This is a genomic window from Dactylosporangium sp. NPDC000555 (assembly GCF_040300025.1).
Lineage (GTDB): Bacteria > Actinomycetota > Actinomycetes > Mycobacteriales > Micromonosporaceae > Dactylosporangium.
Genome location: NZ_JBEPDB010000065.1, coordinates 1 through 52,553, shown reverse-complemented (window position 1 = coordinate 52,553; position 52,553 = coordinate 1). Strand labels below are relative to the sequence as shown.

Here is a 52,553-nt window from a genome sequence, read left to right as displayed (position 1 = left end):
CCGGGCCGACCACCGGGCTGGAGGCGCAGCCGGAGCGGCCGCCGGCCGCCCGCGGCGTGCTCGCCCTCTACGACCGGCACGGCTTCGACGAGTTCGACGACGCCGACCTCTTCACCCTGCGCACCTTCGCCGGGCAGGCCGCCGTCGCCGTCGACAACGTCCGGGTGCACGAGGAGGCGCAGCGGCTGTCGCTCACCGACCCGCTGACCGGCCTGTCCAACTACCGCTACCTGCGCGAGTCGTTGCGCCGGGAGGTCGAGCGGGCCAGCCGGTTCGGCCGCGCGCTGGCCGTGCTCGTGCTCGACCTCGACCACTTCAAGGATGTCAACGACACCCACGGGCACGCGGCGGGCGACGCGGTGCTGGCCGAGTTCGCCCGCCGGCTGCGCGCGGAGATCCGCGAGGTCGACTTCGCGTTCCGGCAGGGCGGGGAGGAGTTCGTGGTGCTGCTGCCCGAGACCGACGCGGGCGGCGCCGCGGTGCTCGCCGAGCGGCTGGGCGCGGCCGTGCGGCGCACCCCGGTCCTCGCGGTGTCGTCGACCGCCGGCCAGCCGCCGCGTCGGATTCCGGTTACGGTATCGATCGGCATCGCGGTTTTTCCGCATCACGGGACCACCGGCCCGGCGGTGCTCGAGGCGGCCGACGACGCCCTGTACGCGGCCAAGGCGGGAGGTCGGGACACATATCGGTTGGCGGCCGGCGTGACCAGCGGGAAGGCGAGCGCCGAGGTGACGCCCGGCGCGCCAAAGGCGGCGCAACCACCGCGACAGAGCCGCGGCGGCTAGCCTTTCTACATGCCTGACACGACTCCTCACCAGTCCGCGACGCGCCAGCGGGCTGTCAAAGCCGTGATCCCGGCGGCGGGACTTGCTACCCGCTTCCTCCCGGCGACGAAGGCCGTACCCAAGGAGCTGCTCCCGGTCGTCGACCGGCCGGTGCTGCAGTACATCGTCGAGGAGGCGGCCGCCTCCGGCATCCGGGACATCCTCCTGGTGACCGGCCGGGGCAAGACCTCCATGGTCGATCACTTCGACCGTCGCCCCGATCTGGAGGCCCGGCTCGCCGAGAAGGGCGACGTCAAGCGCCTCGAGGCGATCAAGCGCCCGTCCGAGCTGGCCGAGATCTACACCTGCCGGCAGGGTGAGCCGCTCGGGCTGGGGCACGCCGTTTCGTACGGCGAGTCGCACGTCGGAAACGAGGCCTTCGCGGTGCTGCTCGGCGACGAGTTCGTCGACGAGGGCGAGCCGCTGCTCCCGGCGATGCTCGACCTGCAGGCGCAAACGGGCGGCATCGTCCTGGCGTTCATCGAGGTCGACCCCGACGAGACCAACCGCTACGGCATCGCCGCCGTCGAACCCTCCGATCACATCGTCGAGGCCGGCGAGACGGTGACGGTCACCGCGCTGGTCGAGAAGCCCAAGCCCGAGGAGGCGCCGAGCAACCTGGCCATCGTCGGGCGGTACGTGCTGCCCCCCGAGATCTTCGACGCGATCCGCCGCATCGGCCCCGGCGCCGGCGGGGAGATCCAGCTCACCGACGCGATGGCGCTGCTGCTCGCGGAGGGGACCCCCGTGCACGGCATCGTCTACCGGGGCACCCGGTACGACACCGGCATGCCGCTGGGGTATTTGCAGACGGTCGTCCAGCTCGCGGTGAAGCGCGACGACCTCGGCGAGGCATTCAGCCAGTGGCTGACCCAATTCGTGGAGAAGGACTTGCGCGGGTGACAGCGGTTCCAGCGACGGGCTCCCACCCAGACGCGGCGCGCGACGCCGGCGTCGGGTCGAGCGCGCGCGTCCCCCTCGCCGACTACCTCGCCGGCGTGCTCCGTGGGCTGCGCCCGTTGCCCCCGCTGGACCTGGAGATCACCGCCGCGCACGGCAACGTGCTCGCCGAGGACGTGGTCGGACCGGGCCCCGTGCCCGCGTTCGACCACGCCGCGATCGACGGGTATGCCGCGCGCTTCGACGACATCAGCGACGCCCAGCCGGGCCGCCCGGTCCGGCTGAGCGTCGTCGGCGACCTGGTGGCCTCGAGCTGGCGTCCGGTCCGCCTCACCCCCGGCACCTGCTTCTCGGTCGCGGCCGGGGCGCTCATGCCGGTCTCCGCCGACGTCGTCGTGCCGTCCGGCATGACCGACCAGGGGATGGCCGCGGTCGAGGTGTACCACCCGGCCAAGCGCGGCCACGGCGTGCGCCGGGCCGGCGACGAGCTGCCCGCGGGCGCCGTCCTGGCCCGGGCCGGGGCCTACGTCACCCCGCCGCTGGTCTCGGTCCTCGCCGCCAGCGGCATCGGCCACGTCGTGGTCCGCCCCAGCCCTCGCGTCGTGGTCATCGCCACCGGCGACGAGCTCGTCGATGTCGGCCGGGCCAGCCAGCCGGGCCAGGTCGTCGACGCCAACTCCCACGCCCTCACCGCCGCGGCGGCCGAGGCGGGCGCCCACGCGTACCGCGTCGGCATCTGCGACGACGACCCCGAGGGCCTGCGCGGCCTGCTCGACGACCAGATGCTGCGCGCCGACCTGATCATCACCACCGGCGGGACCGGCACCGGCCCCGGCGACATGGTCCGCCGCATCCTCTCGCGCACGGTCGTGTTCTCCGATCTTTCGGTGTACCCGTGCTCATCCCTCGGTTACGGCAACGTCGGCGGCCCCAACGGCGTGCCGATCGTCTGCCTGCCCGGCGACCCCGGCGCCGCGCTCATCGGCTTCGAGGTCCTCGCCCGCCCGGTCATCCAGCTGCTCGCCGGCGCCGACCCGGTCTTCCGCCCGAGCGTGCGCGCCCACCTGCTGGAAACCGTCAACTCGCCGTCCGGGATGCGCGAGTTCCGGCCCGCGTACATCACGGAACGCCGTGGCGGCGGGTACACTGTCGCTCCGCTGGCCGGTGGACCGTACACCCTCTCCGGTCTTGCCGACGCCAACGGCCTGATGGTGCTTGGCGAGAAGGTCATCAGCGCGGCCGCAGGCTCCACGGTGGACGTCATACTCTTGGATAGGCGGCGATGAGTCAGCCGGGATGGCCCGCAGTCCTCTCCGACGGTCCGGTCATGTTGCGGCCGTACCGCCGCTCAGACGCGCGTGCCTGGTCCGAGGTGCGGCGGGCCAACGAGCAGTGGCTCGGCAAGTGGGAGCCGACCCCCTACGGCACCTGGTATGAGCTCAACTCCGTGGCCGCCTTCCGCGCCGTGCACGCCGACCTGCGCCGCGCCGCCCGGCACGGCACCGCGATGCCCTTCGCGGTCTGCTACTCCGGCCAGCTCGTCGGGCAGCTCACGCTCGGCAACATCGTGCGGCGGGCGTTCTGCTCCGGGTACGCCGGATACTGGGTCGACTCCCGCTTCGCCGGCAAGGGCATCATTCCCACCGCCCTCGCGCTGGTGGTCGACCACGCCTTCAGGGTCGGCGGGCTGCACCGGATCGAGGTGAACATCCGCCCCGACAACCTGGCGAGCCGCCGGGTCGTCGAGAAGCTGGGATTCCGCCAGGAGGCCTACCATCACCGGTACCTCCACATCGACGGCGACTGGCGCGACCACCTCGGCTACGCGATGACGACCGAGGACCTGGCGAACGAGCGCGGCCTGTTGGAGCGCTGGCACAAGTCCTCGGCCACCGCCTGACCCGGGCGAGTTCGCCCGTCGGTCGATTTCTCCGGCATTTCGGTTATGTCGAGCTCGCGCGAACGGACGTTTCGTCCTGCGTGTTGACGTGGTAAAACGCGCCGCGCCACGTATGGTCATGAGCGGAGTTACCGCACTGTAACTTCGACAGACTTGGATGACTTGCGCGCTCGGCGGACCGGCGCGAGAGGCTGGATTAGGAGGGGTGAGGGTGCCGACCTCGGTGCTCCTCGCCGTCCTCGCCGCTGCTGGGCTCCTCGCCCTGGCGCCCGCACTGGTGCGCCGATACGACGCTACAGAGCGGCTGGTGGCGGAGCGGGCGTTGTCGACCGCGCGGGTGCTGTCCCGCACGGACCGGCGCCGCCGCACCGTGCCCGGCCGCCGCCCGGTCAACCCGCCCCGCCTGCTCGTTCCGCGGGTGTCCTCCGCCCCCGGCCCACTGCCGGCGCCGCGCCGCTCCCTGGCTCCCGTGCCGCAGTCGGCCCGCCGCCGGGTCCACCGCGCCCCGCGGGCCATGTACCGGCGGCGCCGGGTGCTGCTCGCGCTGGTCCTGCTCAACATGGTCGAGCTGTGCGGCGTCGCGCTCGTCAGTCCCGGCTTCTGGGTGGGCTTCGCCGTCACCGGCCTGCTCCTCGTCGCCTACCTCGCCCACCTGCGCAACCGCGCCCTGGCCGACCGCCGGCGCCGCCGCGACGAGGCGCGGTACGCCGCGTGGATCGCCCGCCGCCAGGCCCAGGTCCGCCGCGAGCAGCTCCGCCGTGCCGCCGCCCGCCGCGAGGCCCTGGCCCGCCAACTGGCCGAACGCGACCGAGCCCGCCGCGAGGCGGCCCGCCTTTCGGCTCTGCGCGGCCGCCCGTACGACACGCGGGCGTCGGGCCAGTGATCTGATTCGCGGACCCGACAGGCGACCTGTTACTCTTAGCGCCGGTCCGCTTCGGCAGACCGGCTGGGGTTGTGGCGCAGTCTGGTAGCGCACCTCGTTCGCATCGAGGGGGTCAGGGGTTCGAGTCCCCTCAACTCCACCACGCAGCAGTAGGTCAGGGCCGATTCCTTTTGTGGGAGTCGGCCCTCGTGTATCTCGGGGCCGCTTCGCGGGAGAATCTCTGGGGAGACGGTCAAGCGCGGCCACCGGGGAACCATCCAGCGCCGCCTCCCATAGCCCCGTCAGGCCCTCTAGGAGACGCCCGCGCATCTTCCGGGCGTAGCGAGCCTGAATCAAGCGGCCCCGTGTTGCCACGGGGCCGCAAGGATCGCTACCGCCTACCACTTGCTCCAGGAGAAGAGAGCGTTGCTGGCCGCCTTGATGGGTGCGGCGCCCTTGCTCACCTCGTGCCATTGCTTGTCGCCGGCGTTCCAGTACTTCTGCTTATACGTGCCGCGTACGGTATCGGTGATGTTGCCGTGATTGACGTTAGATCCGTCACGGTAGATCACGCGGTGACCGCCGGAGATGTTGGTCGCCGAGTCGGCGGAGACGACCTGGTCGTCGTCGGAGCCGATCATGGTCCAGTCGGTGCCCTGCTTCGACTGTGGGTTGGCCTGCAACGAGCGCAGGAAGGGGGAGTCGCCCGACATCTCGTTGCATTGGACGCTGCGGCAGAGTCGGGTGAATCCGGCTGAGCCCCGATGCGGCGTGGAGAGCGTCACAACGTCCTCGACGTACAAGTAGGGCGGGAAGCCCTGTTCCTTCGCCGCCGTGCCGGCGAGCGCGGCCCGGATCACCAGGCCGCCCATTGAATGGGCGAGTACATCGACCGACTTGCCTTTCTTTGAATAGCGGCTGTAGATCTCGTTGGCCAGCTTCCGGCCGAGATCCTTGATGTGCGTGCTCTGGTCTCCTCGGTTGATGGTCACCCCGCAGTTGGTGTCATTGGCATAGAAGCCGACGGTGTGCTGCGGACCGGTCCACCCCCACGTCCGCATCTCCTTCATCGCGGCGCCCCAGTAATCGTTGCAGTCGGCTCTGGTGAGGGGTTCCCAGCCGTGGATGAAATAGACCGGCTCGCTGCTGCTGTCGCTGCGCTTTGGCGTCGACGTTGCGGCTTGGCCGACCCCGACAATACCCACGATCGCGGCGATGACAACGCCGAGTGCCATGGACAGAATTGCCCAGTTACGTTTCACGGATTGCCCCTTGAGTTCCGAGAGTGAATTTTTCGCCAGGCGGCAGGGCAATGTATTCATGGCGCCGAACTGATTTGGAAGAGTTGATGAGTACGGGATTGATCGGTACGGCGTTCGTCATCGTCAATTGCGTTCCGTACTGTCCCGTTCCGCGACGTACGGAGCAGGACGGGGGTCGCTGGCAGGCGGGCGATGTTCGGAACAGCCTCGGACGGCGCTCATTCATTGGCATTGGTCGGTCGAACACGTGAGCTGTCGATGCGGCGAATTCCCGGGGCCGCCGCATGATTCGGAGTCAGCCAATGTGGAGGAATTTTATGAACGGCGTCTGGAAGAAGAAGGTCGTGCCGCTCCTGGTGGCGTTCGCGGCCATCGCGGCCCTGCTGACCGGTGGTGCGGTGGCGGCCAACGCGGCCGCGTCCGACCCCGACACCAAGGCGAAAGCCTGCCAGAGCGACAAGTCGCTGGACCGGCGCGAAAAGGTCGGCTGCATCGCAGAGAGTCAGGTCGGCGTGCGCGAGCGCGGCACGACCAAGCGGGCAGCGAACAACTGCCAGAAGTACTTCCGCGACTTCGGCTCAGGGCTGAACTGCGACGACGACACGAACGGCCAGTGGTGCGCCGCTTTTACGCGCTGGGTGTGGACGAAAGCGGGCGTGCCCAATACGCCGAAGTCGTTCGCGGTGCAGGGCTGGGTGGCTGCGCTCACCAAGGTGAGCACGCCCAAGCCGGGTGACGTCGCGGTCGCGAGCAGCGGTCAGCACATCGAAATCGTGGTAAAGGTCAGCGGTACCACGATCCATACGATCGACGGAAACGGTGGGAAGGACAACGTCGCCCGCGGAAGCCACCGCAAGGGCGTGATGACGTACTACCGCATGGGCTCCTGACCGCGGGCCGCAACCGACGGCAGTGAGCCGAGGGGCCACTCGTACCGGTGGCGTCCGATGGTCGATAGCTTTGTCATCGGGCAGTCGATCGAGCGGGTGGCCCGGGCGAGGGCGGCGGCAGCGGGTCGCCGACGACGATCGTCAGTTGTTTCGCCCGGCGATACCTCTGGACCACCACGCAGCAGTGGGTAAGGGCCGATTCCTCCTGTAGGAGTCGGCCCTTGGGTATCTGGTGGAGAGTGTGGTGAGCATCAGTCCGGTGGCCGCGAGGAATGCTGAGGTGGCCATGCTCTCACCGGCCTGCGGTGATGAGCTGTAAAACCCGCGCACGGTGACGATGCCGGCACCGAAGCCCTGCACCACTCTTCCGGCGATGAAGACGAGGATCGTCGGGGCCGCCGCGGACCGTCCCGGCGAACGCCAGCGAGTATCACTGTGTGCCGTCCAGTTCGGTCGTCACGACGGTCCTTCATTCGCGGGCCGGCCCTGATCCCATGAGCCGACGCAGGTCCTCGACCGAGAGCACGCCGCTGACCGGTGGACGGTTTCCCACTACCAGGGACGGAACCGAGGTGACGCCACGGCGTTGGCCGAGGCGCTCGTCACTGCTCACCTCGGCCGTCAAGGTGTCGCCGGCGAGCATCGAGCGGATGTCATCGGAGCTCAGCCCCGCCCGCACGCCGATCCGCTCCAGGTCGGCATGGTCGGCGATGTTCAGGCCCTCGGAGTGATACCCGTGGAACAGGGCTTCCATCACCTCGTCAGCGCGGCCTGAGAAGGCGGCGAGTTTCACCAGTCGATGGGCATCGAATGAGCTGACAGGGCGGGCGCGGTGCAGATTGAGCTCCAGGCCCTCGGCGGCACCGAGTTCGCGTATCCGGGCGATGCGCGCCGTGGCGGTGGCTCCCCACCACGATCCCGCAGACATCTGCTCCGCTGCGGTCTCACCAGGTATGCGCCCAAGCTGTGGGGCGAGCTCGTACGCGCGCCATCTGATCGCCGGACGGGCATCCTCGACTTCGTTCGACACCGCCGCCCGCAAACGTCGGTGGCCGATGTAACACCACGGGCAGAGCACGTCGGCGTGGACCTCCACGGTCGTCTCACCGGTCACGGGGCTGCCGCCTCGACCCGGCGCAGAACGCGAAAGCGGCTGACCCGCGTGTCCGTCAGACCGGGCAGCCGTTCGAGCTCCTGCTGGATGTCAGCCATCACCGCCGGGTGGTCGCTCGATGCCTCGAACGCGGCGAAATCCGCTTCGGACTCCCACCGCACGACACTGAGCATCTGGCGACCGTCGAGGCTCGCGAAGAACTCCCCTGACACGTAACCGGCACGGTGGGCGAGCCAGCGCTCATGGACACCCGCGAGCGCATCGACCAAGGACCGCTGCGTGCCCGTCCCGTCGACACGGTGTTCGAGCACCGTGCAGAACTGCGCGCTTTCCATTCCCAACTCCATAGTTCTCATGTGAACGATTCGCGTCTCAAGGGTAGGAGCAAGAGGATTCACATGTCAACTATTCACATGTACACTGGGGACGTGACCGGCAAGCAAGGCAAGGCGACGAGAGACCAGCTCGCGGCGTGGCGTGCGCTATACCGAGCGGACTCGCTGCTGTTCGCGCACATCAACAACCAACTGCGCACCAGCCTCGGGCTGACGTACTTCGAACGGGAGGTGCTCGCCGCCCTGGATCAATCCGGGGGGCGCCTGCGGATGGCGCCGCTGGCCGACGCGTTGATGATCTCCCGCAGTGGCACGACACGACTGGTCACGAAGCTGGAGAAGGACGGGCTCGTGCAGCGGGCGACGAGCGCCGAGGACCGGCGGGCGACATGGGCAGAACTCACCCCTGCCGGACAAAAGATGCTCAGTGATGCGCGGCCGATCATCGACGCGGTCGTTTCCACCTTCTTCGCCGACTATCTCGACACCGCCGATCTTCGCAACACAGCGAGTGCGCTGAGCCGTCTCGCCGACGCGAATCCCGGGATCGGTGAGTTCGAGTGCGGCCTGTAGGGCGGGCCATCCGCGGTTCGTCCGTCACAGTGGCGCGTTCCGCGCTCGGAGAAGACTGAGTCGGCGACGAGGCCGTCGGGTCGGCACTTTCGCGGCCGCAGTCTGGAGCGATCGGCGCAGGTACCGCCCACAAGCTCGCAGACGCCCGCCACCACCCTTGCGGAGCGACGGCGAGCTTCTGCGGTCTGGGCCGTACGTCACCCGGCCGGAGCGTTCGCTGCATCGTGGACCGGTTGATCGGGGCCAGTGGCGGCGAGGGCCCGGGCGAGCGGTCCGTCATCGGCGGCGAGGGCGGCGATCGCCCTGCTGGCCCGGCTCTTGACCGTGCCGGCCGAGCAACCGAGTTGCTCGGCGATCTCCCGTTCGGACAGCCCGCCCCAGTACCGCAACAGCAGCACGATGCGTTGCTGCGCCGGCAGGCGGCGCAGCGCGGTGAGGACGAGGTGGGCGGTGTCCAGGCCGTCGTACGGGTTGTACGGCGGCGGCTCGGGCGGGACCGCGGCGGGGATCTCGCGTTGCCAGAAGCGGCGGTCGGCCCGCCAGGCTGCTCGTGCCATGACCCGGCGGGTGTACGCCTCGGGGTCGCCGTCCGGGTGCAGCGTTGACGTCGGGCGACAGGCAAAGGCCCCGGCAAGTTGCGAGTCTCGGCCTTGCCGGGGCCTTGGGGATCATCTCGGCTTCAACGCCTGGGGTTCTCCCAGCCAGAAGGGCAGTTTCTCTACAGTTGCGCCGTTAGCTCGTCGAGCGCGGCGTTGTAGGTCTTGATCGTGAGGCCGCTGTCCCGGATGGCGTTGAGCTGCTGCTCGAAGTCGGCTTGGTAGGCGTCGTGCTCGCCGTCGGCGGTTTGGCCACCCGGCACGATCCGGTGGTAGACGAGCACGAGCCAGGTGTTGCTGGCTTTGGCCTGGTCGAGCCAGCTCTGAACCTCGGCCAAGGTGGTGGTGAGGCCAACGTTCTGCACCCGGATGCGATAGATATCGAAGTTGTCCTTGCTGTTGTAGCCAACATCCACCGAACGGTGCGATCCGTAATACTTCTTCACTTCGTTGAGCACGGTCGCGTTGTAATCGCCGTAGGGCGACGCTATGTTTCGCACGGCTTGACCGGAGAGTTGCTGAAGGTATTGCTGCGAATGGGTCAACTCATGGTCGAGCTGGGCGCCGGGAAGCTGCGCGAGGAATGGATGTGTGACGGTATGTGAGCAGATCTCGTGCCCGGCGTTGGCGAAGGCCAGAACATTCTCGGGACCTCCCGGCACGCCCTCGATGGACTGGGTGATGAAGCACTGGGTGCTCTTGAAGTTCCGGGCCTGGAGTAGCGGCAAGGCCGAGGTGAGATTGTCTGTGTAGCCGTCGTCGAATGTTATCGAGACGAGTGGCCGGTTGAAGCCTGTGGGCGTATACGGCTCGAGGCTGTAGTCGTCGGTCTGCAACCAACCGTTGCTGTTCAGGAAGACGAAGACCGAGACGGAGCCGGCGTCGCTCGGCACGGTGAAGGTGTCACTGTATTGCTGCCAGGTCGTCGCGGCGTTCGCGGCCGGTAGGGGCAGGGGCAGGCCCGAGTACGCCGCCGTGCCGTTGCTGCGATTGAACTGGGCGACAACGTGCGGTTGCGTGTTCGTCTTGTACCACACGCTGAACCGGTACTGCTTGTTGGGTTGGAGCGGTTGTGCCTGGTGTATCCATTTGGCATCGCCGTCCGTGTAGTTACTGACGGTCACCTTGACGCTGCGGCTGCCCGTGTGGCCTTCGTTGACGTAGTCGAAGCTAGCGGTGTTGTTTCCCCATCTGCCGGTGCTCCAGGCCGCCGGGCTACTGCCATCAGCCGTTTCGACTGAGGGGTTTGGAATGGGGTTGCTCGGGGCCGGCCCGCCACCGGCAACGGTCAGGCTGGCGTCGTCGAGCGTCAGCGAACCGTTGGCGGCAAGGACATGGAAGACGCTGACCTTGTCGACATCGGCCGGGATCGACACTGCACAAGTTATCTGTTTCCAGGTACTGCTGGCCGCCACGGCGGTCAGCGATTGGTAGTACACACTGCCGTCTGATCTGGTGAATTGAGCTATGAGCTCGGTCTGCACGTCGGACTGGTACCAGTCACTGAAGGCATAGCGGCCGCCTGGCGTGACCGCCACGGGGGTGAAGTACCACTTGGCGTCACCGTCGGTGTAGTTGCTGAGCGTAACCTTCACGCTCCGGGACCCACTATGACCGGTCGTGAGATAGCTGAACGCAGCGGTATTGCTGCCCCAGACGCCACTGGTCCAGCCATCGGGCTGGCTGGGGTTGGTGGCGGACGCTACCTCTACAGATGGGTTGGCAATGAGCTCGGCCGGTGGGGGCGGTGTGGTGCCGGCCGTCAGGCTGACATCGTCGATGGTCAGCGAGCCGACCTTGTCGAGCATGTGGAAGACGGTCACACTCTGGGCATTCGCCGGCGCGGTGATGGCTTGCGTGGTCTGACCCCAGGCGGTGCCGGTCGTGGCCGGCACAGGGTTCAGCTCGATGTAGCTGAGGCCGCCGCCGGTAGTCGTGAACTGTGCGACGAGCCTGGTGCTGACCGTGGCCTGGTAATAGTCGCTGAAGGTATAGGTAGCGTTTGGCGTGACCGCCACGGGGGTGAAGTACCACTTGGCGTCACCGTCGGTGTAGCTCGTGGTCTGGACCTTAACGCTGCGCGTGCCGCTATGGCCGGTGTTGAGGTAGCCGAAGGTGGTCGTGTTCGTCCCCCATCCCCCCGTTTGCCAAGCCACCGGCAAGGTCGCACTGGCTGCGGTTTCGACCGACGGGTTGGCGACGAGGTTGGTGGCTGCCCACCCGCTTGGCGCGTAAGAGAGCAGAGCCCCCATCCCTACGAGTGCGGCTGATGTGATCGTGAGTAGTTTTCGCAAGGTGCCACCTTTGTCAAATGCTTCGGGCGTATCGACCACTCAGGGTGCCGTGGATCAGCGCGAATGTGACATATCGCCCTTTGTTGGCTATCGACCTTGGTCGGAGTGCATTGCGGCTACTGAAAGTAGAGGCTATCGGCACGCGAAGTGAGGCCGCCTTGAGTGCTTGGGCAAATCGATAAAGGTTTCCTCCACTGGACGATCAGATGGCTCCACATGGTACGCGCTCCCCGCCTGGTATGGCTGCGCCGACCGATTCGATAAATGAACAAGCGCCTTTGTGTCCAATCGCGACTCCGCCGGCGAATTCCGCTCAAGCCGCCAATGCGAGGTCCAGGTGGGGGAGGTGGCTGGTTCGGCGGGGCGAGGGGTTGGCCGTTGCATCAGGCGTCCAGGCGGATGAGGTTGCAGGGCCGGGTGTCCATGCTGGTGTGTTCCAGGCGGGTCCTGCCCAGGCCGCGGTAGCTGGCCCGGCGGGCGCCGATCGCGGTCGCCGGGGCGATGGTGGACTCGACGCCGGCGCGGAGGGCGTGGTCACGCTGTCGGCCCGGGGTGGTTTGGGCGCGTTGCGGGCCTGTTGGCGCGTCCGGAGTCGCAGGGTCGACTGCCGGCCATGGCGGGATGCGGCGGTGCACGCGGCCCGAACCGGGCAGGCCCGGCAGACTGCGGTGGGGAACTGGCCGCCGTACGAGCGGCCAGTAGGCATGGAAATGTGTGCGGTCGAAGCCCCCGCCCGTGCGGGCCCGGGGTGAGGCATCGGCCGCATCGGGGTGACAGGCCGGAGGCCGTGGTCGGTAAGGCCGGACACGAGCAGGTCCGCCGAGAGGTAGCGGGAGTGCGGGTCGAGGATCTTCTCCTCCCAGGAAGTACGATCCGCTACCTCGACCTCACCATCCGTGTGACTCAGACCGGGGGAATTGCTGTCCGTTACTGAAGCCGCACTCAAACCGATTTCGAGTTGAATATCCTGCGTGGTCGGAAACGATTGGCCGATAGGGAGACTGTCGAGTCATCTTGGCGATAGGCCTCGAAGTCGCATTTGGTGATAAAGGTAGCTATTAACCCACTTCGCTCCTCCGAGTGGCCAGTGGACGTCAGACCCGCCGGAGAGTCATTGTGTTCTTGGCCACATTCTGCCGCTGTCGAATGTCAGTCGTATCCCGATTTGCCTGTTCCGTAGAGGCGAAGCCGTCGCAGGCGGATACGCGGGCGGCGCTTTGCGCGTCCCTTTACATCCGCTAGTGTTCGTCGCTGCAGACTCGGCGGTAGTCGACGTCGCGCGGTCCTATGGGGGGAGAGGTCGATGGGCACGACCGTGTACGGCCCAAGGAGAGCGGCGCTGTACACGCCGAACGACCGGCGCGGGAGAGGTCAAACCACCGCTTACGGACAGCGCCCGGCCGTTTACGGCACCGTCGTCGTGGTTCCAGCGCGCAATGAGGAAGTCGGGATCCTTACTTCCCTGAATTCGCTGGCCAAACAGAGCGTACGCCCGGACCTCATCATCGTCGTGGTGAACAATTCGACCGACAAGACCGAGGCCTTTGCGGCCAGGTTCGCGGCACTGTGGCATACGCCGAGAACGGTCGTTCTTGCCTTGCGGGAAAATCCGCACAAGAAGGCCGGCGCCCTCAACTACGGCATCAACTGGTTGCGGTTGCAGGTGGGCGGCCGCCTGGACAACACGGTCAATTACTTGCTCACCATGGATGCCGACACCGAGCTGCACCCGAAATTTATCGAACGAGCCACAAACGTGGTGGAATCCGATCCGGGTATTGGTGGCGTCAGTGCGGCCTGCTACGGCCGTACGGGCCTGTGGCGCAGTCCGTGGCAGCGCTTCCTTCTCGGGATGCAGATCATCGAGTACGGACGTGCCGCCAACATGCGCTACCGCAGCGACGTCCACACAATGGCGGGAGCCGGGTCCTTCTACCGGGGCAAGGCTCTGCAGAGCCTGATCGACTTGCGGGGGAAGGTCTTCTGGGAGGACCACCGTAACCTGGTCGAAGACTATGAGACCACGCTGACGCTCAAGGAATGCGGGTGGAAGGTCACCGCCAACCAGCTCTGCATCGCCTACACCGATCTCATGCCAACGCTTCGAGAGCTGCTCCAACAGCGCGAGCGCTGGGTGCGCGGCACCGTGGACGCCCTGCGTCGGCGAGGTTGGACCAAGTTCACCTGGCATTCCATCGCCACAATGATTCTCGGGCTGTTCGGCGCCGCATACGTTCTGGGTTGGGGAACGACGCAATTCGCCGCGTTGGCCATGTACGGCTTCCCCGGACAATCCGTCTTCTGGCTCTTGCTCGCCTTCTGGATCATCTACCCCGCAGTACGCGTGCGCAATCTCGGCTGGAAAGCAATGCTCGTAGAGGCGCTGCTCATCCCTCAGTTGGTATACACCGTGGTGCGTACCTACTGGATTGTGTCCTCGATTTTCAAATCCTACTTCACACGCGTTTCGTCGTGGAAGTGAATCGGGAACGCAATGAACTCCCTCAAGGGCCTGGGCGTGTTCGTGCTGCTCGCCGGAATCGCCCTCGCGGTGAGTCTGGCGGGCAGGGTCCAACTGATCGTATTCACGGTCACGGTCGGTCTCATCGCTGCGTCGGTATTCACCTTTGCTGCTTCCAGAAAGCGGTACCGTAAGGACCACCGAATTGCCGGTGGCTTCGACATGACCCAGATCATTCCGGCGCGTCTGCTACGACCGACCTCTCATCGACGCGGCCGGACCCTGCTCATACCGTTGGTCCTGGTGGCCGTCGCCGTCCCCGGCGCGGCCTACGCCGTATGGCGTATCGCCCCTTTGGGTTCTGGTGCCTCCACTGGGACGCCGTCCGTCCCCCTCACCATCCGGTACCGCACGGACACGCCGTCCACCGCCCCGGTGGGCAGGCCGTGGTTTGAGATCATCAACAACTCCACCAAGACCGTCCAACTGCGGGATGTGAAGCTGCGATACTACTTCGCCGCGGATCAAGCCTCGGCATACGGCGCGAACTGCTTCGAGACCGCCCTCCGGTGTTCGAATGTCACAGAGACCATCGAGGCGCTGGCCAGCCCGATCCCCAAAGCCAACCACTATCTCCAGATCGGCTTCACGTCAGACGCCGGCATCCTGGCCTCGCAACAGACCAGCGGAGGTATCGGGCTCCAGCTCTACCGGCTCGATCACAAGGAACTGCACCAGACGAACGATCACTCGTTCGACCCGAAGGCCGCGCAGTACATGCCGTCAAGACTGGTGACCGCATATGTCGGAGGTGAGCTCAGCTGGGGTGAGGAGCCGACCTCCCAGGCTCTGGCCGCCACGGCCTCCGTCGCGCCCGTTCCCACTGCAGACAAGCCAGTGCCCGGAGTCCTGTTCGACAATTTCCACTACACCGGTCCGGACGACCCGGCGTTGGAAGCCGGTGGTTGGCACGTGCGCACGGAGCGGGGCAGGCCGGGGATTCCTGACACCTGGTCGGCCGACATGGTCAGCTTTCCCGCCGATCCGACGGCTCAGGGCGGACAGGCATTGCAGCTTGCGGCCAGCACCGACGGCACCAAACAGGGCACCAAACAGGCTGAGGTATTGACGGCCAGCAACGTCTTCTTCACCGGGACGCTCGCCGCTCGGGTCTTCTTCGCCGATCGACCGGTTGCCGGCCGCAATGGCGACCACATCGTCGAGGCCTTCAGCGCGATTTCCTCATCGCCGTCATCGCCGAACTACAGCGAACTCGACTACGAGTACCAGCCCAACGGCGGTTGGGGTGCCGCAGGACCCAAGCTCGACACGACAAGCTGGCGGAGCTCCAAGGACGGTGACCGGGTCACGCAGGCCCACAACAAGCGCCTCGCCGGCTGGCACGTCCTGATGCTCACCGCCGCCAACGGAGTGGTCACCTACTCCATCGACGGCAACAAGGTCTTCAGCAGTGACGGCGCGGCGTATCCACGCGAACGGATGGGGATCCATTTCAGCACGTGGTTCATCGATCTTCCCATGACCGAAAAACGCACGTGGAGCATGCGGGTCAACTGGGTCTTCAAGGCCGATCAGGCGATGTCGCTGACCGACGTTCAGAACGCGGTGAACGGCTTCTACGCCAACGGCATCAACCGAAAGCAGGCCAACACCACCCCCTGACACGGCGGGTCTGCGGCCGGCGACGATGCGGTTCAGTTGTCCCGCCGGGTGAAGACGGCCCAGGCGGTCAGCACGGACAGGGTCGCCCAGGCCGCCAGTACCAGCAGGCCCACCGGGCGGTCGAGGGTGGTGTCCGGGCTCGCCGGCATGCCGAGCAGGCTCAGTGCCGCCTCGTGCGGCAGGAAGCGCACGACGCTGGGAACCGCTCCCCGCAGCGGCGGTGAGAGGACCACCGGCACGATGAACAGCACCGCGAGCGGGGCGACGACGGTGCGAGCGAGTATCGCGAACCCGAACCCGACCAGGCCGAGCAGCGGATAGATCACCAGCAACGCCGCCAGTTCCCCGGCGCGGCCGGAGGCGGCGGTCGCGCTCGCGTGCTGGGCGAGGTAGCCGGGCAGCACGGCCGGTATCGCGGCCAGCACGGCTGCGGCGGTGCCGACCGCCAGCTTGCCGAGGAAGAGCCGATGCCGCCGCGGTACGGCGGACAGGCTGACCCGCAGCTGGCCGCCGCGGTACTCGCTGCCTGTCGCGAACACGGTGATGGCGATGAACACGTAGACCGGCGCCAGCATGAGCGTGCCCAGCCGCCCGATGGGGACCGCGTCGCCGTGAGCGGCCACCCGCACGGCGTCGGAACGGGCGAGGATGCCGAGCGCCGTGTTCGCGACGGTGGCGCTGCCCAGGGCGATCCAGGCGGCCGGCAGCGTGCGCAGCTTCGTGACCTCTGCCGCCATGACGTCGCCGAGGCGGATCGGCGCCAGGTCGGCGCGATCCGCCCTGGCGGCGCTCATCGTGCGTCCCGTCGCCGCAGCATCACCGCGGCCGCGGCGATGGTGGCCGTGGCCCATCCGGCGAGGACTGTCAGGCCGTGGGCCGGGCCGGCGGTGAGCTTGTTCGTCGCCGCATCGAGCAGGAGGTTGCGGCCTGCGCTGAGCGGTAGCAGGGCGTCCAAAGACGGAGCGACCGCGGTCGCCGCCTGTGTCATGGTGATCGCGATCAGCGCCACCGTGACGATGATGGCGATGAGCGTGCTGCGGGCGATGACGGCGATGGCGAATCCGGTCAGTGCGAACAACACCGCGAACGCGACGAACCTGGCCTGGCCCAGCAGCGCGGCACGGCTCACCAGCAGGTCAGGGTTCCAGTCCTTGATGCCCGCATACATGAAGGCCACGCTGAGCGCGGCGATCAGGACGGCGAGAGCCAGCAGGTAGAGGCCGGCGGCGAGCGTCTTCGCGGCGAGCAGCCGGCCACGCCGTGGCACCGCGAGCACGCTCATGCCGAGCTGCCGGGAGCGGAACTCCTGCCCGGCGATCATCGCGCCCAGGATCGGCAGGAGCAGGCTGATCTGCAGCGAAGACGCGACCAGCAGCCCAAGGATGGCCTGGTCGGCGGGCTGTCGTTCGCCGATGAAGATCTCGATCGTGCCGTCCGGGGCGATGTCGGCCACCGCGCTGGCGTTGAGGTGCACGGACTGGGACAGGATCAGCACGTGCAGCGCGAGGCTGACGCCGGTGACGATCCAGACGCGTGGCAGCGTGACGATCTTGGTCAGCTCTGCCCTGGTCGCGGAGAACATCGCTTCACCTCGTCCCGGCGCGGTCGGAGGTGAGGGCGAAGAACGCGTCCTCCAGCGAGGGGTACCCGCTCGTGACCTCGGCGAGCGAGCCCCGGGTGACGATCTGTCCGCGGCTGATGATGACGACGTCGTCGGCCGTGTCCGAGGTCTCGGTCATGAGGTGACTGGACAGCAGCACGGTGCGGCCGGCCGCGGCGTATTCGCGCAGGAACCGCCGGACCCAGCGGATGCCGTCGGGGTCGAGGCCGTTGACCGGCTCGTCGAGGACGAGGATCTCCGGCTCGCCGAGCAGCGCCGCGGCGACACCGAGCCGCTGTCCCATGCCGAGCGAGTACTTCTTGACCCGCTGGCGCGCCGCGCCGCCGAGCCCGACGAGGTCGAGCACCTCGCGGAGCCGGGCGCGGGGGATCCGGTTGGACTGCGCGATCCACCGCAGGTGGTCCACGGCCCGCCGCTCGGGCACTGGTCCGGCGCCGTCGAGCATCGCGCCGACGGTGCGCAGCGGGTGCTTCAGGTCGCGGTACGGGCGGCCGTTGATCAGCGCCGTGCCGCTGGTCGCGGCGTCCAGCCCGAGAAGGATGCGCAGCGTGCTGGACTTCCCGGCGCCGTTGGGGCCCAGGAACGCGGTGACGCGACCCGGTCGCGCCGTGAACGTGACGTCCCGCAGCACGGTCGTCCCGCCGTACCGTTTGCCGAGCCCGGTTATCTCGATCATGCCCACCTCCTGCATCGAACCTGTGCGGCCGATTCAGCCTGTCGGCGGCGGGCGTGGGCGCGCGTCACCCGGAAGTAGACAGCTACCGTTCGTCGTGCAGCAGCCCGGCCTCATACGCCAGTACCGCGAGTTGGGTACGGTCCTTGACGTCGAGCTTGGCGAACATGCGCCGCAGGTAGGTGCGCACGGTCTCCAGGCTCAGGAACAGCTCGTCGGCGATCTCCTGATTCGAGTGCCCGCGCGCGACCAGCCGGGCGACCTGGATCTCCCGCGCGGACAGGACCCGGCCCGCGAACGCGTGGCGGCGGCCGGGGCGGGCGGGCGCGAAGTGGTGGATCAGCCGCGCGGTCACCTCGGGCGCGAGGACCGCATGGCCGGCGTCGACGGCGCGGACGGCCTGGAGCACCTCCTGCGGGGCCGCGTTCTTCAGCAGGAAGCCCGACGCGCCGAGGCGCAACGCCTCGGCGACGTATTCGTCGAGGTCGAACGTGGTCAGCATGACGACCCGCGTGCCGCTGTCGCCGGCGAGCACCCGGCGTGCGACCTCCACCCCGCTGATCCCGGGCATCTGTACATCCAGCAGCGCCACCGCCGGCCGCAGTGCCGCGATCAGCCGGGCCGCCGTCTCGCCGTCGGCGGCCTCCCCGGCCACCCGGAAGCCGGGTGTGCGGTCGAACAGCTTGCGGTACGCGGCGCGAAAGCCCGGGTCGTCGTCGGCCAGGAACACGCTCACGACGCGCGGCTCCTCCGGGTTCACCCGACGCTCCACGCGGGCAGCCGCGCCTCGACCTCGAAGCCGCCCTCGGGATGGTCGCCCCAGGTCGCGTCGCAGCCGGCCGACCGGGCGCGCTCTCGCATGCCCTGCAGGCCGAACCCTCGTCCGGGCCGCCCGCCGGTCCCTGGGCCGCGGTCCCTGACCCGCACGGCCACCTCCCCGTCGGCGTACCGGACGGCGACCGAGCACGCCGCGCCGGGCGCGTGCCGGACCACGTTGCTCAGCGCCTCCTGGACGATGCGCACCACGGCGGCGCCGGCGGCGTCGTCGAGCCGATCGCACCCGTCGAGCCGGGCGTCCACGGCAACCCCGGCGGCGCGGGTCGTGGCGATGACCGAGCGCAGCCGCGTCTCGGCAGGGCGGCCGGCCGGCTGCTCGTCCGAGCGCAGCGTCCGCACAAGCGCCTGCACCTCCTCCAGCGACCGCCGGGCGTGAGCCTCAACGTCGGCCAGCGTCTCGCGCAGCTCCTGCTCGGTGGCGTCGGGAAGGCTCAGGGTCACCCCGGCCTGGGCGCTGATCACGCCGAGGGCGTGCCCCACCACGTCGTGCACTTCCCGGGCGGTCTCGGACTGCACCCGGGCGCGCTCGGCGGCATTGGCGGCAGCGATCTGATGCGCGACGGAGCGCCCCAGCACCCAGGCGACGCTCAGCGCGGCGGCGCCGATCGCCAGGCGCAGGCCGGCACCGCGCCCGTCGTCCTGCGGCGTCGCGGAGACCAGGGCCAGGCCGGCGAGGACTCCGGCGAACACCGCCGTGACGATGCTGCCCCCGGCGCCGCGGCCGACGGCCACCGTGTAGAGGCACCAGGCCGCGCCGAGCATCGGGTCCTGGCACACGCCGAGAAAGGCTCCCGCGAGCGTCATGACGCCGACCACGATTGTCGAGGCGATCGGGAAGCGCCGCCGCAGCAACATCGCACCGGCCACGACCACCGCGGCCGCCAACCCGATCACGCGCCTCGGCCAGTCCGGCGCGTTGAGCGACGGGACCAGCCAGAACGCGACGATCACGACGATGGCCGCCGCGTCCACGAGCGATCGCTGACGGAGCACCGGCACGTCGCGAACGTAGCAGAATGTCAACGGCACCGATGACGCGCCTGAAGCTGTCGCCGGCCACGGAGCCGACGGCGGCGTGCGCTGATCAGGTCGCTGCGGATGCTGGTGACGACGTGGTCGTGGCGCGCGAGTCGCCGGCTGCGGGGGAGCCCGACGGTACGACCAAGACCGGCAGGTAGGCGTGGTGCAGGGTGGCCATGGCAACGCTGCCGAGCAGGATCTCCCGAACCGCCGAGCGCCCACGCGTGCCGACCACCAGCACCCCTGCCGCCCGGCTCCGGGCACATCCGACAAGGGCCGCGGCAACGGAGCGGCCGTGCATCCCCCGTCCGCCGCGCAGTTGCAGCCGCGTCACCGCGGTGTCGTCGCCCTCCTGCGGTGGACCGGTCGTGTCGCCGGTGGCCTGGCCGTCATCCACGGTCGCCAGCAGCAGGGGCCGTGTCGGAAACAGCCGGGTTGCGGTGGCCAGCGCCGTCTGCGCTCCCGGCGAGCCGTCGTAACCAACCAGCACCGGGCCGTTCGCAAGGGCCGCGAACTCGGCGATCAGGAGCGGGTGAGGGACCACGAGGACTGGCCGGTCGGTGTAGTGGACGACCATGTCGGATACGCTGCCCAGGAGCGCTTGGGCTCCGCCGAGTCCGCGTGATCCGATCAGTACCACATCGGCGTCGACCTTCTCGGAGAGCTCGGCGAAGCGCAGCCCCTCCCCGCCGTAGCTGCGGACCACGAGTGGTTCGGCGTCCCAGCCGGCGACTCCGGCGAGGGTGACCCCGATGGCCGCCATCCGGTCGGCCTCCCGTTTGCCCTCCCGCTCGATGGCCTCGACGAACTCGTCGATGTTGCTGGGGCCGGTCCACAGGCGATCCCGCAGGCTCGTGCTGGCGAATGGCGGGGTCCACATGTGCGCAACCCAGGCATGGGCCCGAGGGAACAACTGGGCGCCGGCTTCGATCGCAGCGCTGGCGGCAGGGGAACCGTCGTATCCGACGAGCATCCGGGTCGGCGTTATCCGCGTTGTCGACATTGTCGCCCCCTCGGTCGCTGGCTGTGCAGCCGTCTGCGAGATACGTCCCTTGCCGTTCACCTTGGCACGTGGGGATACCGATGTCCGGGGCCGTTGGGCTCCTCCTCGACCTGCCGTTGGTCCTAGCGCCTAGCGCCGCCGCCGCCGGACTACAGCGCCAGTTCGCCGCCGAGCGACCGGGCGAGGGTGCCGGGGTCGACCCCGAACGCGCGCAGCATGCGGCCGCCGGTGCCCTCGTGGTCCGTCGCGATCACGTACAGCAGGTGCGAGGTGCCGGCGCGCCCCTGCCCGAGGTCGGCCGCCAGTCGCGGGGCCTCGTCGAACACCCGCACCAGGTCCGCCGCGTACGGGCCCTTCGCGTTCTCGGCCGGCTCGGTGGCGAGGTCCTCGGCGAAGTTTTTCACCTGGGTGTACCCGAGCCCCAGCCGCGCCAGGGCCCGCGCCCCGCCGTTGGGCTGTTCCTCGGCGAACCGGTTGCCGGTCCGCTCCAGCGCGAAGTCGAGCGCGCACATCGCCATCACCAGGTGCGCCTGCCCGACCAGCGCGCAGCCTCCGCGGACCGCCTGCCGGGCCGCCTCGTCGCGCAGCGCCGACTCCATCGGGTCGCTCCCGCGGCGCCGGCCCGCCAAGGCCGCGGCCTTCACGGTCGGGCCACGCTCGAACCCGAGCAGGGGCCCGACAACCAGCCCGGCGGCCTTGAGCACCGCGAGGCAGATCGCCGCGTCCGGCGTGCCGTCGGCGAGGAACTCCTCGTCGGGGCGGAGGTGGAAGCGCCGGACGAACTCCATCCACTCCCCGGGTGAGTCGCACTCGGCGAGGAGCGAGCGCAGCGCCAGCTTGAACCCGACGTACCGGATGTCTCCCTCGGCGGCCGCCGCGAGGGCCCGCCCCAACGCGACCCGCACCCGCTCGTCCCAGGCGGGCATGGCGCCCATCGGCCGCCGGGTGCGTCCGCGCGCGAGCCACTCACCGAGCCGCAGCGTCGCGTCGACCTCGTCCTCGACCTCGATCGGCAACCCCTCGCCCGAGGCCCCGAACCCGGGCGCGACCTGCCAGCGGATGTCGGACGTGCCGAGCCGCCCGAGGAACACGTCGGCGAGGCGCTCCGCGGTGACGACCGGTGCGCCTTCCAGGGTGGCGCGCCACGCCGCCTCGCCCAGCCCGGCGACGACCTCCAGGGAGGCCACGATCCTCGCTTCCGTAAAGCCCACCGGGCAACCGTACGCGCCCTCCGATCGCCGCCCGGCCCGCGGACTGCCGCCACGGCCGACGACGGCGGCCCGGAGGCAATGCCTCCGGGCCGCCGCTTTTGGCCAGCTGTCAGTTGAACATGAAATTCGCGGTGTGGGTGGTGCCGTCGATCAGCGTGACGACGAGCCGCCCGCACGTCTTCGCCTGGGTCTTCTGCGTCTTCCAGACGTAGTTGTACTGGTCGGAGGCGGCGTCGTAGGTCAGCGAGCTCGACCCCGCGGTGACCGTCGCCTCCACCAGGTCCTGCGGTGCGGACGTGTCGCACACCACCGTCTGCAACGACGGGGCACCGCCGGAGAAGATGTCCAGGCCCTGGTTGCCGGAGAGGCCGAACTTCACCGGGACCGCGCTGCCGGCCTTCACGACGTTGAGCTTGTCGACGTTGATCGGCGAGCCGAAGTCGCGCCAGCCGAACACCACCTGGTAGGTGACGCTGACCGGAGCCGCCGTGTTGCCGGCGCGGTCACGGCCGCCGGAGCACGTGGCGGTGAAGTAGCCGACCTTCGGACCACCGGTGACGGACAGGGTCGCGGGCTTCGCCACGCCGCTGTCGCCGTCGGTCGTCGTGCAGGAGGGCGCCACGGATGTGCCCAGCGTGATCTGCTGGCCCTGGGCGACGCCGGCGACCGCCACGGTCGGTGGGGTCACGTCCTCCGCCTCGGTGACGGCTTTGTAGGCGTTGACCATCCCGTATCCGAAGAAGCCGTTGACGGACGGGTTGGCGGGATCCACCTTGCACCGGCCCTGGGTGAAGTCGGTGCCGGAGGTGGGGCAGGCGAGCGGGATCGCCTGTTTGCGCAGCAGATCCGCGATGTAGTCGGGGGTCGCACCCGGGTGCTTGGACGCCAGCAGCGCGGCGACGCCCGCGACGTGCGGCGACGCCATCGAGGTGCCCGACAGTGTGCGGTAGCTGCTGACCCCGGTCGACGGGGAGGTGGAGTAGATGCTCGAGCCGGGTGCCGTGACGTCCACGGCCCCGAGACCGAAGCTCGAGAAGGACGACCGGGTCGGCTGCGTGGTCAGGCCCGGCGCCCACGGCCCGACGGCCGCCGCGGGGGCGGTCGGCTGGGTCGTGGAGGAGACCGTCACCACGCCGGGCAGCTCGCCCGGCAGGTCGAGGCAGCTCGGGTCGAGCGTGCGGCGCACCGGTTTGGTGTCGTCGGGGCTCGTCGTGTCCACCGTCTTGTTGGCGAGGTCGTGGTTCTCGTTGCCCGCCGCCGCGATGTTGAGGATGCCGTTGGCGGTGGTGTAGCCCACCGCTCGGCGGACCGCCTCGACGACCGGCGCCTGGTCGGCCTGGCTCTCGCACCAGTACAGCCACGGGTCGATGTAGTAGCTGTTGTTCGTGATCTGGATGCCGTGCTCCGCCGCCCAGACGAAGCCGCAGATCGCGTACTCCGGGTAGATGAAGCCGTCGGAGTTGACCACCTTGATGGAGGCCAGCTTCACGCCGGGCGCGACGCCGACGATGCCGACGCCGTTCTTGGCCGAGGCGATGGTCCCGGCCACGTGCGTCCCGTGGTAGTCGGCGGTCAGGCTGGTGGGTCGCCACGCGCCGGGCGTCGTGTCGGGAGCGCCGGTACCGACGCAGCTGACGGACTTCGACTGGTCGACCACCGGCGCGAGGTCCTGGTGGTTGGCGTCGATGCCGTCGTCGAGAACACCGACCGTGACGGTCGGACTGCCGAGGCTGACCTCGTGCGCCGCGCGCGCACCGATGAGGATCATGTCGCTCTGGCGCGTCGCGTTCTCCATCGCGTCCGGCGTGTAGGCGTCGATGGCCTCGACGGCCTCGGTGTCCTCGGCCATGGCGGGCAGGGCCGCGGTCCGGGTCGCGCCGACGGAGTGGACGGCGTCGCCGTGGGCGGCGCCCTTCACCGCCTGGACGAACGAGGGGTTCGTGGAGCGTGCGATGACCACGCCGATCTGGGCGTACGACACCGTCACTGTGCCGCCGGCCGCGGTGACAGCGGCGGCGGCGTCCACGGTCCGCTCCTTGCTCACCGCGTTGACGACGTAGCTGAGGTTGGGGCCGGTCGTGTCGGCCATCGCGGCCACGGGCGCGAGTGCTGCGCCCGCCACGACGGCCGTCGCCGCTGTCGCGGCGAATAGGGCGTACCTGGGCAACCGGGAGTTCAAATCCTGGCCTCCTGCGGAAAGGGGGGTGACCCCGTGCTCTGAATGGGGCGCGGCGATCTTATTGGCGTGGCCGGTCGAATTTCACTCGGCTGTACGGCGGATAGTCGGTGCCGGTCGGAGGCGCCTATTTTTCGGTTCACCAATGACCGATGGCCCTGTCCGCCCGAACGCGGACCGAGGGCTTTTTGCCATGTCAGCGGGTCCGCCCGGCCGGCGTCTCCGTGACCGACGGTGCCGGCATCGCCCGGACCGGCGGACATTTGACCGCACACCTTGGCGGCCGTATCCGGGATGGAGAAAGTGATCGCAGTGACACCCGGTCGCGGCAATTCGAGTATCTGTGAAGATGCATAAAGCGAAATGCCATCTGGCTTTTCGCACGCCGCCCACGCCGGCACCCGGGGTTCAGGCGGCCGTCTGGGGTCGCCGGGCCGGCCTCGCGCATCGTTGCGAGCTTCGCCGCGAACTTCGGGGCTACCCGACCGAATATTTTAATACCAGGATTATCATCGTTCGCATGGTGCGCAACCCGCTGACCGATGACGAGCGGCACCGAGGGCTGGTGCTGGGCCGGCTGCTGCAGGAGGCGCGCGGGGCGCGCAGCGCGGCGGCGGTCGCGCTGGAGGCCGGGATCTCGCTGGACACGCTGCGCAAGATCGAGCGCGGGGCGATCGTGACCCCGGCGTTCTTCACGGTCGCCGCGCTCGCCCGGGTGCTCGGCCTCGACCTGTCCACGCTGGCCGAGGCCGCTGCCGAGCACAAGGCCGGAGTCGCGGGCAAGGGGCAGGTGGCGAGCCGCGTGGCGTAGCGCATGCGGCTCTGGAAACTCGGGGTCGCTATTTTGCTCGTCATGGATCGGACCGGGGCCGTCGACGTGCACTATCCGGACACCGGTGGCGCCCGGGCGGCGCTCGTCGTCGGCGGGGCGCCCACATTCCCGTCGATCCTGCGGGAGCATGTGTGCTGGCTGGACGACGTGGCCGCGTACGAGCCGGGCAGCTTCTACAAGCGCGAGCTGCCCGCGATCCGCGCCGTCCTGGCCGGCGTGGAGCCCGTGGAGCTGCTGGTCGTCGACGGGTACGTCGACCTCGACCCGGCCGGCCGCCCCGGCCTCGGCGCGCACGTCCACGCGGAGCTGGGCCTGCCGGTGATCGGCGTGGCGAAGACGGCCTTCCGCACGGCGTCCCACGCCGCCGAGGTTCGCCGGGGCGGCGCCGCGAAGCCGCTGTACGTCACCGCCGCCGGCCTCCCGCTCGCCACCGCCGCCACGTACGTGCTCCGGATGAGCGGGCCGTATCGGCTGCCCGACGCGCTGCGGAGGGTGGATGCGCTGGCGAGGGGGCGGGGGTAGCGGGCCGGCGACGGGTATTTCCTCAATGTGGTGGGCGCCGTGCCGATGGGCTGCGCGGGGAGAGCGGCAGCGGTGCCCGAACGCTTGGGAGTCGACGTGGTGGAGCGGATGGTCGGTTCGCTCGGTGTCCGCAAGGCCATCATGGTCACCGTGGCCTTCACCGGCCTGGTCGCCCTGGTCATCGGGGGGCTCGGCCTGGTGGAGATGCGCTCGGTCGCCGTGCGGGGCGACGAGATGTACCGGCAGGCCGTGGAGCCCGCCGAAACGCTGAGCAAGCTCCATGAGCTCGTGTGGAAGTTCCGGTTCAGCGCCCTGTCCACGACCGTGGCGACGACCGACCAGGCGCGTCAGACGTTCACCGCGATGCAGGACCAGACCCGCAGGGACATCGACGCCGGCATCGAGGCGTACGGCAGGTTCGACCTGGCCGCCGGCCAGCGCGACGGCAATGCCTCGTTCAAGCAGGCCTGGCAGGAGTTCCTCACCCTGCGCGACCAAGCGCAACAGCTGCGCGACCAGCGGCGCATGGTCGAGTTCGAGGGGCTGCGGGTGCAGAAGCTCAATCCGGCCGCGGATCGGTTGATCGCCGTGCTGGACAACCTGACCGCCGTCTCCGTGCGGATCGGCCAGGCGCGCCTCGCCGCGGTCCGGAACACGTACTCGCAGTCCTGGCTGACCGTGAGCATCGTGCTCGTCGCCGGCCTGCTGATGGCGCTGCTCCTCGCCAGGCTGGTCGCCGGGACGATCATCCGCCCGCTGCAGCGGCTGCGGCACACGCTGCAGGCGGTCGCCGGCGGCGACCTGACCCAGACCGTCGACGTGGCGGCCCGCAACGAGCTGGGCGAGATGGCGGCGTCGCTCAACGCCGCGACGACCCAGATGCGCGCTGCGGTCGGCACCCTGGCCGGCAGCAGCACCGGCCTGGCCGGGCGTGCCGCCCAGCTCGAGCGGACCAGCCAGGACTTGGAGCGCAGCGCGCAGCGCACCTCCGAACGGGTGGCGTCGATCGGTCAGGACCTCGGCAGCGTCTCCAGCAGCGTGCAGTCGGTCGCCGGCGGCGCCGACGAGATGGGTCAGTCGATCCGGCAGATCTCGGCGAGCGCGAGCGAGGCGGCCACGGTCGCCCGGGACGGCGTCGAGGTCGCCGCCGCCACCGAGGACATCATGAAGCGCCTCGGCGTGTCGTCGGCCGAGATCGGCAACGTGGTCAAGGTCATCACCGCGATCGCGGAGCAGACCAACCTGCTGGCGCTCAACGCGACGATCGAGGCGGCGCGCGCCGGCGAGAGCGGCAAGGGGTTCGCGGTCGTCGCGGGCGAGGTCAAGGACCTGGCGCAGGAGACGGCGAAGGCGACCGAGGAGATCGGCCGGCGGGTGCAGGCGATCCAGGCCGACACCGGCAGCGCGGTGGAGTCGATCGCGAGCGTCAGCGAGGTCATCCGGCGCATCAACGAGTACCAGACGACGATCGCGGCCGCGGTCGAGGAGCAGAGCGCCACCGCCAGCGGCATGGCCGGCGATCTCAACGTCGCGGCCGGCGGCACCGAGCGCATCGGCGGCGGCATGGGCGAGGTCGTGCAGGCCGCGGACGGCACCCGCGACGGCGCGGCCACCGCCCGCGCCGCCGCGGCCGAGCTCAGCACGATGTCGGCCGAGCTGCGCACCGCGGTGAGCACCTTCCGGTATTGATCCCGATTCATAGGTGGGCGGCGCCTTGGGGGCGCTTGCGCAGACATCGATGAGGTTGTACGTTCGCCCCAACGCTTAACTTTATTAACAGTTAGCGTCACGTCCACACGTGTTCGTGGAGGGGTCCATGAAACGCAAAAACCTGATCCCCCTCGCGCTGACCGCCGCCGCCACCCTGGGCGCGACGACCCTCGGCGTGATCAGCGCACAGTCCGCCAACGCCGCGCTCACCAGCAACTGGTACGCCTCGGCCCCCTACCTGATGCCGTTCGACAACAGCCCGCCCGACCCCGTCGAGGTCATGAACGCGACCGGGCAGAAGGCGTTTCAGCTCGCGTTCATCCTGGCGCCCAACGGCGGCGGCTGTACACCGACGTGGGACGGCACCCGCGCGGTCTCCTCCGACACCGACGCGGCCAACCTCATCGCGCGAATCCGGGCCAACGGCGGCGACGTGAGCGTCTCCATCGGCGGGTACGGCGGCACCAAGCTCGGCCAGACCTGCGGCACGCCGGCCGCGACCGCCGCCGCATACCAGCAGGTGGTCACGAAGTACGGCCTGAAGGCGATCGACTTCGACCTCGAGGAGCCGGAGTACGAGAACGCCGCGGCCGTGCACAACGAGCTCGGCGCCGCGCAGATCCTGCAGCGGAACAACCCCGGTCTGTACATCTCGGTGACCACGGCGGGCACCGCCGCCGGCACCGGCTGGTTCGGCCAGCAGATGCTCAACGAAGCCAAGAGCCTGGGCTTCACGCCGGACAACTACTCGATCATGCCGTTCGACGGGGGCTTCAACGGCGCGTCGGCGCAGACCGGCGCGCTGGAGGCGTTCCACGGCATCCTGATGAACACGTTCGGCTGGGACAGCGCCACCGCGTACGCCCACGAGGGCGTGTCGATGATGAATGGCCGCAGCGACGTCGGCGAGTACTTCCGCCAGGCCGACTTCCAGACCGTCCTCGACTACGCGACCTCGCACCACCTGGCCCGCTACACGTACTGGTCGGTCAACCGCGACCGTCAGTGCCCCGACCCGAACCAGAGCACCACGTCGGGCAGCTGCAGCAGCGTGCCGCAGACGGCGTGGGAGTTCACGAAGTACACGGCCCGCTTCGCCGGCGCGACGCCGCCCACCAGCATCCCGCCGACCTCGAGCTCGCCGTCGCCGTCGACGGGCGCGTGCGGCGCCGCGGCCTGGTCGTCGTCCTTCGCCTACACCGGCGGCGCCCTCGTGTCGTACAACGGCCACACCTGGCGGGCCCAGTGGTGGACCCAGGGCGAGACGCCCGGCACCGCGAGCGTCTGGGTCGACCAGGGCACCTGCGGCGGCGGGACGACCCAGCCGCCGGCCTGCCCGTCCGCCTGGGCGTCGTCGACCGCCTACAACGGCGGCGCGACGGTGTCGTACAACGGCCACAAGTGGACCGCCAAGTGGTGGACCCAGGGCGAGACGCCCGGCATCGCGAGCGTCTGGGCCGACAACGGCGCCTGCTGAGGCGCACCCGGTACGGAGGGCCGTCGCCCGTAGGTCAGTCGGGCGGCGGCCCTCGCCGTGCGTGCCGGTTCAGTGGCCGCCCCGGCAGCAGCGGGCGCGGGCGTAGAGCTCCTGCATCCGCTCGCCGGCCTCCTCAGGCTTGTCGAGCGGGGTCGGAAACGGAAGCCGTACGTCCCGGGCCCGCGCGGCGAACTCCAGCCGCAGGACCACGCCGTAGCGGTCCAGCCGGACGGGCACGATCCGGCGCACGCCGTGCAGGTGGTGCGGCGGGATCAGGCGCGCCAGCCGGTCGATCGCGCCCGGGTGCGACGCGTCGAGGTGGCACAGCAGGTCGGCCTCGACCTCGGCCAGTGGATCGGGCGCCGCGGCGGCGAAGTCGGCGGGGTCGACGGAGATCTCGCTGTCGGCGCCGTACGCCGGATCCTGCAGCGTCGCCTCCGCCAGATCGAGCACCATCACGCCGCCGGCGGACTCGCCCAGCCAGCCGGCGAAGGTCGCCCTCGCGCGCACCCGGGCGCGGGTCGGGGTCGGCACGATGTCGGTGAGCTCCAGCACGGCGGCGACCTCCGGCTCCAGCGGTACGACATCCGGCTTGTCCAGAAGGATGCGACCGGCCTCGACGCGATGGGCGCCGATCAGGTCGCACCGGCCGCCGGGCACGTGCAGGGTCAGCGAGCCGGCGGCAGCCAGCAGTGAGCGCAGCCGCTCGGCCGGGGTGGGCAGCTTTGACATCCGACCTCCTAAGGTTAGCCTTACCTTAGTTGAAGGGAGCAAAGTGAACCAGTCTCGCCCCAAGGTCCGGCGCTCGCGCGCGCTCGGCATCCCGCTGACCCCCAAGGACGTCAAGTACTTCGAGCGCCGCCCGTTCCCGCCCGGCCAGCACGGCCGCAGCCGGACCAAGGTGAGCGACTACAAGGTGCGGCTGCTGGAGAAGCAGCGGCTGAAGGCTCAGTACAACCTGCGCGAGAAGCAGCTGCGCGCCGCGTTCGACCGCGCCGTGCGACGCCCGGGCAAGACCGGCGAGGAGCTCATCGTCGACCTCGAGACCCGCCTGGACGCCCTGGTCCTGCGGGCGGGCTTCGCGCGCACCATCTACCAGGCCCGCCAGGTCGTCACCCACCAGCACGTGAACGTGAACGGCCGGCGCGTCGACCGCCCGTCCGCGCGCGTGCGCCCGGGCGACGTCATCGAGGTCGCCGAGCGCAGCCGCACGAAGACGCCGTTCGTAGTCGCCGCCGCGGGCGCTCACGCGGGCGAGCGCACCGCGCCCTACCTGGACACGGACCTGCCCGGCCTGCGGACGCGCCTGATCCGCCTGCCGTTGCGCCGGGAAATCCCGGTCCTGTGCGACGAGCAGCTGATCGTGGAGTTCTACAGCCGTTAGGTCAGGCGTGCGCCAGCTCGGCGTACTCGCTCGGCAGTTGCGCGAGCAGGTCGCCGAACTCCTTGTCGGTGACGGCGTCGTGGACCGTGACCAGCACGGCCCGCGTCAGGTCGCGGGCCTCGTCCGGGCCCGCGTCCGCGCGCTCGGCGACGAGGCGCAGGAACTCCTCCAGGTTCATCCGGCGGCCTCGGCCGCCGGAGCGCGCCCTGCCCCGCTCGAGCACGGGGCGCAGCTCGAGCGGCAGCTCCCTGATCAGGTCGTCGACCTCGCCGCCGCTGATGCGCTCGGCGAGCGTCTCCATCGCCGCCTCGCTCGCCCTGCGGGCCCGCTCGGGGGTGGCGCCGGCGCGGTCGGCGACCCGCCGCACGAACTCGCCCAGCTCCCGCGCCGACCGCGTGGCGCCCTCGGTCAGCGGCCGGTAGTCGCGCGGCAGCTCGGCCAGGGCCACCGCCAGGTCCGCGGGCTCCAGCGCGCGGCTGAGCGCCGTGAATACGGCCCGGGCGTACCGCTCGGCGGCCTCCCGGTCCACGCCGGCCCGCACGGCGACCCGCCGCACGAACTCGTCCGCACCGAACGTCTCGTGCGACACCCCGGTGATCAGCTCGCGGGCGATCCCGGCGGGCAGCCGGTCGCGCAGCGCGTGGACGAGCCCCGGCATCAGCCGCTCCGCGAGCGTCTCGAGCACGGTGCGCGTGACCGTGGCAGGGTCGCCCGCCGCCTCGCGCCGCACCACGGCGCGGAACCGCTCCTCGTTCATTCGTCATGCGTACCCCGGGCCGGGTCCTTCATGCGCCGCCGCCGGATCACCCGCGCACTCATGCCGCGGGGCCGCCCGGTGAGGTTACGTTGACCATCGTGAGCACAGCTCCGGTCGTCATCGGCTTCGACGGCTCGCCGGCCGCCGAGCGGGCCATCCGCGCGTCGGCCCGGCTGCTGACCGGGCACAGCGCCCTCGTCGTGACCGTCTGGGAAGCGGGCCGGTCGTTCGAGGCGGTCACGATGCCGGTCAACACGCTGCGGACGCCGCCGGTGGTTCTCGACGTCCGGGGCGCGCTCGAGGCCGAGGCTCGCGAGCAGGAGTACATGCAGCGCACCGCCCAGCGCGGCGCCGCGATCGCCCGTGAGGCGGGCTACGCCGAGGCGTCGGGTCTCGCTGTGGCCGAGGAGGCGACGGTGGCCGCCACCCTGATCCGCGTGGCCCGCGAGCAGGACAGCCCGGGCATCGTCGTCGGCACCCACGGCCACGGCCGGGTCGCCGAGTTTCTGCTGGGCAGCACGTCGCGCACCCTGGTCGCCCGCGCACCCTGCCCGGTCGTGGTGACGGGCGGGCGCACCGGCGGACCGGACCCCGCGTAGGGCCCTGGTCCACCGCAGCCCGCCTCACCCCCGGGGCTTGGGCGTCAGCAGCGGCGGCGCCGACGGCGGATGGAACGGCGGCGGGTCGTCCACGCCCGCGGCCCGCTCCAGCAGCGCCACCAGGCCGGCCCGGGTGGCCACGACGACCATTGTGTGGGTGCGGTCCAGGGTGCGCCAGCGGTTCTGCTCCGGTGCCCAGAACGTCTGTACCCCCACGCCCAGCCCGGTGCGCCCGGTCTGCACCGCGACCAGGCGGACCAGGCCCGGCTCGCTGACCTCGCGGAAGTACCTGCCCTCCAGCTGCGAGCCGGCCCCGACCGGCACCTCGGCCACGAGCAGCACCCGGCGGCCGACCGGGATCGTGTCGATGACCTCGTTGCCCACCATGGAGGCGGCGAAGGCGGGCGCGGCGAGGTACGACACGCTGCGGGACAGGTTGATGTCGAACGCCGTCTTGATCCGGCGGGCGAAGTCCTCCTCGAACAGCCGCAGCACGACCCGCAGCTGGATGTCCGGGTGGGCGCGGCGGGCCAGGTCGCGGCCCAGCAGCCCGGCCTCCAGGTTGGTCACATCCGCGGTGGTGACCACGACCAGGCAGCGCGCGGTCGCCACCGAGGCGGCCCGCAGGGTGTCCGGGTTGGTGACATCCCCGATGATCACCGGCAGGCCGAGGTCTCGGCTCACCTGCACGCCGCGGGCCTGCTCGTCGCGGTCGACCGCGACCACCTCGATGCCGAGGTCGTGCAGCTCGCGCAGCACCCGGGTGCCGACGTTGCCCAGACCGGCGACCACGACGTGGCCGGAGATCGGCTCGGTGGGCCCGCCGGCGGCGATTGCCAGCCGGGCCTTGACCACGATGCCGACGACGGCCGCGGTGAGCGCCGGGATGATCGCGACGCCGGCGACGACCAGCACGAGGTCCACCGCCTGCGCCGGCGCGGGGGCGTCGGCATCGGGATTGGCGCCGCCGAGGGCGGTGAGCACGGCGAGGTACAGCGCCTTCCACACCCCGACGTGGCGCGCGGCCGCCACCGCGACCGTGCCCAGGGCCAGGATCGCGACCGAGGCGGCCAGGATTCGCCGGAGCCCGCCCCCGAGCAGCAGACGCGACGCGCGCAGCGGGTGGCGGCGCGGCCGGCGCCGCTCGATCGTGCGCCGGCCGTAGACGCTGGTGAGCACCAGGTCGGCGCGGTCCTCGTCGGCGGGCAGGCTCTGCGCTTCCGTCGTGACGGCCAGGCCGCAGCGGATGTCGGCGGGGTTGGCCGACGACCGGTCGACGGCCATCAGCTGCTGACCGTCGGAGAGCCGGATCGTCGCCGGGTTGCTGTCGCCGAGCGCGGCGGTGACGAACGCGGGGGCGGCGATCTCGGAGGCCGACAGCACCGCGCAGTTGGACAGCCGCTCGACGACGCCGGCGCCGAGGACGGTGTTGAACATGCGCAGCACGACCCGGATCGTCGGGTCGACCTCGCGGGCGATGAGCGCGGCGTCGACGTTGGCCACGTCGTCGGTGTCGACGAACGCGATCGCGTCGGCGTCGGTCAGATCGGCAGCCTCGAACACGGCCCGGGTGAGCTTCCGCGCGGCGATCATGAGCGGCCGCGCGGCGGGATCGTCGTCGGCGTGGATGTCGGCGATCTCCGGCGCCTGATTGGCGGTCAGGTCTGCGACGATGACCGTGACCTGCGCGGAGTATGTGTTGATCAGCTCGCCGACGAGTCGGCGGGCCAGTGCGTTGTCACCCCAGACGACGAACTTGCGCACAGGTGCGATCGTATCGACGGATCGCTACCCGCAGTGCGGTGGAAAGCCGTCCAGGAGATTTACGTTGTACAGCAGGATCGCGTACTTGCCGACGTCGTGCCGCCGCACGGGCGGGCCCCACATGTGTTCGGCCTGCTCGGGCGTGCCGTAGATCGGGCGGTCCTTCTCGAGGACGACGAACCGGGCGTCGTGCGCGACGGCGTCGTACATGGCGCCCTTCGACTGCCAGCAGAACGGGACGAGCCGGTCGCCGCCGCCGACCACGGGCGCGACGGTGACCCCGCGCTCGGTGGTGACGGTGATGTTGTTCGAGGCCCAGTACGCGCCCAGGCCATAGCTCAGGCCCCGCGAGCGCAGGTAGTCGGCGGCCTCCTGGGCCTCGGCCGGCTCGGCCCGCGGCGGCGCGTAGGCGACCAGCGTGATCGCGAAGACGGTCAGGATGCCGGCCAGTACGCCGCGCCCGATCCGCACCGAGCGAGGCGCCTTATCGGACATTTCCAAAATGTCGCCCGCAGTGCTGGCGGCGCTCAGGGCCGAACGTGAGGCGGCGCCGGGGGCGGAGTGCGAGGCGGCGGCCGTGGCCGGGTGGCGCGCGGCGAGCCAGGGGCCGGCCAGGCGCGCGGCCAGGACCGCGCCCATCGGCAGGACCGGCGTGATCTCCCGGGCCGCCATCAGGTCCACCGAGATCGTCGAGACGACCTCCGCGCCCAGGTTGCACGCGATCGCGGCGACCATGACCGAGTCGACCCGGTCCGCCGTGCCGCGCAGCGCGCGCAGCACCGTGACGGCGAACGCGATCAGCGCCGCCAGGAAGCCGACCAGGTGCAGCGCGGAGAGCGCCGGCTCAAGTGCCGCCGGGTGCCAGCCGGAGCGGTGGGTACCGAAGATGACGCCGAGCATCCGCGCCGTCATCCACGCGCGATGGGGCCACTCCGGCAGCGGCGCCAGCTCGATCGGCGGATGCGGAGACTGGAACGCGCCGAGGGAGTCCAGCAGGTGGCGGAACGCGCGCGACACACCCACCGACGCCGCGCCGGCCAGCACCAGGCTCAGCTCGAAGAGCCGTTCGGCGCCCCGGGAACGCAGGGCGCGGTAGGCGCAGACGACGACCAGGGGTACCGCGCCGACGAACGTGATGAGCGGATCGCCCATCGCGCCCCAGCCCAGCAGCGCGGCGACCAGGACCGGGGTCCAGACCCGGTGCCGAGACCGGTCCAGGACGAGCCAGGCCAGCAGCAGCGGCACGGCCGAGCCGGTGTGGTTCGGCGAGGACAGCAGCGTCTGGTAGCCGGTGCCCGGTACCGGCAGCAGCAGGATCGCGACGGCCACACCGATGCGCAGCCGGCCCTCCGCGCCCGTGGCCCGGCCCTTCGCCAGCGCCGCGGCCAGGAAGACGATCATCGTGTAGGTGATGGCGGAGGTCACTTGGACCTGGTCGGCGGAGAGGCCCGTGAACCACTGGACGATGCCGTACTGCACCAGCTCCGTCGGGTAGAACGACACGTCGGAGAGTGCCCAGCCCTTCAGCAGCGGGTTGCCGTGGAACATGTCCCAGGCCTGCAGGGCGTTGCTCGCGCTGTCGCCGTTGATCGGAATCGCGCGGGCCATGCGCAGGTACGCGAGGAACAGCCCGGCGGCCGCCACCGCGCACCCGATCCCGGTCGCCAGCCGCCGCCGCACTACGGCAGGATAGGCGCGTGCCGGGATCGGCCGGATATCAGTCGTATTCGTCGGCCAGCTCCTGATACGCGGCGAGTACCACCTCGGTGCGCTCGACCAGGTCCGGCTCCGGGCGTGCGCGCAGAGAGCCCAGCAGCGCGTCGGCCGCGGTGACCCGTATCCGGGCGCGGCTCTGTGCGGCGCGCTGGTCCAGGAAGTCCTGGCACAGCACGGCCAGCTTGCGCAGCTGCCCGGAGCGGCGGCGTACCTCCGCGTCGACCTCGGTGAGCCGGCGCGCGATCTCCGCCTGCCGGTCGGTGACCGCGCTGAACAGGCTGCCCGCGCCGATCGGGTCGCCGACCGAGGCGCGCAGGTCGCGGTCGGCGGCGCGCAGTTCGCCGCGCTCGGCGAGGGCCTGCGCCAGGTCCCACAGCGCGCGCTCCAGCGTCGCCGTCGGGTCGGTCGGCTCGCCCAGCCGCTCCAGCGCCGGCCAGGTCAGCCGGATCCGGTCGGCGTTCGCGGCCGCGGTCTCGAACTCGGTGCGGTCGCGAGGGTCGGTCAGGTATCGCCGCATCGCCTGTCCCCGGCGCGTCGGAGTGCGCACCAGCATGTAGCCGACCAGCAGGAACATCGTCGCCGCGACGACCGCCAGGAACGTGCGCACCACCGCCGGCGGCCCGAGCCAGTTGATCGCGAGCGCGACCGCGGCGGCGGCCGTCAGACCGGCCGCGTAGAGCGCATGGACCCATCTGTCGACAGGCCAGAAGGGCCCGGCATCGCAAGCGCGGGAGCCGCGCCCGGGCGGCGTTTCGTCCCCGACGGCCGCGAGGCCGCGCTCGACGGCTGTCCCGCCCCATCGCAGTATCCCGACCCGGAGCCCGCGCAGGTGTTCGATCATGACGCGGCTTCCGGCCGGAACCGCCGGCGCAGCCGGACCCCGGCGCTGGCGAGCACGAGCGCGGCCAGCGCGCCGATCACGCCGCCCACCGCACCGCCGAGCACCACCGCGGCCGAGGCCACCGGGATCGACAGCGGGCCGAGCCAGCCGGGCGGGTGCTGGGCCGGCGCCGCGGCCAGCGTCACGAGCGCGGCGGCGGCCAATCCCACGAGCGGGGCGTACGGCTGCGGCACCAGCGCCGCGAGGACCGCCGCGAGCAGTACCCCCAGCAGGGGTCCCAGCCACGGCAGGACCGTGAGCAGGCCGACCGCGGCCGCCGCGACCTCCGCGTGCGCGACACCGCAGAGGCTGAGCGCCGGCCAGGCGATCGCGGCGGCCAGCGCGCCCCACAGGGCGCGGTGGGTGGCGGCGGTCGCCGCTCCGGGACGCGCCCCGACGTCGACGGCCTTCACCAGGGTCGCCGGCGCCGCGCTCACAGCAGCCGCAGTTCCCGGGCGCGCTCGACGGCCTCGCGCCGGCGGCCGGCGTGCAGCTTGCGGTAGATGTTCTTCACGTGGGTCTTCACCGTGTTGACCGACACGTAGAGCGTGGAGGCGATCTCCAGGTTCGACATGGTGCCCTGCAGGTAGCGCAGCACCGTCAGCTCCCGCTCGGTCAGCGGCTCGACGAGGTTGCCGTCCGAGCCGCTGCGCGAGCCACCGGCCAGCGGCGACGAGCCGGCCGCGAGCTCCGCGGCCAGCGGGTGGTACACCGGCAGTAGCGGCGCGAAGTTCGCCAGCAGGTCGCGCACCGGGTGCCCGCCGACCAGGAACGGGCGCCGGAAGCTCTCCTCCTCGGCGATGTCGAGCGCCACCTCCAGGCCGCGCAGCACCCGGTTGCGGTCGCCGAGCGCGCGCCCGGCGAGGCTGGTGAGGATGGCGGCCTGCACGGTCCACGTCAGCGCGTTCTCCACCGACGGCGTGGCGAACTGCGCGGCGGTCGTCGCGGCGGCCGCCGCCTTGCCCTCGATGAGCGCGGCGGAGGCGTCCACGCAGGCGGCCCAGCCCTGGAACACGTCGGGGTCGCCGCCGGTGGCCACGAGACGCCGGGCCGCGCCCAGGTCTCCGCCGCTGATGCGCAGCTCGGCCTCGGTCAGCGCGAGCGCGCGCTCGACGGCCGGCGCCAGCGGCGCACCGCCGAGCTCGCGGCGGGCGGTGTGCAGCACCTCGAGAGCGGCCGCGAGACGGCCCGAGCCGTGTCGCAGTTTCGCTCGTACCGTGGCGATCGAGACCAGCAGGTCGGGGTCTCCGGCGGCGAGGTCGAGAGCCTCGTCCAGCAGGCGGTCGGCCTCCGCGATCCGGTCCCACTCGCCGTACACGCCGGCCAGGGCCATCCGCACCCAGCCGAGGTCGGTGGCGTCGGTGATGCCGAAACGGTCGGCGGTCACCAGCGCCTGGCGACCCAGCCGGGCGGCGGCGCGCAGCCGGCCACGCAGCGACTCGAGCACGGCCAGCTGGCTGGCCGCGCACACCTGGGCCTGAGCCATGCCGGCCCGCTGCGCCAGCACCAGCGCGCCATGCAGCGGGGCGCCGGCCGCGCCCAGCTCGCCGAGGCGGAGCCGGGCCTCGCCCTCATCGAGAAGCGCCAAGGCGCGAGATTCATCGGTATTTGCCGATATTTCGGACATCTCGGTGATCATTCGGCGGGCGTCGCCGGCCAGCCACGCCTCGGCGGCCGTGAACGCCCGGAACATCGGCGCCGAACGGTCCCCGCCGCAGCGGCGCAGGAAATCGCGCGTGCCCTCAAGGTCGCCGACCCGCAGCCGCTCGGCCGCGAACGCCAGCGGCAGGCGGGGGTCGGTGCTCTCCTCCGACGCCGGGGCGTGCGGCGCGGCCTCGTGCGGCCGGTCGTAGCGGACCCCGCCGACGATGTCGGGCCAGTACTTCTCGAGCGTCTCGACGGCGCTGGACCAGTCCTCGGCCAGCAGCGCGTGGCGCAGCGCCTCGGCCGGGATGCCGTACGTGCCGTGCCAGGCGGCCGCGCGCCGGTGCAGCTCGGCGACCCGTTCCGGGCTGCGACGCAGCAGCTCCGCGTGCAGGGTGCGGGCGAAGAGGGGGTGGAAGCGGTACCAGCCGCCGGGGCCGGCGTTGCGGGTCAGGAACGCGTTGGAGCCCTTGAGCTCGGCGAGCACCCGGGCGCCGTCGTCGCGGCCGGTGATCGCCTCGACCAGGCCGGCGTTGAGCCGAGGCGCGATCGCGGTCTCCAGCAGCAGCCGCCGGGTCTCCGGCGGCAGCGGCTCGATGACCTCGCCGGTGAGGAAGTCGCCGACCGCGGTGCTGAACGCGCCGCCGTCGTCGAGCACCCGCTCCGGCTCGGGGTGGCCGCGCATCGCCATGGCGGCGAGCCGCACGCCGGCCGGCCAGCCCTCGGTGATCGAGTGCAGCGCGTACAGCGTCGAGCTCGGCAGCACCACGTCGTGCGCCGCGAGCAGTTGCGCCGTCTCGGAGATCGTCAGGGACAGGTCGTTCGTCCGCATCTCGGTGAGCGAGCCGTTGACCCGCCAGCGGTACAGCGGCAACGCGGGGTCGCGGCGGCACGAGAGCACCAGGCGCAGGCGGCCCATGCCGTGGCGTACCAGCGCCTCCAGTTCGGCCAGGGCGTCGGCGTCGCTGATCTCCCGCACGTCGTCGACCACCACGACGTGCGGCTGCTGCAGCGCGTCCACCGCGCGCAAGAGGTCGTCGCCGTCGTTCTTCTCGGACTGGGCCGACAGCGCGCCGAGCAGCAGGCCGGGGACGTCCGCGCCGTGCTCGGAGTGCGAGGTCACCCAGCGCACCACCGGCATTTCGGCGTTGTCCCCGATGCGTACCGTTCGCGCCCATGCGACGAGCGCGGCGGTCTTGCCCCAGCCCGCCGGCGCGGTCACCAGCGTCAGCGGTGAGCGCACCGCGGCGTCCAACTGGGCTACCACCCGCTCCCGCATCACGTATCCCGGCGGGAGATCCGGCACCGCCAGTGACGGCGGTGCGGAACCTCGGCGATCCTGCTGTACCAACGCTTGTGACACCCGTGCCCCCCGAAATCGCTTTCCCGGCCGCGCTTTTCCACTGGTCTTTCATCCGGGTCAAACGAGACGAGCAAAGCACCGCCGCACGCTGCGGCGCCTCACCCTGGTTGGGTGGTCTGCCCGCCCCTGGCAACGCGATTTCCCTTACGTGCCAACGGTTCCATCGACACCATTCCACCGCCACGCCGCCCGCCGAAGGCTCACCCGGAAAGGATGAAGCGTGGTCACCACAGTCCTCGGCAGCGTTCGCGCTGTTGCCCGTCACTTGAACGGGCCGGGGAGGGGATGAGTCAGCATGAGCGCGGTTGCGGGCGAGATCGAGCTTCGCCCCGAGAACGGCTTCGAGCTGAGCCTGCGGGGCTACCATCGGGCCCAGGTCGACAGGTACATCGCGACGTTGCAGATGCGTCTGACGACGGCGGAGACCGAGCTCGCCGCGGCGCGTTACCGGGAGCAGCAGCTCACCGGCCGGGTGGAGAAGCTCGGCACCGAGCTGAAGAAGTGCACCTGCGCCGACCAGTCGGGAAAGGTCGTCGGCGGGCGCATCCAGCGGATGATCGACCTCGCCGAGGAGGAGGCCGGAGCCCTGCGCGCCGAGGCCCGGCAGGACCTCGAGAACGCGCGGTCCGCCGGTGAGGCACTGCTCGCGGACGCCCGCAAGCACGCCGAGGAAACCATGCGGGACTTCCAGACGGCCCTGGCCCAGCGCCGCGCCGAGGAGGCCCGGGCGGAGGCCAACCGGCGCGCTCAGTGGGACGCCCGCCGCCAGCGTCAGCGCGAGGCGGCCGAAAACCTGCTGGCGACGACGCGCTCGGTCGGAAATGACAGTGTCCAGGTGACGCGACGGCTGCTGGACGGGCTCATCGCGGAGCACACCAAGCTCCTGGCCGAGGTGGAGATGGCCGAGAAGGAGATGGCCAACCTTTCTTCCGCATGATGTCGATCGGGCAGGTGCTTCACCCGGCCCGGGTGAGGACGGATCACTCCGGGCCACGACAGGATTTCTGACGTGACAAGGCAAGCGACGGACGGAGCTGAAACGGTGACTGCTGCACCGTCTACAGTGGTCCGTCCGGTCCCGCCAGCCGCGGGCGTCGCGCCGTCGGTGGTCCCCGGCGCGACAGACCTAGCTGGGTCGCTCGGTGAAAACCGTTGAGCAGGGGGTACTCGACGGTCCAGGAGGCAGCGGTGAGTATGGCCCGCGTCCTGAGCACCGGTCGGCCTTCAGCGAGGGCGGCGGGAGCCGATGGGTGGGCGGCTGATCCGGAGGAGGCCGCCCACCCATCGCAAGTCACGCACTGAGACGTTCCTGCTCCACCAGGACGGCGCACAGGCGCCGGCGCGCTCCCAGGCCCGCGCCGGCGCCGCACGCGTCCGTACGGGCGTCTTCTTCTTCGGCATTCTCTGCGATGGTGTTCGCATGGCGCGGGACTACCACGACCCTGATCGCGGCCCTGAGCACAGCCAGGAGTATCGCGAGCACGGTCGTTCTTCGCTGCCGCGGCGGCTCCTGCACGTCGTGGCGCCGCACTCGCACGAGGCCGCCGACAAGGTCGACCCGGCGATGGAGGGCTCCCGCGAGGGCATCCGGGCGCTGTGGGTCTCGCTGCTCGTGCTCGGTATCACCGCCGCGCTGCAGGGCCTCGTCGCGGCGTGGTCCGGCTCGGTGGCGCTGCTCGGCGACACCCTGCACAACGCGGCCGACGCGCTGACGGCGGTACCGCTGGGCGTGGCCTTCATCCTGGGCCGCCGGCCGGCGAACCGGCGGTACACCTACGGCTACGGCCGATCGGAGGACCTGGCCGGCATCGCCATCGTGCTCACCATCGCGGCCTCGGCGGCGCTCGCGGCGTACGCGGCCGTGGACCGGCTCGTGCACCCCGCCGTCGTGACTCGGCTGCCGTTCGTGGCCGCCGCGGGCCTCATCGGCTTCGCTGGCAACGAGCTCGTCGCGCGCCACCGCATCCGCGTCGGCCGTCGCATCGGCTCGGCCGCGCTGGTCGCCGATGGCCTGCACGCTCGCACCGACGGCTTCACGTCCCTTGCCGTCCTCGTCGGCGCGGGCGGCGTGGCGATTGGCTGGCGCTGGGCCGATCCGCTGGTCGGCCTGCTCATCACCGTCGCGATCCTGTTTGTTCTGAAGGACGCGGCGCGCGAGGTGTACCGGCGGCTGATGGACGCCGTCGACCCGGCCCTCATGACCACGGCGGAGGACGCGCTGGCCGGCACGCCGGGGGTCCTGCGCGTGTCGGCGCTGCGGATGCGCTGGATCGGGCACCGCCTGCACGCCGAGACCGACCTGGTCGTTGGCGCTGGCCTGTCGCTCACCGAGGCCCACGCGATCGCGGTCGAGGCGGAACATCGGCTGCTGCACGCCGTGCCCCGCCTGACGGCCGCCACGGTGCACCCGGATCCGGCGGCGCCGCATGCCCACGCCTCGCTGGAGCATCACCGCCACGCGTAGCCCGGCCGAGAGGCCGAAAAGTCCGGCGACAACGGCGTCGCCGGACTCCATCGGCTGTATCAGTACTCAGACCCCGGCTGGTGCGGCTGGTACTCGCCGCGGCGCTGGCCCTCGTACTCCGCGGCTTGGCTGCGGTACTCCGCCGGTTGGCCCTCGTAACCCCCGGCGGCCCTCTCCGGAACGTCGGGCGTGTCCGGCGCGGCATGTGCCGGGCCGGTTCGTGACGGGTTCATCGGGAAGGTGGCGGCCTCGCGCTGCTGGTCCCGGTCGGCACGGTGCACGCCACCCGATGGCGGCGTCGCCGTCTCGAGTTCGAGCGGGGCCCAGTGCACGGTGAGCGCGTACAGGATGATCACGTCGAGGGTGATCATCAGCAGCGACCACACCGGGTAGCCGCCGAGCGAGCCGATCTGCGCGAGCGCATGCAGGGCCACGATCACGATCGCCGCGATCCGGGCCACCCTGTTGCGCGCCAAGACCCCGATCCCGCACGCGGTGAGCAGCGCGCCGAAGACGATCATTACGATGCCCAGCCCGGTCAGGTTCACCACGACCAGGCTGCTGCCGTCGATGAAGGCGACCTGGTTCTGCAGCAGCGCGACCAGGCCCTCGAGGATGTTGAGTACCCCGATCACGGCCAGCAGCACGCCGGCGAACGTGACCCAGCCGGACCAGGTGCTGCTGCTACGGGTGGTACCGGTCTCAGCCATGACCTTGTCTCCCTTTTCGTCTCCCTTTTCCCTGAAACGGCACACGTATCCCGGGAGGGGGTCACAGATTCGCCGACCGGCCGCGGCGGACAAGAGAGGAGGCGCCGCGGCCGAATCCGGCGAAGCTCGTGTGGCGACCTCCCTCCCTCGCAAATGCGTTGAACCGGTGCTTTTGGATGCGATCGTTCGGCCGGCCCGGATGACCGAGCATCACCCGGCCCGTGTGAAAGCCCCCGCGGTAGCCCGAATGGGGTCCAGAATGGGGTCTGATACCCGCAGCGCTGCGACCCCGGCCCTCACCCGGGGTGGGTGAGGACTAGTCACCCGCGGCCGTCCGCACAATGCGCTCGTGGAGATGGCCTGGATCCCCGGTGGCACCTTCGCCATGGGTGCCGAGGGCTTCTATCCGGAAGAGGCGCCGGTTCGCAAGATCGCCGTCGATGGATTCTGGATCGACTCGCACCCCGTGACGAACGCGGAGTTCGCCTTGTTCGTGCAGGAGACCGGATACCAAACGGTGGCTGAGCGGGCCACCGAACAGGGACCACCGGGCTCGATGGTATTCGTGCAGCCGCCGGGTCCGGTGCCGCTGCGCGACTGGCGTGTCTGGTGGGAACTGCGGCCCGGCGCGTCCTGGCGTCATCCGTTCGGTGAGGGCTCGGACGTCCGCAAGCGCTCCGCCCATCCGGTCGTACACGTCGCGTACGAGGACGCCATGGCGTACGCGAGCTGGGCCGGCAAGGACCTGCCCACCGAGGCCGAGTGGGAGTTCGCCGCGCGCGGCGGGCTGGACGGGGCGCCGTATCCGTGGGGTGACGTGCCCGAACCCGGGCGCGCCAACATCTGGCAGGGAATCTTCCCCTGGCTGGACCGCAGCGATGAGGGCCACGGGACGAGCCCGGTCGGCGCGTTCGCGGCCAACGGATACGGCCTCTTCGACGTCGTCGGCAACGTGTGGGAGTGGACGTCGGACTACTACCGGTCCGGAAGCGCGCGGTTCGGTGAGCTCGAGGGTGAGATCCCGGAGAACCCGCGTGTAGACTCGCCGCCCGGCGCTACCGTGTTCGCCAGCCGGGTGCTGAAGGGCGGGTCGTACCTGTGCTCCACGGACTACGACCACCGGTTCCGGCCCGCGGCCCGGCAGCCCGAAGCGATCGACAACGGTAGTTGTCACGTCGGCTTCCGATGCGTGCGGAGGCAAGCCCCGAAAACCGGGTGATCACGCACCGTCATTTGTTCACCCCCTACGGGTGAGGCGACATCACCTTTTGTCGCCTCACAATCCCGTGGTCATCCGCCGTGCTGCGGTGGGTGGGAGGGGGCGAAATACGTTGGGGCAGAAAGCGCTCGTTGACACCATCACCCGTCCCGCACTGCACTTCGCAGTGCCCGAGCCGCCCCGCTATCACGTGCCGCGACCGCGTCTTCTGGACGCTTTGGATCGCGCCGTGGCGGGGCCTTTGACATTGATCTCCGCTCCGGCGGGGTGGGGCAAGACCACCCTGCTGGCCGAGTGGGTGGCGGCAGGGCGGGCACCCTGGCCGCTCGCGTGGTTGACGGTCGAGGCACACCACGGCCCACGTTTTTGGGAGCACGTGGTCGACGCGGTCACGCAGGCGACCGGGGAGCACCCGGCCGGGGAGGCCGGCGAGGGCCAGGGTGAGGCCGCCCTGGAAGAGCTCGTCACCCTGCTGCGCCGGGCGGGCCCACCCGTGGTCCTGGTCCTCGACGACCTGCAGGAGCTCTCGGTACCGCGCGTGTGGGGCGAACTGGAGACGCTGCTTTCCCAGGCGGGTGAACGCCTGCGTCTCGTCATCGCGTGCCGTACCGATCCGGCGCTCACGCTGTACCGATTCCGGATCCGCGGCGCGCTGAGCGAGCTACGGACCGGGCCGCTCGGGTTCACCCTCGACGAGACCGCCCAGATGCTCAACGCGCACGGCGTGCGGCTGGCCGAGTCGGCGCTCGTCGAGCTGCACGCGGTGATGAAGGGGTGGGCCGCCGGCCTGCGCCTGGCCGCGCTGGCGGTGCAGGGTCACCCGGAGCCGGACAGCCTCGTGCCCCGCTTCGCGCTGCAGGACCGGGCGCTGGGGGAGTACCTGGTCGGCGAGGTCTTCGACACGCTGCCGGAGGACGTCCGCGAAGTCGTCCTGTGCACGTCGGTCCTCGACCAGGTCAGCTCGGAGCTCGTCGAGGCGCTCACCGGCCGCGTCGACGGCGCCCGCATCCTGGCCCAGCTCGAGCACTCGAATCTCTTCGTGGTGCAGGGCAGCGGCAACGCCGGCATGTACCGGTGCCACCCGCTATTCGGCCTCATGCTGTACGACGAGCTCCGACATCGCCGCCCGGAGCAGGTGCGCCAGCTGCACCGGCGGTCGGCGGACTGGTTCGCCGCGCACGACCAGCCGGCCGACGCGCTGCGCCACGCGCTCGCGGCGCGCAACTGGAGCCAGGCCTCGGACCTGCTGGCCGCGAGCTGGCAGGAGCTGGTGCCGGGCGCCCGGATGCGCACCATCAAGGAGCTGGTGCCGCCGCCTCCGCAGGAGGTACGCAACGACCCGAAGCTGGCCCTGGCCTTCGCGGCCGAGCGCCTAGACGCGAGCGATCCGCAGGGCACCGAGACGTTCCTGCATCTCGTCGACCGATCGCAGCACACGCTGGTCGACTCGGCGCGGGCGGCGCTCCGCCCGATTGTGGACAGCTTTCGGATGGCTGAGGCTCATCAGAGTCAGAAGCCTGAGCTGGTACTCGCAACCGCACCGCTCCTCCTGCGCGAGGACACCGGCCTCGACGACCAGGACGCCGCACGCATGCGTGCCCTGGCGCTTGTGGCTGTCGGCGGTGCGCGGCTCATCCAGGGCGATCTCGGCGCGGCCGAGCACGCGCTGATGGAGTCGCTCAACCTGGCCCGGCGCTGCGGTGGGGTCCAGTCGCAGCTGGCCGCGCTGCGCCAGCTCGCCCAGCTCAACGCGACCCGGGGCCGGCTCACCGCCGCGATGCGGTACAGCAAGGAGACCCTCGCCCTGGCCGATCGCGAGGGCCAGACGCAGGGCATCGACGTGGTGTGGGCGCAGCTGACCGTCGCCGAGGTGTGCTACCTGCAGGCCCGGGTCCGCGCGGCCGAGCACTACCTCGACCGCGCGCTGGACGGGGGCGGGCTCGCCGACCCGGCGCTGGTGGCGGTGGCGACCATGACGAGGGCACACATCCGCGCCGCCGCGGGCGATGCGCGGGCCGCGTGCACCGAGCTGGCGGCCATTCGCCGGCAGCTCGCCGACTGGCGGTACACGCCGCGCATGCAGCACTGCGTCACTCTCGCCGAGGCGGAGCTGCGGCTGGCCGCCGGGGACGTGGAGGCGGCCAAGCGGCTGCTCACCCTCGAACCGGTCGAGATGCTGGCGCCGTGGCTCGGCGTGGTGCGCGCCAAGGCCCACCTCGCGGAGCGCCGCCCGGCGGCGGCCCTCGGCGCGGTGCAGCCGTACCTGGAGCCCACGACCGGCTCGCTGGTGTGGACGGTCGACGCCAACCTCACCAGCGCCCGCGCCCTGCGCGCACTGGGCGACCGCTCCAAGGCGGGCCGGGCGCTCGAGCAGGCCCTGCGCTTCGCCGACGACGAGACGATCCGCTGGCCCTTCGTCGCCGGCGGCCAGCCGGTGCGCGAGCTGCTCGTCACGTACCTGCCGGCGGGCAGCGGCTACCGCGGCCTGGCGGAGGACATCGCCCAGGAGCTCAACGGCTTCGGCCGCCCACCGGCGGCCGCCGGCGAGCTCGCCGAGCCGCTGACCGAGCGGGAGCTGGCGGTGCTGCGCTACCTGCAGGGCACCCTGTCGGCGGGCGAGATCGCCTCGATGCTCTACGTGTCCGTCAACACCGTGAAGACGCACATGAAGAACATCTACCGCAAGCTCGGCGTGGGTCGGCGGCGGGAGGTGATTGAGCGCGCTCGTGAGCTCAATCTGCTGTAACAGCCGCAAGTACTAAGGAGCGCGACCCGTACCGGGCCGCGCTCCTTTTTGTATGTGCTGTGGCTTTGGATGTGCTTGTGGCACCGGGGATCGAACGGGGGGAAGGCAAAGCGAAGCGGCGGCGTCCTGCGAAGGACGCCGCCGCTTCTGGCGTGGCGGTTGGCTCAGCGGTTCACATAGGGCCGTGCGCCGATCGCGGCCAGCTTCTCGCCCTCGCCGTCCACGGCGGCCCGTGCGATCGCCGCCTCGCTCGCGAGGACCATCGGCAGCGGGTCGATCAGCGGGTCCAGCGACTCCAGGGAGGCGCGCTGGACCGGCACCCGCGACTCGTCCGCCGGGTCGGCGAGCACGACCGGCACGGTCGCCTGGCCGATCGCGCGGACCCAGGCGGTGGGCGGGTCGCCGACGATCTCCGCCTCGATCGTCTCCTCGGCCAGGGCGGCGTTGACCGGGGCGCCGACCGAGGCGGTGACGACGACGGTGTCCTGCATCGAGAGCTCGGTGCCGGCGGGCACGGCGACGGGGGCGTCGTGCCCGTCCGGGTCGACCAGGAGATCGATCATGATGATGTCGTCGAGCTCGGCGCTGTGGCGCATCACCGGGTGGCCCTTCTTGTGCCGGCCACGGTACGAGTCGGAGCGGCTGTTGCGTCGCAGGGCCAGCTTCGCCGCCGAGACCGGGCGGGCCTCCTCGGGCTCGAGGTCGTCGTCGGCGACGACGCTGCCCCGCGGGATCGTGAGGATGAACAGGATGATCACGTCCAGCGTGACCATCAGCAGCGACCACGCCGGGTAGGCTCGCAGCATCGCCAGCTGGGAGATCGCGTGCAGCGCCACGACGCTCACCGCGGCCAGCATCGCGCTTTGCTTGCGGGCGCGCAGCGCGAGACCGGTGACCGCGAGCAGCACACCGAGCGTCACCGTGGCCGCAGCCCAGGTGCCGGCGCTGGTGAACGCCACGTCGTTACGGTTGAATCCGACCCCGCCGCTGGCGAAAGCCACCAGCAGGCCCTGCGAGACGTTCAGCGTGCCCACCAGCGTGAGCATCGTCGTACCAAACGTCCGAAATTCCGTCACCCGCATCCGCCCGTCTTCTCCCTTTGCGTTAGCTGCGGAAACCCTTGATTCAGCGGGAAATGCGTGAGGCCGTGCCGGTCTCCGGTCGAAAACCGAAAGACCGGCACGGCCTATATCCCCCGTTACTTGTTCCCCCCGGAACAGGCCCGACCCGTGGTGTCCGGTCCCGCCGCCCGCGGCACCGGACACCGGCGCAGACCCCTCCGCGCCGGTTGCGGGGTATCGGTTGATCCCTCCCGCGGACATGGGTGGATCCCCCGGCCTCCCCGTTCCCGGACATCGGCGCCTGCCTCAGTCGGCAACGTGTCGTGCCTGGGAACATCTTTCGAGCGAGCCGGGTGAATGAGGATCACCCTCGATGGGTGAAACGGCCGGGTGGCGGACCGGCGAACGGCGGCGCTACACGGGCTCGGCGGCCAGCAGGCAGGCGTCGTCGTCGGGGTTGCTGCGGTGGGCGAAGTCGAGCGCGGTGCGCAGCCGCTCGCCCGGCGCCGAGGTGCGCATGGCGAGCCGGACGTCGTCGACGAGGCTCTGCACGCCCTGGTCGATGGCGCGGTCGCGCTGCTCGACGACGCCGTCGGTGTACATCAGCAGCAGGTCGCCGGCGTCGACCGTGACGCGGGCCGTGGCGTAGCGGGCGGCCGGGTCGACGCCGAGCGCCATGCCGGAGGGCTGGGCCAGCGCGCTCACCCCGGTGGCGGTGGCCCGCAGGATCGGCAGGTGCCCGGCGCGCGACCAGGTCAGCGAGTGGTCGGAGGGGCGGAACCGGCCGCAGACGGCGGTCGCCAGGGTGGTGGTCGGGCGGCGGCACAGCATCCGGTTGAGCGCCGCGAGGATCGCACCGGGCTCGTCACCCGCGAGCGCCAGCCGGCTCATGGCCGCGCGCAACTGCCGCATCGTCGCGGCGGCGGCCCGGCCGTGGCCCATCACGTCGCCGACCGCGAGCATCACGTCCCCGCCGCGCAGCGGGGTGGAAAGGTACCAGTCACCCCCGACGTTGGAGGCGTGGTCCGCGACGGCGTACCGCACGCCCACTCGAACCCCGTTGACCTGCTCCCGCACCGCCATTGCCATGTCGCATATCGTGTCTCCACCGAGGCACCCTGCGGCTCGCCTGAGGCGGGTGAGAGCCTAGATGAGGCTCAACTCCCTTCCCCGGCGCACCGCGTCACGTCGGCGGCTCACCCCCAGCTTGCGATAGACGTGCCGGACGTGAGTCTTGACGGTGTTGGATGAGACGCTGAGCACCGTGGCTATCTCGGCGACCGAGAGCATGCTGCGCAGGTACTGCAGCACCAGCGTCTCCCGTTCGGTCAGCGGCTCGGTGATCTGCTCCGCGACCACCTCGAACGCGCCCCACTGAGCCGCGTCGGCCGGGGCCGCCGGGGGCTCGGACGGGGGCTCGGAGGACGGCTCGGAACGGGGCTCGGCCGGGCGCTGCTCGACCTGCCGATCCGCCTCGGGTGCGTGCGTCACCTGCGGCGGGGGCTCGAGCAGCTCGGTGATCCACGCGCCGTGGCCGAGGAACGGTCCCCTGATGCCCTCGGGCGCGGCCAGGCGCAGCGCGTGCTCGATCTGCTCGGTGGCGCCGACGAGGTCGCCGAGCTGCCGGAGGGCCTGCGCCAGCAGTACCGCTGCCGAAACCGCCGTCACGAGGGAGCCGGGCTCCCGGGTGAGGACGCCCTCGAGCGTGCGCGCCGCCGCCTCTGGCCGCCCCTGGGCGATGCTCAGCCGGGCCCTCTCGAGGGCCACCTCGGGGGCGTCCGGCCACTGGCGGGCGACCTCGTCGAGCACGGCCCGGGCCTTGTCCAGGCGGCCCTCGGCCAGGCACAGGTCGGCGTGCAGCACCCGCGTGGTGACCTCGGCGACCGGAGGCATGGTGCCGATCCGGCTGTCGAGCAGCGGCTCCAGCGCCTCCGCGGCGCCCGCCAGGTCCTCCTGGTCGTGCAGCAGCAGGGCGAGGCTGATCGAGCCGCTCACCCAGCCGTACGGGTCGGGCGGCACCTCGGCGGTGATGCTCTCGTCCAGGTGGTAGCGGGCCTCGTCGAGCTGGCCGCGCAACCGGCAGACCGAGGCCAGCACCTGCCGGGCGTAGCTGATGCTGCGCGACTCGCTGATGCCCGCGTCCCGGCTGCCGTCGAGCACCCGGCGCGCGCAGGCCGCGGCCGCCGACAGCCGCCCGCGGTGCAGGTGCACCAGCGCCTGCTGGCGGTTGGCCTGCACGACGAGCAGGTTGAAGCCGGACTTGCGGGCCAGTCCCGCGCCTCGCTCGAGGGCCGTGTCGGCGCCGTCGATCTGGCCGGTGGCGGTGTACGACTCGGACAGCGCGAGGTAGCCGATGGCCCGGGCCGCGTCCGCGGCGTCGGCGTAGAGGTGCTCGGCGGCGGCCTCGTCGGTGCGCTGCAGCAGCCGGATCGCGGTGGCGCCGGCGCGCTCCCCGTCCTCGACCGTCATCGCCTCCGCGAGCCGCATCGCGGCCAGGATCTCGGCGTTGAGCGCGGTCGGCGACTCGCCCAGCGCGCGCTCGCCCAGCCGGATGAACGCCGACATGCCGGCCGTGTCGCCGGTGTCGCGGCAGCAGATGGCCAGCGCGAAGGCGAGCATCGGGCGCTCGGCGACGTCCGCGGGTGGATGCGGGCCGGTCCGAGGCGCCACCGCGCACGGTCCCGACCCGCACAGTTCCGGCCAGTACTGCAGGAATAATCGCTCCGCGCTCACCCAGTCCGCGCCGAGCACCGCGTGCGCGACGGCGTCGCGGGGCAGGCCGTTCGCCGCGTACCAGCCGGCCGCCGCCCGGTGCAGGCCGCGCTCCTCGGCCGCGAGCGTGGTGCGCACCTCGACGCGCAGCACCGAGCGCAGCAGCCGGCGGTAGCGGTACCACGAGTGCGAGCCGCCGTAGAAGGTGGCCAGCGCGTTGGCCCGGCTGGCGTGGGCCAGTTGCCGGGCGCCGCTGCGGCTGCCGGTGATGGCCTCGACCAGGCCGGGGCAGACGGTCTCGACGATCGACGTGCGCAGCATGACGTCGTAGACGTCCGGGTCGATGTGCGCGAGGATCTCCCGCTGCACGTACTCGGTCAGGCCGACCTGCTCGTTCAGTCCCGCCTCGCCGGCGACCAGGTCGATGACGATCCGCTCCGGCTCGTGCCGGCCGACCATCGCCGACAGCGCCACCGCGACCGCCGCGGGCCAGCCCTCGGTCACGTGCCACAGGGCATACCGGAAGTGCTGGGGGAGCCGCACGTCGAAGTGCTCGGCGAGCCCGGCGATCTCGGCCTGGGCGAAGGCGAGGTGGTCGGCGCGCAGCTCGGTGAGCTGGCCGCGCACGCGCCAGCGGTACAGCGACAGCGGCGGCTCGTTGCGGGCCAGCAGCAGGAAGCTGATCCGCTCGCCGAGGCGGGTCATCAGGCGCTCCAGCCGGCGCAGCACCGTGCGGTTGGTGACGTTGTGCAGGTCGTCGAGGACCACCACGGCGCGCTCGTGCGGGCGGTTGGTCCACGCGTCTGAACCCGGCCACCGCGCCGGGTCCAGCGCGATGCCCGCCGCGGTGAGCGCACCGGCGAGCTGCCGCCAGGCGGCGGATCCGCAGTTGGGCTCGAACCGCACGTAGGCGGTGCGCCCGAGAGCCCGTCCGGCGCGTAGCCACGACGTGGCGAGCACGGTCTTGCCCCAGCCGGTGGGTGCACAGATGAGGGTCACCGGGTGCTCCACCGCCGAGTCCAGGTGATCGAGCAGCCGTCCCCGCTCCAGGTGTACTCCGGGCAGCGCCGGAACCCCGTGATCGGGTTCCGCCACGGCCTGCGCGGGCCGCACTTCCAGGGGCCGGACCGTCGCGGCCCAGCCGGATGAGCCGAGGAACCGCTCGGCGGCGTCGTTGTGCGCCAATCTGTGAAGCGTGGTTTCGCCGTGGTGGCTGGTATGCACCGTCACTCCCGAAGCCGCGGGTTTACGACGTGCCCGGTTTGGCACCTTTCCCGTGCGTGATTGGCGTCCTCCGACGTCGAACACCATAGAACTCGAACCGCGATTCGCGGGAGAGCTTCATTCAGAATTGTCGATCAGGGTAGACGTGGAAGACTCCCCAGTTCCGGTGGTTGATCGCTAAATTATTCGATATCCATCAATGAATCGCCCGGGCTGCGGCCAACGCCGAGTACGCATGACGATGGATAAAAGGGGACCTTTGTCCGGTTTTGCTGCGGGCATGACTCGCGGCCGGGCGACTGATGATTGCGGAGCGTAATGATGGCAGCGGCATGCTCCAGCGGTGCCCCGGCTGTCATGCCTGCGGACGCATCTGTGGGGGCCTTCGGTCGATGGGCAATCGCCTCTGCTGCTGATGCCAACCGGCGTGTCTCGCCTCGCTCTACTCATATCAATATTGATCATTACTCATAGTGAGGCTGGATCGGATCCGCAGATTACCTAGAATTACAAGCTTGTCATCAGTGAAACTCCTCATAGATTGGCGTTCGGATACTCAAACGTGTGCCAATCTGCAAATTGCAATCATGAAGAACGCTTATATGCCCGCAAATCGGTCGGCCGGGCAGTGCGGTGGGCGGTGACGGGCGGGTGGTGTCAGCTCGCCTGAGCCGCCGGGCCGTCCTCGGCGAGCGGGACCCCGGAAGCGCGCGCGAACGACGACAGGCCCTGCAGCAGCGCGGCGCGGTCGTCGGGGGCCATCCGCCGCATCACCGCGGCGATACTCTCCCGCCGCTGCCGGCCCAGGCCGTCGAGCAGCCGGCGTGCCGTGGGCGTCAGCACGAGCCACACCTCGCGGCGATCGCGCTCGTCGGCGGTGCGCCGCAGCAGGTCCGCGGCCTCCAGCCGGTCGCACAACCGGCTCGCGGAGGACGGTGCGGTGTGCAGGGCGAGGGCGAGCTGGGTCAGGTTGACCGAACCGGCCTGGTCGACGACGGCGAGCACCCGTAGCTGCGCCGTGGACACGCCCGAGTTTTCGTTGGCCGCGCTCGTGGCGAGAACGAGTGCCTGGCCGGCGGCGTCGACCAGCGCCGCCGCGGCGGCCGTGTCATCGTGGCCAGGCGGGTGCGGTGAGGGTCTGGCCCGCACGTTGTCCTCCGTGTCTCGCGGCAGCCCTTTTGTCAGCCTTTACCTGCCGTGCGGCTTCCGCTCAATGCTCACTGCCGTGCCTAGCTCACTGCCGTGGCTATATCCATCGAGACCCGAGCCACATCCTGGAAAGCCAATCCGCGTATGGAATGTCCATAGCCGAGTAGATCGGGTAGAAATAGGCGAAACAGGCGGCGACGAGCAGCACGTACGCCCCGGCGATGATCGAGCCGATCAGCCGGTGGTCGCTCGCCGGCTTCAGGCGCCGCGGCGGCCCGATGATCGCGCCGAGCACGTAGACCACGGCCAGGACCAGGAACGGCTCGGCCGGCAGGGCGTAGAAGTAGAACATCGTGCGGTGCTCGGGCATCTCGTTGAACCACGG

At 70.7% G+C, this 52,553-nt stretch carries 45 protein-coding genes, 1 tRNA gene and 1 pseudogene; 20 read left to right on the top strand and 27 right to left on the bottom strand.

The window, feature by feature from the left end:
• The 6 genes from ABT297_RS30850 to ABT297_RS30825 form a co-directional block, all read left to right on the top strand.
• The coding region (locus ABT297_RS30850) for a sensor domain-containing diguanylate cyclase (RefSeq protein WP_350555911.1) at positions 1–785 on the top strand (785 nt) is incomplete at its 5' end.
• Between the two features lie 9 nt (positions 786–794).
• On the top strand, positions 795–1,727 hold the full coding sequence (locus ABT297_RS30845; protein ID WP_350555910.1) for a UTP--glucose-1-phosphate uridylyltransferase: 933 nt from the start codon (positions 795–797) through the stop codon (positions 1,725–1,727).
• Positions 1,724–3,010: a molybdopterin molybdotransferase MoeA gene (locus ABT297_RS30840; RefSeq protein WP_350555909.1), complete on the top strand. Its 1,287-nt coding sequence runs from the start codon at positions 1,724–1,726 to the stop codon at positions 3,008–3,010. The genes ABT297_RS30845 and ABT297_RS30840 overlap by 4 nt, the downstream gene beginning before the upstream one ends.
• Positions 3,007–3,624 carry a GNAT family N-acetyltransferase gene (locus ABT297_RS30835; RefSeq protein ID WP_350555908.1) on the top strand — a complete coding sequence of 206 codons (618 nt, stop codon included), beginning with the start codon at positions 3,007–3,009 and terminating at the stop codon, positions 3,622–3,624. The genes ABT297_RS30840 and ABT297_RS30835 overlap by 4 nt, the downstream gene beginning before the upstream one ends.
• 205 nt (positions 3,625–3,829) lie before the next feature.
• Positions 3,830–4,507 (top strand): divisome protein SepX/GlpR, encoded by a 678-nt coding sequence (sepX, locus tag ABT297_RS30830; RefSeq protein WP_350555907.1) that lies wholly within the window; start codon positions 3,830–3,832, stop codon positions 4,505–4,507.
• Between the two features lie 65 nt (positions 4,508–4,572).
• Positions 4,573–4,649 (top strand) — tRNA-Ala (locus ABT297_RS30825).
• Between the two features lie 235 nt (positions 4,650–4,884).
• Here the strand turns inward: ABT297_RS30825 and ABT297_RS30820 are convergent.
• Positions 4,885–5,748 (bottom strand): esterase/lipase family protein, encoded by an 864-nt coding sequence (locus ABT297_RS30820; RefSeq protein ID WP_350555906.1) that lies wholly within the window; start codon positions 5,746–5,748, stop codon positions 4,885–4,887.
• A 317-nt stretch (positions 5,749–6,065) separates the two neighbouring features.
• On the opposite strand from ABT297_RS30820, the gene ABT297_RS30815 reads away from it, so the two are divergent.
• Positions 6,066–6,638: a CHAP domain-containing protein gene (locus ABT297_RS30815; RefSeq protein WP_350555905.1), complete on the top strand. Its 573-nt coding sequence runs from the start codon at positions 6,066–6,068 to the stop codon at positions 6,636–6,638.
• A 469-nt stretch (positions 6,639–7,107) separates the two neighbouring features.
• Here the strand turns inward: ABT297_RS30815 and ABT297_RS30810 are convergent, their stop codons facing one another.
• Positions 7,108–7,752, bottom strand: a complete 645-nt coding sequence (locus ABT297_RS30810) for a DsbA family oxidoreductase (protein ID WP_350555904.1) — start codon at positions 7,750–7,752, stop codon at positions 7,108–7,110.
• Positions 7,749–8,087, bottom strand: a complete 339-nt coding sequence (locus ABT297_RS30805) for an antibiotic biosynthesis monooxygenase family protein (protein WP_350555903.1) — start codon at positions 8,085–8,087, stop codon at positions 7,749–7,751. The genes ABT297_RS30810 and ABT297_RS30805 overlap by 4 nt, the downstream gene beginning before the upstream one ends.
• 93 nt (positions 8,088–8,180) lie before the next feature.
• Here ABT297_RS30805 and ABT297_RS30800 point away from each other — a divergent pair, with 93 nt between their 5' ends.
• The gene (locus ABT297_RS30800; RefSeq protein WP_350555902.1) at positions 8,181–8,660 is read left to right on the top strand and encodes a MarR family winged helix-turn-helix transcriptional regulator; all 480 of its coding nucleotides are present in this window, start codon (positions 8,181–8,183) and stop codon (positions 8,658–8,660) included.
• A 197-nt stretch (positions 8,661–8,857) separates the two neighbouring features.
• Here ABT297_RS30800 and ABT297_RS30795 read toward each other — a convergent pair whose 3' ends face one another.
• The 3 genes from ABT297_RS30795 to ABT297_RS30785 all read right to left on the bottom strand — a co-directional run bounded on the left by ABT297_RS30795 (position 8,858) and on the right by ABT297_RS30785 (position 12,185).
• A complete protein-coding gene (locus tag ABT297_RS30795; RefSeq protein ID WP_350555901.1) occupies positions 8,858–9,217 on the bottom strand; it encodes an RNA polymerase sigma factor in 360 nt (119 codons plus the stop codon).
• Positions 9,218–9,378: 161 nt separating this feature from the next.
• Positions 9,379–11,550 (bottom strand): polysaccharide deacetylase family protein, encoded by a 2,172-nt coding sequence (locus ABT297_RS30790; protein WP_350555900.1) that lies wholly within the window; start codon positions 11,548–11,550, stop codon positions 9,379–9,381.
• A gap of 383 nt (positions 11,551–11,933) precedes the next feature.
• Positions 11,934–12,185 carry a hypothetical protein gene (locus ABT297_RS30785; protein WP_350555899.1) on the bottom strand — a complete coding sequence of 84 codons (252 nt, stop codon included), beginning with the start codon at positions 12,183–12,185 and terminating at the stop codon, positions 11,934–11,936.
• Between the two features lie 668 nt (positions 12,186–12,853).
• Between ABT297_RS30785 and ABT297_RS30780 the strand changes: the two genes are divergently transcribed.
• Together ABT297_RS30780 and ABT297_RS30775 are read left to right on the top strand one after the other, a co-directional pair.
• The gene (locus ABT297_RS30780) at positions 12,854–14,032 is read left to right on the top strand and encodes a glycosyltransferase family 2 protein (protein ID WP_350555898.1); all 1,179 of its coding nucleotides are present in this window, start codon (positions 12,854–12,856) and stop codon (positions 14,030–14,032) included.
• Positions 14,033–14,044: 12 nt separating this feature from the next.
• Positions 14,045–15,694 carry a cellulose binding domain-containing protein gene (locus tag ABT297_RS30775; protein ID WP_350555897.1) on the top strand — a complete coding sequence of 550 codons (1,650 nt, stop codon included), beginning with the start codon at positions 14,045–14,047 and terminating at the stop codon, positions 15,692–15,694.
• A gap of 32 nt (positions 15,695–15,726) precedes the next feature.
• On the opposite strand, the gene ABT297_RS30770 is transcribed toward ABT297_RS30775, so the two are convergent.
• From ABT297_RS30770 to ABT297_RS30735, 8 genes are all read right to left on the bottom strand, one after another.
• Positions 15,727–16,488, bottom strand: coding sequence for a hypothetical protein (locus ABT297_RS30770; RefSeq protein WP_350555896.1), 762 nt, complete (start codon positions 16,486–16,488; stop codon positions 15,727–15,729).
• Entirely contained in the window at positions 16,485–17,276 is a 792-nt protein-coding gene (locus ABT297_RS30765) for a hypothetical protein (protein WP_350555895.1), read from the bottom strand. The genes ABT297_RS30770 and ABT297_RS30765 overlap by 4 nt, the downstream gene beginning before the upstream one ends.
• A gap of 4 nt (positions 17,277–17,280) precedes the next feature.
• A complete protein-coding gene (locus tag ABT297_RS30760) occupies positions 17,281–17,991 on the bottom strand; it encodes an ABC transporter ATP-binding protein (protein ID WP_350555894.1) in 711 nt (236 codons plus the stop codon).
• A gap of 82 nt (positions 17,992–18,073) precedes the next feature.
• The gene (locus ABT297_RS30755) at positions 18,074–18,748 is read right to left on the bottom strand and encodes a response regulator (protein WP_350555893.1); all 675 of its coding nucleotides are present in this window, start codon (positions 18,746–18,748) and stop codon (positions 18,074–18,076) included.
• Complete coding sequence (locus ABT297_RS30750; RefSeq protein WP_350555892.1) at positions 18,745–19,824, bottom strand: sensor histidine kinase; 1,080 nt, start codon at positions 19,822–19,824, stop codon at positions 18,745–18,747. The genes ABT297_RS30755 and ABT297_RS30750 overlap by 4 nt, the downstream gene beginning before the upstream one ends.
• Positions 19,825–19,909: 85 nt before the next feature.
• The gene (locus ABT297_RS30745) at positions 19,910–20,818 is read right to left on the bottom strand and encodes a universal stress protein (RefSeq protein WP_502885674.1); all 909 of its coding nucleotides are present in this window, start codon (positions 20,816–20,818) and stop codon (positions 19,910–19,912) included.
• Between the two features lie 179 nt (positions 20,819–20,997).
• Complete coding sequence (locus tag ABT297_RS30740; protein WP_350555890.1) at positions 20,998–22,059, bottom strand: Clp protease N-terminal domain-containing protein; 1,062 nt, start codon at positions 22,057–22,059, stop codon at positions 20,998–21,000.
• 109 nt (positions 22,060–22,168) lie between these two features.
• Positions 22,169–24,238 carry a S8 family serine peptidase gene (locus tag ABT297_RS30735; RefSeq protein WP_350555889.1) on the bottom strand — a complete coding sequence of 690 codons (2,070 nt, stop codon included), beginning with the start codon at positions 24,236–24,238 and terminating at the stop codon, positions 22,169–22,171.
• Positions 24,239–24,755: 517 nt separating this feature from the next.
• Here ABT297_RS30735 and ABT297_RS30730 point away from each other — a divergent pair.
• The 4 genes from ABT297_RS30730 to ABT297_RS30715 all read left to right on the top strand — a co-directional run bounded on the left by ABT297_RS30730 (position 24,756) and on the right by ABT297_RS30715 (position 28,776).
• Complete coding sequence (locus ABT297_RS30730; RefSeq protein WP_350555888.1) at positions 24,756–25,046, top strand: helix-turn-helix domain-containing protein; 291 nt, start codon at positions 24,756–24,758, stop codon at positions 25,044–25,046.
• Positions 25,047–25,088: 42 nt separating this feature from the next.
• Positions 25,089–25,589 carry an endonuclease V gene (locus ABT297_RS30725; protein ID WP_350555887.1) on the top strand — a complete coding sequence of 167 codons (501 nt, stop codon included), beginning with the start codon at positions 25,089–25,091 and terminating at the stop codon, positions 25,587–25,589.
• A gap of 72 nt (positions 25,590–25,661) precedes the next feature.
• Positions 25,662–27,278, top strand: a complete 1,617-nt coding sequence (locus tag ABT297_RS30720; protein ID WP_350555886.1) for a methyl-accepting chemotaxis protein — start codon at positions 25,662–25,664, stop codon at positions 27,276–27,278.
• A 127-nt stretch (positions 27,279–27,405) separates the two neighbouring features.
• Entirely contained in the window at positions 27,406–28,776 is a 1,371-nt protein-coding gene (locus ABT297_RS30715; RefSeq protein ID WP_350555885.1) for a chitinase, read from the top strand.
• A gap of 69 nt (positions 28,777–28,845) precedes the next feature.
• Here ABT297_RS30715 and ABT297_RS30710 read toward each other — a convergent pair whose 3' ends face one another.
• Positions 28,846–29,508, bottom strand: a complete 663-nt coding sequence (locus ABT297_RS30710; protein WP_350555884.1) for a DUF2470 domain-containing protein — start codon at positions 29,506–29,508, stop codon at positions 28,846–28,848.
• A 43-nt stretch (positions 29,509–29,551) separates the two neighbouring features.
• On the opposite strand from ABT297_RS30710, the gene rpsD reads away from it, so the two are divergent.
• On the top strand, positions 29,552–30,160 hold the full coding sequence (gene rpsD, locus ABT297_RS30705) for a 30S ribosomal protein S4 (protein WP_350555883.1): 609 nt from the start codon (positions 29,552–29,554) through the stop codon (positions 30,158–30,160).
• Position 30,161: 1 nt separating this feature from the next.
• On the opposite strand, the gene ABT297_RS30700 is transcribed toward rpsD, so the two are convergent.
• Positions 30,162–30,917, bottom strand: a complete 756-nt coding sequence (locus ABT297_RS30700; RefSeq protein ID WP_350555882.1) for a DUF2267 domain-containing protein — start codon at positions 30,915–30,917, stop codon at positions 30,162–30,164.
• A 98-nt stretch (positions 30,918–31,015) separates the two neighbouring features.
• Between ABT297_RS30700 and ABT297_RS30695 the strand changes: the two genes are divergently transcribed.
• A complete protein-coding gene (locus ABT297_RS30695) occupies positions 31,016–31,516 on the top strand; it encodes a universal stress protein (RefSeq protein WP_350555881.1) in 501 nt (166 codons plus the stop codon).
• A 24-nt stretch (positions 31,517–31,540) separates the two neighbouring features.
• Here ABT297_RS30695 and ABT297_RS30690 read toward each other — a convergent pair whose 3' ends face one another.
• Genes ABT297_RS30690 through ABT297_RS30670 form a run of 5 tightly spaced genes read right to left on the bottom strand, consistent with a single transcriptional unit; the run spans position 31,541 to position 38,799 of the window.
• Positions 31,541–33,280 (bottom strand): potassium channel family protein, encoded by a 1,740-nt coding sequence (locus ABT297_RS30690; protein WP_350555880.1) that lies wholly within the window; start codon positions 33,278–33,280, stop codon positions 31,541–31,543.
• Positions 33,281–33,304: 24 nt separating this feature from the next.
• Positions 33,305–34,960 (bottom strand): hypothetical protein, encoded by a 1,656-nt coding sequence (locus tag ABT297_RS30685; protein ID WP_350555879.1) that lies wholly within the window; start codon positions 34,958–34,960, stop codon positions 33,305–33,307.
• 37 nt (positions 34,961–34,997) lie between these two features.
• Complete coding sequence (locus ABT297_RS30680) at positions 34,998–35,837, bottom strand: hypothetical protein (RefSeq protein WP_350555878.1); 840 nt, start codon at positions 35,835–35,837, stop codon at positions 34,998–35,000.
• Positions 35,834–36,313: a hypothetical protein gene (locus ABT297_RS30675; protein ID WP_350555877.1), complete on the bottom strand. Its 480-nt coding sequence runs from the start codon at positions 36,311–36,313 to the stop codon at positions 35,834–35,836. The genes ABT297_RS30680 and ABT297_RS30675 overlap by 4 nt, the downstream gene beginning before the upstream one ends.
• Positions 36,310–38,799: a winged helix-turn-helix domain-containing protein gene (locus ABT297_RS30670; protein ID WP_350555876.1), complete on the bottom strand. Its 2,490-nt coding sequence runs from the start codon at positions 38,797–38,799 to the stop codon at positions 36,310–36,312. The genes ABT297_RS30675 and ABT297_RS30670 overlap by 4 nt, the downstream gene beginning before the upstream one ends.
• Before the next feature lie 379 nt (positions 38,800–39,178).
• Here ABT297_RS30670 and ABT297_RS30665 point away from each other — a divergent pair, with 379 nt between their 5' ends.
• Entirely contained in the window at positions 39,179–39,820 is a 642-nt protein-coding gene (locus ABT297_RS30665; RefSeq protein WP_350555875.1) for a hypothetical protein, read from the top strand.
• A gap of 483 nt (positions 39,821–40,303) precedes the next feature.
• Positions 40,304–41,347 (top strand): cation diffusion facilitator family transporter, encoded by a 1,044-nt coding sequence (locus tag ABT297_RS30660; RefSeq protein ID WP_350555874.1) that lies wholly within the window; start codon positions 40,304–40,306, stop codon positions 41,345–41,347.
• 59 nt (positions 41,348–41,406) lie between these two features.
• On the opposite strand, the gene ABT297_RS30655 is transcribed toward ABT297_RS30660, so the two are convergent.
• Complete coding sequence (locus ABT297_RS30655; RefSeq protein ID WP_350555873.1) at positions 41,407–42,057, bottom strand: DUF7144 family membrane protein; 651 nt, start codon at positions 42,055–42,057, stop codon at positions 41,407–41,409.
• A gap of 355 nt (positions 42,058–42,412) precedes the next feature.
• On the opposite strand from ABT297_RS30655, the gene ABT297_RS30650 reads away from it, so the two are divergent.
• Together ABT297_RS30650 and ABT297_RS30645 are read left to right on the top strand one after the other, a co-directional pair.
• Positions 42,413–43,276: a formylglycine-generating enzyme family protein gene (locus tag ABT297_RS30650; RefSeq protein WP_350555912.1), complete on the top strand. Its 864-nt coding sequence runs from the start codon at positions 42,413–42,415 to the stop codon at positions 43,274–43,276.
• Positions 43,277–43,307: 31 nt separating this feature from the next.
• On the top strand, positions 43,308–46,022 hold the full coding sequence (locus ABT297_RS30645; RefSeq protein ID WP_350555872.1) for a winged helix-turn-helix domain-containing protein: 2,715 nt from the start codon (positions 43,308–43,310) through the stop codon (positions 46,020–46,022).
• Positions 46,023–46,186: 164 nt separating this feature from the next.
• On the opposite strand, the gene ABT297_RS30640 is transcribed toward ABT297_RS30645, so the two are convergent.
• The 5 genes and pseudogenes from ABT297_RS30640 to ABT297_RS30620 all read right to left on the bottom strand — a co-directional run.
• Entirely contained in the window at positions 46,187–47,104 is a 918-nt protein-coding gene (locus ABT297_RS30640) for a DUF7144 family membrane protein (RefSeq protein WP_502885673.1), read from the bottom strand.
• 393 nt (positions 47,105–47,497) lie between these two features.
• Positions 47,498–48,172: a PP2C family protein-serine/threonine phosphatase gene (locus tag ABT297_RS30635; protein ID WP_350555870.1), complete on the bottom strand. Its 675-nt coding sequence runs from the start codon at positions 48,170–48,172 to the stop codon at positions 47,498–47,500.
• A gap of 57 nt (positions 48,173–48,229) precedes the next feature.
• Entirely contained in the window at positions 48,230–50,980 is a 2,751-nt protein-coding gene (locus tag ABT297_RS30630; protein ID WP_350555869.1) for a winged helix-turn-helix domain-containing protein, read from the bottom strand.
• Positions 50,981–51,676: 696 nt separating this feature from the next.
• Complete coding sequence (locus ABT297_RS30625; RefSeq protein WP_350555867.1) at positions 51,677–52,168, bottom strand: MarR family transcriptional regulator; 492 nt, start codon at positions 52,166–52,168, stop codon at positions 51,677–51,679.
• A gap of 97 nt (positions 52,169–52,265) precedes the next feature.
• Positions 52,266–52,553, bottom strand: a pseudogene (locus ABT297_RS30620) (phospholipid carrier-dependent glycosyltransferase); the annotation flags it as partial.

Excerpts from the sequence above, each read along its gene's own strand:
- ABT297_RS30680 (WP_350555878.1), bottom strand. The coding sequence starts at position 35,837 with ATGATCGAACACCTGCGCGGGCTCCGGGTCGGGATACTGCGATGGGGC.
- ABT297_RS30655 (WP_350555873.1), bottom strand. The coding sequence starts at position 42,057 with ATGGCTGAGACCGGTACCACCCGTAGCAGCAGCACCTGGTCCGGCTGG.
- ABT297_RS30780 (WP_350555898.1), top strand. The coding sequence starts at position 12,854 with ATGGGCACGACCGTGTACGGCCCAAGGAGAGCGGCGCTGTACACGCCG.
- ABT297_RS30815 (WP_350555905.1), top strand. The coding sequence starts at position 6,066 with ATGAACGGCGTCTGGAAGAAGAAGGTCGTGCCGCTCCTGGTGGCGTTC.
- ABT297_RS30835 (WP_350555908.1), top strand. The coding sequence starts at position 3,007 with ATGAGTCAGCCGGGATGGCCCGCAGTCCTCTCCGACGGTCCGGTCATG.
- ABT297_RS30650 (WP_350555912.1), top strand. The coding sequence starts at position 42,413 with ATGGCCTGGATCCCCGGTGGCACCTTCGCCATGGGTGCCGAGGGCTTC.
- ABT297_RS30715 (WP_350555885.1), top strand. The coding sequence starts at position 27,406 with ATGAAACGCAAAAACCTGATCCCCCTCGCGCTGACCGCCGCCGCCACC.
- ABT297_RS30710 (WP_350555884.1), bottom strand. The coding sequence starts at position 29,508 with ATGTCAAAGCTGCCCACCCCGGCCGAGCGGCTGCGCTCACTGCTGGCT.
- ABT297_RS30660 (WP_350555874.1), top strand. The coding sequence starts at position 40,304 with ATGGCGCGGGACTACCACGACCCTGATCGCGGCCCTGAGCACAGCCAG.
- ABT297_RS30730 (WP_350555888.1), top strand. The coding sequence starts at position 24,756 with ATGGTGCGCAACCCGCTGACCGATGACGAGCGGCACCGAGGGCTGGTG.
- ABT297_RS30665 (WP_350555875.1), top strand. The coding sequence starts at position 39,179 with ATGAGCGCGGTTGCGGGCGAGATCGAGCTTCGCCCCGAGAACGGCTTC.
- ABT297_RS30765 (WP_350555895.1), bottom strand. The coding sequence starts at position 17,276 with ATGTTCTCCGCGACCAGGGCAGAGCTGACCAAGATCGTCACGCTGCCA.
- ABT297_RS30845 (WP_350555910.1), top strand. The coding sequence starts at position 795 with ATGCCTGACACGACTCCTCACCAGTCCGCGACGCGCCAGCGGGCTGTC.
- ABT297_RS30745 (WP_502885674.1), bottom strand. The coding sequence starts at position 20,818 with ATGCTCGTCGGATACGACGGTTCCCCTGCCGCCAGCGCTGCGATCGAA.
- ABT297_RS30635 (WP_350555870.1), bottom strand. The coding sequence starts at position 48,172 with ATGGCAATGGCGGTGCGGGAGCAGGTCAACGGGGTTCGAGTGGGCGTG.
- ABT297_RS30700 (WP_350555882.1), bottom strand. The coding sequence starts at position 30,917 with ATGAACGAGGAGCGGTTCCGCGCCGTGGTGCGGCGCGAGGCGGCGGGC.
- ABT297_RS30760 (WP_350555894.1), bottom strand. The coding sequence starts at position 17,991 with ATGATCGAGATAACCGGGCTCGGCAAACGGTACGGCGGGACGACCGTG.
- ABT297_RS30770 (WP_350555896.1), bottom strand. The coding sequence starts at position 16,488 with ATGAGCGCCGCCAGGGCGGATCGCGCCGACCTGGCGCCGATCCGCCTC.
- ABT297_RS30670 (WP_350555876.1), bottom strand. The coding sequence starts at position 38,799 with ATGCGGGAGCGGGTGGTAGCCCAGTTGGACGCCGCGGTGCGCTCACCG.
- ABT297_RS30640 (WP_502885673.1), bottom strand. The coding sequence starts at position 47,104 with ATGCGGGTGACGGAATTTCGGACGTTTGGTACGACGATGCTCACGCTG.
- ABT297_RS30805 (WP_350555903.1), bottom strand. The coding sequence starts at position 8,087 with ATGGAAAGCGCGCAGTTCTGCACGGTGCTCGAACACCGTGTCGACGGG.
- ABT297_RS30725 (WP_350555887.1), top strand. The coding sequence starts at position 25,089 with ATGGATCGGACCGGGGCCGTCGACGTGCACTATCCGGACACCGGTGGC.
- ABT297_RS30795 (WP_350555901.1), bottom strand. The coding sequence starts at position 9,217 with ATGGCACGAGCAGCCTGGCGGGCCGACCGCCGCTTCTGGCAACGCGAG.
- ABT297_RS30775 (WP_350555897.1), top strand. The coding sequence starts at position 14,045 with ATGAACTCCCTCAAGGGCCTGGGCGTGTTCGTGCTGCTCGCCGGAATC.